The sequence below is a fragment of the Limnohabitans sp. JirII-31 genome (assembly GCF_002778315.1).
GTDB lineage: Bacteria > Pseudomonadota > Gammaproteobacteria > Burkholderiales > Burkholderiaceae_C > Limnohabitans.
In genome coordinates, this window is record NZ_NESA01000004.1 from 164,087 (window position 1) to 218,913 (window position 54,827).

A 54,827-nucleotide genomic window follows, 5' to 3' on the forward strand; every position below is an offset into this window, starting at 1 on the left:
ATCGGGAAATATTCTTGCCGTGCAGAGAAAACCCCCGGATAATTTACCGAACGGGAAATTGCATGACAACCATCACATCGGCTCAACAGCTGGGCCAAGCCATTCGCTCAACGCGCAAACATCTGCGGCTCACACAGCCCCAACTGGCATTGACAGCAGGCGTGGGGGTGCGCTTTATTGTTGAGTTAGAAGCTGGCAAACCAACTGTGCGACTCGATGCGGTGATGCGCGTGATCGCCTCTCTCGGTGGGGTGATCCACGTGGAGGGTTTGACATCACCTGAACATGAGAACACAAGAGATGCCGCATAAATTAAAAGTCTGGCTCTTCAATGAACCCGTGGGCACATTGGGTTTGGTCAACGGACGACTCAGCTTTGAATACGCGCAGGAGTGGCTGCAAAACCCCCAAGCCATGGCCATCTCTTGCGCCTTGCCACTCCAAGCCGCCACCTTTGATGACCATCTGAGCCGCCCTTTCTTTGCGGGCCTACTGCCCGAGGGAAAAATGCGCCAACTCATAGCTCAGCAGCTGCATGTCTCGGGCCAAAACGACTTTGCATTGCTCGACCATCTCGGCGGAGAGTGTGCAGGTGCCATCTCCCTGCTGGAACAAGGGCAACAGCATTCAGTGCTGGGCCAAACAATGGGGCATCCGGTTTGAATACATCCAGCCAGGCAAACCGCAGCAAAACGCTTATGTCGAACGGTTTAACAGAACTGTTCGGTATGAATGGCTGTCCCAGTACTACTGGGCTGATCTACAGGAGGTTCAGATGTTCGCGACCCAGTGAGTAGGCATCCCCCTGTTGGCCCACACTGGGCATCATAGAACTGAGGTGGTGCTGCAAGTCGAGTCAGTGCAGGCAATCAAGGAGTGGGCGTGGCCCGCCGAGTGAGACCTAACCCTTCACAGGGACTTCCCAAGTAGTCAAGCACTCGCAGGCGCGAGTTATTCACTGTTGACGGCTTTCTTGCACGGGCATGACGGCCTTGTTGCGCCTTAGTGGGCGCGGACCCAGATACGAACCGCTCGGCAGGGCCCCATTCCGTTCCCGTGGTCATGGCTGCCCCATTTAACCGCCAAGCCTCTCCCGCTTGACCCCCTTCGCTACACTTTGGCCATCACCCGATTCCTCCTCCCCAACGTGTCTTCCACCCACATCCCCCTCGCCGAACGCCTGCGCCCACGCATCTTGGGCGAGGTCATTGGTCAGCAGCATTTGCTGGGCGAGGGCATGGCATTGCGAGTGGCGTTTGAGTCGGGCCAACCACACAGCTGCATTTTGTGGGGCCCGCCCGGTGTGGGCAAAACCACCATCGCGCGTTTGATGGCCGATGCGTTTGATGCACAGTTTTTGTCCATCAGCGCGGTGTTGGGCGGTGTGAAAGAAATCCGTGAAGCGGTGGAGATGGCGGTGGCCGTGCGCGATGGCTTGGACCCTCGGCGCACCATCATGTTTGTGGACGAGGTGCACCGTTTCAACAAAAGCCAGCAAGACGCGTTTTTGCCGCATGTCGAGTCGGGGCTGTTCACCTTCATTGGTGCGACCACCGAAAACCCCTCGTTCGAGGTGAACTCGGCCTTGTTGTCGCGTGCCGCGGTGTATGTGTTGCAACCCTTGTCCGTGGACGACCTGGGCCAAATCATCGCCAAGGCGCAAGCCATTGACGCGGTGCCCGCCCTGGACGAAGCAGCACACCAACGTTTGGTGGCCTATGCCGATGGCGATGCCCGCCGCTTGCTCAACACCCTAGAAACCTTGGCTGTTGCGGCCACACGTGAAAAGCTTCCAGAGATCAACGACGTTTGGTTGATGCGTGTGCTCGGCGAGCGCATGCGCCGCTACGACAAAGGCGGCGAACAGTTCTACGACACCATCAGCGCCTTGCACAAGTCGGTGCGTGGCTCCGACCCCGATGCCGCGCTGTATTGGCTGGTGCGCATGCTCGATGGTGGGGCCGAGCCCAAGTACATGGCGCGTCGTTTGATTCGCATGGCCAGCGAAGACATTGGCTTGGCCGACCCACGTGCCCTGCGTTTGGCGCTGGACGCCGCCGAGGTGTACGAGCGCTTGGGCAGCCCCGAAGGCGAGTTGGCCCTGGCCGAGTGCGTGGTGTACCTAGCGGTGGCGCCCAAGTCGAACGCGGTCTACAAGGCCTACAACGAGGCGCGCGCGCTCATCAAAAAAGATGGCACCCGCCCGGTGCCCATGCATTTGCGCAACGCGCCCACGAAGATGATGAAAGACATGGACTGGGGCAAGGGCTACCGCTACGCGCACGACGAAGAAGACGGCTTTGCCGCCGGAGAAACCTACATGCCTGAGGGGCTGCACAATCCGGGCTTCTACCGCCCGGTAGAGCGCGGTTTGGAAATCAAAATAGCCGACAAGTTGCGCCAGTTGCGTGACAAAAACCAACAAGCAGGTCAGTGAACCCCTATGGATGTTTTGCTTCAACAGGTCATCAATGGTCTCGTGCTGGGCAGCATGTATGCGCTGGTGGCCTTGGGCTACACCATGGTCTACGGCATCATCAACCTGATCAACTTTGCGCATGGCGAGGTGTTGATGGTGGGCGCGTTGTGCAGCTGGTCGATGATCGGTTGGTTGCAGCCCTTGTTGCCCAACACGCCGGGTTGGGTGATTTTGTTGCTCTCCATGGTGGTGGCCTGTGTGGCCGCAGCGGCCTTGAATTTGGCGATTGAAAAAATTGCCTACCGCCCATTGCGCAACGCGCCCAAGTTGGCACCCTTGATCACCGCCATTGGCATCTCGATCTTGCTGCAAACCTTGGCCATGATCATCTGGAAGCCCAACTACAAGCCTTACCCCACGCTGTTGCCCAGCACGCCGATACCCATTGGCGACGCGGTGATCACGCCCACCCAACTGATGATCTTGGCGGTCACCGCCATGGCGCTGGCCGTGCTGTCGTGGTTGGTCAATGCCACGTCGCTGGGGCGCGCCATGCGGGCCACGGCCGAGAACCCGCGCGTGGCGAGCTTGATGGGCGTCAAACCCGATGTGGTGATTTCGGCCACCTTTGTCATTGGTGCGGTGCTGGCCACCATTGCGGGGGTGATGTGGGCGTCGAACTACGGCACGGTGCAGCACGCGATGGGCTTTTTGCCCGGCCTCAAAGCTTTCACGGCGGCTGTGTTTGGTGGCATTGGCAACCTCACGGGCGCGGTGGTGGGCGGCTTGTTGCTGGGCTTGATCGAGTCCATCGGCTCGGGCTACCTGGGTGAGTTGACAGGTGGTGTGCTGGGCAGCCAGTACACCGACATCTTGGCGTTTCTGGTGCTCATCTTGATCTTGACCTTGCGACCCTCGGGCTTGCTGGGTGAGCGTGTGGCGGACCGCGCATGACACGTCACCTGTCGAACCGCTGGCTCATGGCCGCCTTGCTGCTGGCGCTGCCCTTGGTGTTGCAAAGCTTTGGCAATGCCTGGGTGCGCATTGCCGACATGTCGTTGCTCTATGTGTTGCTGGCGCTGGGCTTGAACATTGTGGTGGGTTATGCGGGCTTGCTCGACCTGGGCTATGTGGCGTTTTTTGCGGTGGGTGCGTACTTGTATGGACTGCTCGCCTCACCGCATTTGCTGGAGAGTTTTCCGGCCATGGCCGCACTCTTTCCACAAGGCCTGCACCTGAGTTTGTGGCTGGTGCTGCCGCTGGCCGCTGGCTTGGCTGGACTGTTTGGCGTGCTGCTGGGTGCGCCCACCTTGAAGCTGCGGGGCGACTACTTGGCCATCGTCACACTGGGCTTTGGTGAAATCATTCGCGTGTTTTTGAACAACCTCGACCAACCCGTCAACATCACCAACGGACCCAAAGGCATTGGGCCGATCGATGCGGTCACGGTGTGGGGCTATCCCTTGTCGCGGCGTTTGGATTTGGGCTTCATCGAACTGCCTGGCGTCACCTTGTATTACTACCTCTTCCTCACCCTGGTGGTGGCGAGCGTGGTGGTGTGCCACCGGCTGGAAAACTCGCGCATTGGACGCGCCTGGATGGCGATTCGTGAAGACGAAATTGCCGCCAAGGCCATGGGCTTGAACACGCGCAACTTGAAGCTCATGGCCTTTGGCATGGGCGCCACGTTTGGCGGCATGTCGGGGGCCATGTTCGCGGCCTTCCAAGGCTTTATCTCGCCGGAGTCGTTCAGCCTCATGGAGTCGGTGATGATCGTCGCCATGGTGGTGCTGGGTGGCTTGGGCCATTTGCCCGGCGTGATTTTGGGGGCTGTGTTGCTGGCCGCTTTGCCCGAAGCCCTGCGCTATGTGGCGGGCCCCTTGCAAGAAATGACCGATGGTCGTTTGGACGCGGCCATCCTGCGTCAGCTGTTGATTGCCTTGGCCATGGTGGGCGTCATGCTGTGGCGGCCGCGTGGTCTGTGGCCCAGCCCTGAGCACGGCCAACACCTGCCCCAGCCAGGAGCCAAGCCGTGACCACTGCCACATCAACCACACATGAAACGTCGGCCACGCTTGCCATGACCCAGCCCGCCATGACGGCGGTGTCGCCCCCATCGGCCCTGTCGCCCGATTGGGTGCTCCAGGTGTCGGGCATTTCCAAACGCTTTGGTGGCTTGCAGGCCTTGAGCGATGTGGGCATGCAGATTGCGCGTGGTCAGGTGTATGGCTTGATTGGCCCCAACGGCGCGGGCAAGACCACCTTCTTCAACGTCATCACCGGGCTGTACACGCCCGACACTGGGCGCTTTGAGTTGGCGGGGCGTCCCTACCAACCGACGGACGTGCACCGCGTGGCACAGGCGGGCATTGCCCGCACGTTTCAAAACATCCGTTTGTTTGCTGAGATGACAGCATTGGAAAACGTCATGGTGGGTCGCCATGTGCGCACGGGCTCTGGCTTGCTGGGTGCGATCTTCAAAACCCGCCACTTCATGGCCGAAGAGGCCGCCATTGAACAACGCGCCCACGAGCTGCTCGATTACGTGGGCATTGCCCCCTTGGCCCATTACAAGGCGCGCACGCTGAGCTATGGCGACCAGCGCCGCTTGGAAATTGCCCGAGCCTTGGCCACCGACCCGCAACTCATTGCGCTGGATGAACCCGCTGCGGGCATGAACGCCACCGAGAAGGTGCAGCTGCGTGCGCTGATCGACAAAATTCGCCACGACCACCGCACGGTGTTGCTGATTGAGCATGACGTGAAATTGGTGATGGGCCTGTGCGATCGCGTGACGGTGCTGGACTACGGCAAGGTGATCGCGCAGGGCACGCCCGCCGAGGTGCAACGCGACCCTCAGGTCATCGAGGCCTACTTGGGCACAGGAGGCCACTGACATGCGTGCCCACGACTCAGCCCCTGTGTTGCTCAGCGTTCGCCAGGCCGAAGTGGCCTATGGCGGCATTCAGGCCGTCAAAGGCGTGAGCTTGGAGGTGCGCGCGGGTGAGCTGGTGTCTTTGATCGGCTCCAACGGGGCGGGTAAAACCACCACCATGAAAGCCATCACTGGTTTGCTGCCTTTGGTGGGTGGGCAGATTGAACTGATGGGGCGAGACATCCGAGGCTTGGGGCCTTGGGACTTGGTGCAACAAGGCCTGGCCATGGTGCCCGAAGGGCGCGGCGTGTTCACCCGCATGACGATTTTTGAGAACCTGCAAATGGGGGCCTACCTCCGCCGCGACGCCGCTGCGGTGACCGATGACATCGAACGCGTGTTCACCACTTTCCCGCGCCTCAAAGAACGGCGTGACCAACTGGCGGGTACCTTGTCGGGCGGCGAACAACAGATGCTGGCCATGGGCCGTGCCCTGATGAGTCGGCCCCACATCTTGTTGCTCGACGAACCGTCGATGGGCTTGTCGCCCTTGATGGTGGACAAAATTTTTGAGGTGGTGAACGAGGTGTCGGCCCAAGGCGTGACGGTGCTGCTGGTGGAGCAAAACGCCAGCCGTGCCTTGCACATTGCCGACCGCGCCTATGTGATGGAGTCTGGCCTGATCACCCTCAGCGGTGCAGCCAGCGATTTGTTGCACGACCCCAAGGTGCGTGAAGCCTACTTGGGTGAGTGAGTCGGGCGAGAGTGTGGGTGGGGGGCGGTGACGCTCAAGGCGTCATGATCCAAATTAGCACCTGCTTGGCAATGAAGCCAATCATGCCAAAGGCCAGCACCAAAAACAGCACAAAGGTGCCGAACTTGCCCGCTTTGGACTCTCGTGCCAACGAGTAAATGATGAACAGCATGTAGAGCATGAAGCCCCCCACGCCGAAGGTCAGGCCAAATTGGGCGAATTGTTCTTCGGTCATACCCGCTCAATGCGCGTCCGGGTCATGGCTGACCAAATCGCGGTAGGCATGCCAACTGGCGTGTCCCAACATGGGCACCACCGCCAGCAACCCCAAGAAGGCAGACCCAATGCCCAGCGCGGTGAACAAACTCAGCAGCGCCGCCCACAGCGCCATGGCCAAGGGGTTGAGGGCCACCACCCGCCAGCTGGTGAGGATGGCTTGTTGCAAGCTCAGGGTGGGATGGTCGAGCAAGAGGGGAATGGTCACCAAGGTGGAGGCAAACATGGGGGCGGCCAGTACCGCGCCCATGAGCACCCACAGCTCAAACAAACCAAAGTTGGGTTGCAACACCACCAGTCGCACAAAGTCGGCGGGCGAGTACACGCTGGCGGGCAGCATCCAATGGATGAGTGCGGCAGAGCACACCAGCCAGCCCACGCTGGTCAGCGCCAACAGCAGGCCAAATTGACGCAGTCGGCGGTCGCCGCTGAACCAAATGCGAAACGCGTCGGCCACGCTGGCGTCTTCGCCGCGCTCTAGCCGACGACTGATGTCGTACAGGCCCGAGGCGAGCAAGGGGGCAATGGTCATGCACACCGACAGCATGGCGGCCAGCCACCAAAACGCATGCCGTGCAAACCAAAACAAGGCACCCCCCACGAGGGCCAAGATCAGGCCATGCATCACGCCTGCCGTGGGGCAGCGCTCCATGTCGCGCCACGCCAGCGCCAGCCAATGCAAAGGTCGCAAGAGCTCCACCTCTCGGGCGTGCAGTTCGGGGTGGCGCGGTGGTGTGGGCATGGGCTCAGTCTACTTTGGCGCCGCTGGCCTTGACCACCCGTTCATAGGCCGACAACTCAGACACCATGAACTGGCCAAAGGCCTGCGGCGTGCTGGGTGCAGGCTCGGCCATCAACACCGCGAAACGTTGCCGTGTTTCGGGCGCGTTCAAGGCTTGGGTGAAGGCGAGGTTGAGGCGCTCAATCACTGCTGTGGGCGTGCCTGCGGGTGCCACCAGGCCCCACCAGGTGTCAACCGAGAAGTTGCTCAGTGTCTCGGCCACGGCGGGCACATCGGGCATGTGGGGGCTGCGTTGGCGTGTGGTCACGGCCAGTGCCAGCAACTTGCCGCTCTTGATGTTGGGGGCTGCGGTGGCCAGGTTGTCGAAGTTGAAATCCACCTGGCCCGACAGCAGCGCCAGCTGCGCGGGGTTGCCCCCGTTGTAGGGAATGTGCACCGCAAAAATGCCGGCGCGGGCTTTGAACAATTCACCCGCCAGATGCCCGGCGCTGCCGTTGCCCCCCGAGCCAAAGTTGAGTTGCCCCGGATGGGCCCGTGCGTAGCGCAGCAAGTCGGCCAGCGAGGCAATCTGCAAGCGTTGGGCGGTGGCTGCGTTCATCACCAGCACGTTGGGCACGCGCAGCATTTGGGTGATGGGCGAAAAGTCGTTGGCCGCGTTGTAGGGCATGCGGCTGTAGAGCCAGGGGTTCACCGCATGGGTGGCGGTTGCGGCAATGCCGATCACCGAGCCATCAGGCGTGGCCTTGGCCACGGCGTCAGCGCCGATGTTGCCGCCAGCGCCCGGTCGGTTGTCGATGATCACCGGGCCCAAGGTGTCTTTGACGCGCTCGACCAGGGCGCGTGCCGTCACATCAATGGGACCGCCTGCGGCGTAGGGCACGATCAAGCGGATGGGCTTGGTGCTCGGGGCTTGGGCCATGACCGCCATGGGCAGCAGCAGCGCGAGCAGCAGGTGCAGCTTTGAGCGTGCTTGAAGGGGCTGTGGTGGGTGCTGTGGTGGGTGCTGTGGGTGCGCCCGCGTGATGACGTGCAGGCGAGGGCGCGAGGTGTGAAACACAAGCCGCCTCAGTCGATGCGAGCGCCTGAGCGCTGGATGATGGGCGCCCACTTTGCGGACTCTTGGGCAATCAACTGAGTGAACTGCTCAGGCGTGCCGCCCACCGGGTCGAGGCCTGCGTTCTTCAAGCGTTCGCGCACTGCGGGGTCGTTCAAGGCGGCGTTGAGCGCGCTGTTGATGCGATCGACCACCGCACGCGGTGTGCCCGCAGCCACCAACACGCCATTCCAAGCCAGCGCTTCAAAGCCTTTGAGTTCAGGCACGCCGCTCTCCGCCACGGTGGGCACATCGGGCAGCAGGGCGTAGCGGTGTGCGCTGGTGACGGCCAGGTATTTCAAGCGACCTTGTTTGACTTGCGGCGTGAGCGCGGTTGGCACCGAGGCCATGAGTTGTGTTTGCCCCGCCACCGTGGCCAGCACGGCAGGCGGGCTGCCGTTGAAAGGAATGTGCACGGCAAAGGTGCCGGTGACGGCCTTGATGTATTCCATCGTCAGGTGCGACGCACTGCCGTTGCCCACCGAGGCGAAGTTGTATTGGCCGGGGTGCTGTTTGAGCTGGCTCACCAATTCACGCATGGTGTTGGCCGGGAACTGGGCGTTGGCAGCAATCACATTGGGTTGCGAGGTGGTGATCATCACCGGCTGCAAGTCGCGCAGCGGTTGGTAGGGCAGCTTGGGGTAGAGGTGCGGGCCAAAGGCCAGCGGGCCGTTGTACGACATGACCCAGGTGTGGCCGTCGGGCGCCGATTTGGCCACCTCGGCGGTGCCCAGCGTGCCGCCCGCCTGCGGCTTGTTGTCCACCACCACGGCTTGGCCCAGGTGGTCTTTGAGGTGTTCTTGCATGGCACGCGCAATCACGTCCAGTGACGAGCCCGCGGGCGCCACCACCACCCAGCGGATGGGCTTGTTGGGAAAGCTCTGTGCCCACCCACTGAGCGCGGTCATGCCCACGGCCCAAATGAGCAGCAGACGAGCCAGAGGGCGTGCGTGGGTGTGGGCGTGCAATGGGTGGAACATGGCGGGTGGTGCAGCTTAGGCGGTGACTTTGTCGGCCGCCGAGGTGAACGAGTCGGCATAGAACTCGTCGCTGGGCAAGCCCGCTGCGGTGTAGGCGCTGCGCGCCGAGTCCACCACGATGGGGGCACCGCAGGCATACACCTGGTAGTCGCTCAAATCGGGTGTGTCTTGCAACACTGCTTGGTGAACAAAGCCGGTGCGGCCAAGCCACGCGTCTTCAGGCAAAGCGTCCGAGATCACGGGCACATAGCGCAGGTTGGGCATCAAAGCCAGCTGGGCTTGCACCCAGTCGTTGAGGTACAAATCGCTGGGGCGTCTGCCGCCCCAGTACAGCGTGACAGGGCGTGTGATGGCCTTGTGTTGCATGTGCTCCAGCATGGCCTTGATGGGCGCAAAGCCTGTGCCCGAGGCCAGAAAGACCAAGGGCTTGTCCGAGTCTTCGCGCAAGTAAAAGCTGCCTTGGGGGCCTTCAATGCGTTGGATTTCTTTTTCCTTCATCGCACCAAACACGTGGTCAGTGAACTTGCCGCCGGGCATGTGGCGGATATGCAGCTCGATGGCGGGGCTGCCTGCCACCAAGGTGTGGGGTGCATTGGCCATGGAGTAACTGCGGCGGTCGCCATCGCGCAACAAGAAGTCCACGTACTGACCGGCGTGGAACTTCATCACGTCGTTGGCGGGCAGTTGCAGTTGCACCACCATCACGTCGTGCGATTTCTTCTCCAGCGAAATCACGCGCACCGGCATTTTTTTGATCGGGAAGGCACCTTCTTCGGTCACTTGGCGCGACTCCAGCACCACATCGCTGTGCGCGCTGGCGCAGCAGGTCAGTACAAAGCCGTTGGCTTCTTCTTCGGCGCTCAGGGCTTTGTCTTGGTGGGTGCCGTGTGTCACATCGCCAGAGATTTTTTTGCACTTGCAGGAGCCGCAGGCGCCGTCTTTGCAGCCATAAGGCAATCCAATGCCTTGGCGCAGGCCAGCTGCGAGCAAGGTTTCGTCGGGGTTGGCGGTGAATGCGCGGCCACTGGGTTGGACCGTGATGTTGAAACTCATCTTTGGGTATCCTTGAACTTTTACAAAGCGTATTTTGCCTTCCAACCAAACCCCTCTTGGCGCGCTGCCTGCGCGCTTTCGCCGTGAACGGCTGCTCATCGTGGGCTGTGGTGACGTGGGCCTGCGTGTGGCGCGTACCCAGCGTCATGTGCGCATCTTGGCGCTCACCTCCAGCGCGTCGCGTGTGCCAGCCTTGCGTGCCGCGGGCGTGACGCCCTTGATGGGCAATTTAGACCAACCCGCAAGCGTGAAGCGCTTGGCCGGATTGGCCACGCGGGTGTTGCATTTGGCACCACCTCCTTTGCAGGGCCACACCGACCCGCGCACCTTGGCCCTTACCCGTGCTTTGTTGTTGCGCACGGCGCCACACAGCGTGGTGTATGGCTCAACCAGCGGTGTCTATGGTGACTGCGCAGGCGACTGGGTGAGCGAGACGCGTGCGCTCAACGCCACCACCCCGCGTGCCCAGCGCCGCGTGGACGCTGAAGCCCGGGTGCGCCATTTCGCACGCTTGCGTGCCGGTGTGCGGGCCAGTGTGTTGCGCATTCCGGGCATCTACGCGCCTGACCGCGAAGGCGGCACGCCGCGTGAGCGCTTGCTGCGTGGCAGCCCGGTGTTAGAGGCACCAGACGATGTGTTCACCAACCACATCCATGCCGACGATTTGGCGCGTGCTTGCCAGCTGGCCCTGTGGCGAGGCCAAACACAGCGGCGCTACAACGTGAACGACGATGCCCAACTGAAGATGGGCGACTACTTTGACTTGGCCGCGCAGATCTACAACTTGCCCAAACCACCGCGTATCAGCCGGGCGCAAGCTCAAATCGAATTGCCTGCGATGCAACTGAGCTTCATGAGCGAGTCACGCCGACTCGACAACCGCCGCATGAAGCGCGAGCTGCGCTTGCAACTGCGTTACCCGCAGGTACAAGACGGCTTGGTGTGAGGACGCGCGTTCAGTCGAACTTGATGTTGCCCGCCTTGATGGCCTTGGCCCAACTGGCGGTATCGCGTTCCAACAGCTTGGTGGTGTTCTCGGGCGTGAGGTAGCGCACTTCCACACCGGCGGCATCGGCGCGTTGCTTGGTGTCAGGCGACTCCATGCTGCGCTTGACTTCTTGCGAAAGCTTTTGCACCACCTCTTTGGGCGTGCCTGCCGCTACATACAAAGCCACCCAGGATTCCAGCTCAAAGCCGGGCAAGCCCGCCTCAGACGCTGTGGGCACTTGCGGCAGTTGGGGGTGACGGGTTTTGCCAGTGACAGCCAGCGCTTTGAGCTTGCCGCTGAGCACATGGCCCATCACCGAAGGGGGTGTGGAGATGAACACTTGCACTTGGCCCGCCAGCACGTCTTGGATGGCTTGGCCCGAGCCTTTGTAGGGCACATGCGTCATCTCAATACCGGTTTGCTGTTTGAAAATTTCGGTGCCAATGTGCGACACCGAGCCGTTGCCTTGCGACGCATAGTTCACCTTGCCGGGGTTTTGTTTGACCCAGGCGATGAAGTCTTTCAGGTTGTTGGCAGGCACTGAAGGGTGAACCGCAATGACGTTGGTGGCCACGGTGATCAAGCCCACGGGCGTGAGGTCTTTGAGTTCCCAGGGGAGCTTGTCCATCAGGATCGGGTTGGCAATGTGGTAACCCGAGTAAGACACCAGCACGGTGTAGCCATCTTTCGGGCTGCGTGCCACCAGCGAGTAAGCCAGGTTGCCGCTGCCGCCGGGTTTGTTGTCCACCACCACCGACTGGCCTAGTGCGCGCGCCAGTGGGTCGCTGAGCAAACGGGCCGAGGTGTCCAACAAACCGCCGGGTGGGTTAGGAACCACCAGGGTGATGGGTTTGCTGGGGTAGGTGTCTGCCTGCACTTGAGCAGGTAACGCAACGATGGCGCATAAGCTGGCAGACGCCAGCAGTGTGGACACGACGCGGCGCGTGAAATCGCTCGTGGGTTGGCGGGTGGTGTGGGGCAGGGGGTGTGTCATGAGAACTCCGATTCAAGCTTCAACGTTGGCCAATGCGCACGGCACCAAAGATGCCTTGTGCTTCACGCGGCATGCAGCGCCAGTATTGTTGACTGGCTTGGACCGTGCCGCCCAGTGCAGCGGCAGCTTCCCACATCCAGCGGGGTTTGTAGAGGAAGGTGCGGGCCAGCGCCACCAGGTCGGCGTCACCACGCACCAAGATATCTTCGGCTTGTTGCGGTGTTGTGATGAGGCCCACGGTCATGGTGGGCAGTCCGCTTTTTTGTTTGACCAGTTTGGCAAAGGGCACTTGGTACTCAGGGCCGATGGCAATTTTTTGTTGTGGCGAGATGCCGCCCGACGAGATGTGCACAAAGTCGGCACCGGCTTGCTTCAGTCGCAACGCCAAGTCGGCAGTTTCTTCGGGGGTCCAGCCGCCTTCGACCCAGTCTGTGGCAGACAGGCGCATTCCCAGACTGCCTTTGAAAGCGGCTCGCACGGCTTGGAACACTTCGAGCGGAAAACGAATACGCCCTTCAAAGTTGCCACCATAGCCGTCGTTGCGTTGGTTCGACAAGGGCGACAAAAACTGGTGCAACAAATAACCGTGTGCACCATGCAACTCCACGGCCTCAATGCCCATGGCTTCGGCGCGTTGTGCCGCTTTGACAAACGCGGCCTGGATGTCTGCCAGTCCTTGTGTGCTGAGGGCGTCAGGCGGCGTTTCTTGCGCCAAGTGGGGAAGAGCTGAGGGGCCTTCGGGTTGCCAACCGCCGTGAGCGGCATCCAGCAACTGTCCGCCTTCCCAAGGGGCAGAGCTTGAGGCTTTGCGCCCGGCATGCGAGAGCTGGATGCACACCGGCACTTTGGGGGCCAAGTGCCGAGCACGATCCAGGGTGTTGCTCAAAGCAGCGGCCGTGGTGTCATCCCACAGTCCCAAGCATTGAGGGGTGATGCGGCCACGTGCGGTCACCGCCGTGGCTTCGATGATGAACAAGCCGGCTCCGCTGTTGAGCATGTTGCCCCAGTGCATCAAGTGCCAATCTGTGGCGAGGCCGTTGTTGGCGGAGTATTGACACATGGGGGCCACCACAGCGCGATTGGCCAAGGTCAAGGGGCCGCGTGGGGAGGTCAGGGTGAATTCAGAAAAGAGGTGGCTCAAAGGGACTCCAGAAACAAAAATGCCTGCGATCGCGGCAGGCGTTGATCGTAATCATTGTGTGTGTCGGTGTTTAGCAAACACGCGACAAGCCATGAGGCGCGTCAAGGCAGCTTTTGCTCAAAGTCAGTCAAGCGGTCATTCAGGTTGTCGACGTTGTGCTTGATGCCCAATAACCGACGCTGAAATGCTGCCGCAGCTTCTTCATGCTTGAGCTTTTTTTCTTCAGCGGTCAGGTTTGTGTGAGAAGGTGCGTCTGCCGACGAGCCCTGCGTGGGGTAGGTGTTTGTTTTGCTGGCAGCCTCGTGAGAAGCCGCGCTGGAAGGGGAGGCTTCGTCAGAAGCAAATGGGACCTGGGCGAGGGCAGTCTTTGCGCTCGGTAGCTTTTCCAAATGGTCAGCTATTTTTTCTGCGTCGATCGCTTGGTGGTTGTCTGACAGCGCCGCCCCTTGGTCAACAGCTGTCGGATAGGCCTCTACTTGGAGCGTAGGGATCGGCTGCTCGTTGGTGCTGAATGCTTGGGTCAGACCTGGTTGACGGTTTGGCGCAGACACTGCATTGCTCAGGGCTTGTCGGTTGATGCCGACATCGTCTGTGGGCACTGCTTGGCGATTGGACTCAGAACCTGCGGTGTCGATCACGACACGCGTGTCATCCAGCGTGTCTTGGGGGATGCCTTGTTTGTTGTCAGAGATCACCTCGTTGACGGGAACGTTTTGAACGTTCGATCCGGCAGTTGGAGCACCCGTGACCGCTTGTCGGTTGTCGGACTCGAGCTGACCCTTGCCGAGACTTTGCAGGTTGTCTTTGAGCGTTTCAGTCGGCAAAGCTTGCTTGTTAGCAGCGATGACCTCTGTGCTGACGTTTTGAACGTTGGCAGAGGTCGGCGCTGTTGTCGCGGTGGTTTGACGGTTGGTACCGATCAGGTCGTCTTGCGCAATCGCTTGACGATGGTCTTGCATCGAGTCGATGTTCACGTCTTGCTTATTGGGGGCAAGTACCGTGATGGGAACGTTCAAGACGTTGGCTTTGGCACTGTCTGACGCGGGGACTGCCACAGCGTTGGCGGGTTGCTGCGGGGTTTTGTCTTGTGCGGTGTCGGTGGAGACGTCGTGGACGTGGTCAAACGCTAATTTGCGTTCACGTGTTTCTTCGGGGTGAGAAACGACAACATTCTTCGGGGTTTTGGCATTGCCAGTGTGTTCGGAGACCGAGACATGGTGCTCAGAACCGCTGCGTACTACGAAGTCGGGGAAATCGTCGTTCATGGAGTTTCTCTGAAAGCCAACAGGCTGCTTGGCCTGCGCTACGTTTACCAGTGGTGCCCGGGGCCGGAATCGAACCGGCACGCCTTGCGGCGGGGGATTTTGAGTCCCCTGCGTCTACCAATTTCACCACCCGGGCACTGGAGAGAACGACCGATATTATGGCACAGTCCAAGCCTATGAACGAAAAAAACTTGTACCCCACGATTGAAGATGCGATTGGCAAAACACCTCTGGTGGCTTTGCAGCGTATTGGTGCCGCTGACAACGCGCGGCGCGGCAATGTGATTTTGGGAAAGCTCGAAGGCAACAACCCGGCGGGTTCAGTGAAAGACCGACCTGCCTTGTCGATGATTCAGCGCGCGCAAGAGCGTGGTGACATTCATCCGGGCGACACCTTGATTGAAGCCACCTCCGGCAACACAGGCATTGCGCTGGCCATGGCCGCAGCCATCAAGGGCTACCGCATGGTGTTGATCATGCCCGAGGACTTGTCGATTGAACGCGCCCAGACCATGAAGGCGTTTGGTGCTGAGTTGATCTTGACGCCCAAGAGTGGCGGCATGGAATACGCCCGCGACTTGGCTGAGCGCATGCAGCGTGAAGGCAAGGGCCGTGTGCTCGACCAATTTGGCAACGACGACAACCCGCGCATCCACTTTGAAACGACGGGCCCTGAAATTTGGCAAGACACACAAGGCCGTGTGACCCACTTTGTCAGTGCCATGGGCACCACGGGCACCATCACCGGCGTGTCGCGTTATTTGAAAACCCAAAACCCGAATGTGCGCATCATTGGCGCACAGCCCAGCGAAGGCTCACGCATTCCGGGTATTCGCAAATGGCCGCAAGAGTATTTGCCCAAAATTTACGACCCCAGCCATGTGGACGAGTTGGTCTATGTGAGCCAAGACGATGCCGAAGAGATGTGTCGCCGGCTGGCACGCGAAGAAGGTATTTTTGCGGGCATCTCGGCAGCGGGTGCTTGCTGTGTGGCGCAACACATTGCCGAGCAGGTGGAGAACGCGACCATTGTGTTCATCGTCTGTGACCGGGGGGACAGGTATCTCTCAACCGGTGTGTTTCCCGCATGAGTGCGTTTCGTTTTTGCCCAAGTTGCGCCACACCCCTGAGCCTGATTGCCAAAGAAGAAGACGGTGGGCTGACCGAGCGTTTGCGTTGTGTCGCCTGTGATTGGACCCACTGGAACAATCCGACACCCGTGTTGGCGGCCATCGTGCAATACCGGGGTCAAATTTTGCTGGCACGCAATGCCGCATGGACCGGGCGGCGCTTTGCTTTGATCACCGGATTCATGGAGGCGGGTGAATCACCCGAAGATGGCATTCGCCGTGAGATTGCCGAAGAAACCCACTTACAGACCGAATCCTTGAGTTTGGTGGGGGTGTATGACTTTCAGCGCATGAACCAAGTCATCATTGCCTACCATGCGGTTGCGGATGGTGACATTGCACTGTCGCCAGAGTTGGTAGAGTACAAGCTTTACCGCCCCGAAGATGTGATTTGTTGGCCTGCTGGCACCGGTTACGCCATGGCCGATTGGCAGCGTACGCAAGGCATTGAGCCACGCTTCATGGAGTGGGCGGAGCGTGAAAAACTGAACCTAGATTGACTTGATATGCACATTGACCAAGAACTCGACACCCGTGGCCTGAATTGCCCCTTGCCGATTCTCAAAGCCAAAAAGGCACTGACCACCATGCAAAGCGGTGAGCTGCTGCGTGTCACGTCGACGGATGCCGGGTCGATGCGCGATTTTGCGGCGTTTGCCAAGCAGACGGGTAACGAACTCGTGTCCCAAGAAACCTCGGGCAACGACTTCATTCACGTGCTCAAGAGACGTTGAGTTGCTGGAGGTAGTCGCGGAACTCGGCACCGACCTCAGGGTGTTGCAAGGCCAACTCGACCGTGGCCTGTAAAAAGCCTTGCTTGCTGCCGCAGTCATAACGTTTGCCTGCGTAAGAAAACGCCAACACCTTTTCTGTGGCCAGCAAACCGGCAATGCCGTCGGTGAGTTGAATTTCGCCTTGCACGCCACGTCCGCCCGCGCGGATGCGTTCAAACACGGCAGGGGTCAAGATGTAGCGCCCCGCCACGGCCAGACGCGAAGGGGCCACCTCGGCCTTGGGTTTTTCGACCATGTGCTGCACGTCCACCAACCCTTGCCCCATGTCATGGCCCGCCACGATGCCGTAGCGGTGCACATGGTCGAGCGGTACTTCTTGTACAGCCAGCACCGACGAGCGGGTGCGCGCAAATACCTCGGCCATTTGTTTCAGCACGCCGGGTCCTCCGGCCTGACCTTGCATCAGGTCATCGGCCAGCAACACTGCAAATGGCGCATCCCCCACCAAGTGCTCAGCGCACAACACGGCATGACCCAACCCCAAGGCTCGCGGTTGGCGCACATACACGCATTGCATGTCGCTGGGTTGTACGCTGCGCACCACCTCGAGCAAGGCGTGTTTGCCCGCGGCTTCGAGTTCGGTTTCCAACTCGTAGGCCGTGTCGAAGTGGTCTTCAATGGCCCGTTTGCTGCGGCCCGTGACAAAAATCATTTCACGAATACCCGCCTCATAAGCCTCTTCCACCGCGTACTGAATCAGCGGCTTATCGACCACGGGCAGCATCTCTTTGGGGCTGGCTTTGGTGGCAGGTAGAAAACGGGTGCCCATGCCCGCGACGGGGAACACGGCTTTGGTCAAGACTGGTTTCATGCGAATCTCTGATTTTTTACAAAGCTTACTTGGCGAGCCGTTGCAACTGGTCTTGCACCTTGGCCAAGGTGGCGGTGAAGTCGGCCACGCGTTTTTTCTCTTGCTCAATCACGGCAGGAGGGGCTTTGGCCACAAAGGCCTCGTTGCTGAGCTTGGCGTGGGCTTTGGTGATCTCGTTTTGCAAACGGTCAGCCTCTTTGCCCAAACGCACTTTTTCGGCGGCCACATCGATCTCGATGAACAAGCACAAGCGCAGTTCACCCACCACGGCCACTGGGGCGTCCTGTGCGGCGGAGCCCCAGGCGGAGGCGTCGTCAAAGACCTTGACTTCACTGAGCTTGGCCAGTGCTTGTAGCACGGGCGCGGCGGACTGCATGAAGGCCACATCTTGCGGGTTGCTTGCCAACGCAAACAAAGGCATGCGGGTGGCGGGTGACACATTCATTTCACCGCGCAAATTGCGACAGGCATCCACCAAAGACTTCAAGCGCGCCACATGCGCTTCGGCTTTTTCGTCGATGCGCTCGGGTTGGCTCACCGGGTAGGCGCTGACGCTGACAGATGCGTGCGCTGCATCTGCAGGCAAACGCCCCGCCACCAGTGCCACTTTTTGCCACAGCTCTTCGGTGATGAACGGGATGATGGGGTGGGCCAAACGCAAAATGGTTTCCAGCACCCGAATCAGGGTGCGGCGGGTGCCGCGTTGCTGGGCCTCGCTGCCCGTGTTGATTTGCACCTTGGCAATTTCCAGGTACCAGTCGCAGAACTCGTTCCAGACGAAGTCGTAGACGGTGTTGGCCACGTTGTCGAGGCGGTATTCGGCAAAGCCTTTGGCCACCTCGGCTTCGACGCGCTGGAGTTGCGACACGATCCAGCGGTCGGCTTGGCTAAACGACAGGTAGCCGTGGAACGGCCCTGCTGCAGTCGCGTTGCCTGCGGTGTCAACGCCAGGTGCGGCGCACTCCGCTTTGGTGTGCTCTTTCAGACCGCAGTCTTGGCCCTCGCAGTTCATCAACACAAACCGGGTGGCGTTCCACAGCTTGTTGCAGAAGTTGCGATAGCCCTCGCAGCGTTTGCTGTCAAAGTTGACGCTGCGGCCCAAACTGGCCAGTGCTGCAAAGGTGAAGCGCAGCGCATCGGCGCCGTAGGCGGGAATGCCTTCTGGAAATTCTTTTTCGGTTTGCTTGCGCACCTTGGGTGCGGTTTCGGGTTTGCGCAGGCCCTGGGTGCGTTTGTCGAGCAAAGGCTCGAGCGAGATGCCGTCGATCAAGTCCACCGGGTCGAGCACGTTGCCTTCGGACTTGCTCATTTTTTTGCCTTGCGCATCGAGCACCAAGCCGTGGATGTAGACATGCTTGAACGGCACACGACCCGTGAAGTGGGTGGTCATCATGATCATGCGGGCGACCCAGAAGAAGATGATGTCGTAGCCGGTGACCAGCACGCTGGAAGGCAAGTACAGGTCGTAGTCGTTGGTTGGGCTCTCAGTGGTTCCGAGGTCGTGGGCGCCGGAGACGGTCTTGCTCCTCTTCGCTTCGCTCAGAATGTCGCTGCGGCCATCCCCAGCGCCCGCGCCCTCAGAGTCGGCGCTCCATCCCAACGTGGAGAAGGGAACCAAGGCAGACGAATACCAGGTGTCCAACACGTCTTCATCGCGCTTGAGCGTTTTGCCGGGAGCTTGGGCTTGCGCTTCGGCTTCGTTGCGGGCCACATAGACTTGGCCGTCTTCGTCGTACCAAGCCGGAATTTGATGGCCCCACCAGAGCTGGCGGCTGATGCACCAGTCCTGGATGTTGTTCATCCACTGGTTGTAGGTGTTGATCCAGTTCTCAGGCACAAACTTGACCTGACCCGACTGCACCGCGTCAATGGCTTTTTGGGTGATGCTCTTGCCGGTGGCGTCGCCCTTGCCCACTTGGTTCATGGCGACAAACCATTGGTCGGTCAGCATGGGTTCAATCACTTGGCCGGTGCGTGCGCAACGCGGCACCATGAGTTTGTGTTTCTTGACTTCCACCAAGTGACCTGCGGCTTCGAGGTCGGCCACCACAGCCTTGCGGGCTACAAAGCGGTCTAAGCCACGGTATTTTTCGGGGGCGTTGGTGTTGATTGTGGCGTTGAGGTGGAGCACGCAAATCATGTCGAGCTTGTGGCGCTGACCGACGGCGTAGTCGTTTTGATCGTGCGCCGGGGTGACTTTGACCACGCCCGTGCCAAATGCTTTGTCCACGTAGTCGTCGGCAATGACGGGGATGGTGCGGTCGCACAAAGGCAGTTTGACCTGCTTGCCGATCAGGGCTTGGTAGCGCTCATCTTCGGGGTGAACCATCACAGCCACGTCACCCAGCAATGTTTCGGGGCGGGTGGTTGCCACGACCAAGCCTTGCACGCTTTCGCCGTTGACGGTTTGTGGACCGTCGACCAAGTCGTAGCGGATGTGCCACAGCGAGCCGTCTTCTTCTGCGCTTTCGACTTCCAAGTCAGACACCGCGCTCATGAGTTCCGGGTCCCAATTGACCAGACGCTTGCCACGGTAGATCAGACCTTGTTGGTACAGCTTCACAAAGGTCTCGGTCACGGTTTTGGACAACTTGGGGTCCATGGTGAAGTACTCACGGCTCCAATCCACGCTGTCGCCCATGCGGCGCATTTGGCTGGTGATGGTGCTGCCCGATTGCTCTTTCCACTCCCACACTTTGGAGACAAAGTTTTTACGTGCTTCGGCGGGCGTCGGGCCCATGTCGTGGCGGCTGATGCCTTGGGCTTGTAACTGGCGCTCCACCACGATTTGGGTGGCAATGCCTGCGTGGTCGGTGCCTGGAATCCACGCTGTGTTGAAGCCCATCATGCGGTGGTAGCGCGTGAGGCTGTCCATGATGGTCTGGTTGAAGGCGTGGCCCATGTGCAAGGTGCCGGTCACATTGGGTGGTGGCAGCTGGATGGAAAAAGCGGGTGCACCTGCTTGTGGAGCCTGGGTGCCACGAAAACCGGCCACGCCGTAGCCACGTTTTTCCCACTCGGGGCCCCAATGGGCTTCCAGCGCAGCGGGCTCGAACGATTTGGACAGGCTCTCTAGGCCTGGTTGTGCGGCTTTGGGGGTGGACGAATTGCTCATGGACACGGCTTTGGGAAATGAAAAACGGCAAGCCAAAAAGCTGCCGTTTGAGACTGGAAATAAGGTGATCACATTCTACCTAGCGGGGTTTAGGTCTGACGCTTCTTGTCGCAGGCGTCAAACACCGTTACGCTTTAGCGGTCTTTGACAGCAATGGTCAAAGCATTTGTTCAACCCTTAGGAGATATTCCCATGGCAGCACTCAAAGGCTCACGCACGGAGCAATGTTTGAAAGACGCCTTTGCCGGCGAATCTCAGGCCAACCGTCGCTACTTGTATTTCGCGAACAAAGCTGACGTTGAAGGTCAGAACGATGTGGCTGCGCTGTTTCGCTCCACCGCCGAAGGCGAAACAGGCCACGCCCATGGACACCTGGAGTTTTTGGAACAGTCGGGTGACCCCGCGACGGGCCTACCCATTGGTTCAACGCGTCAAAACCTGGCGTCTGCTGTGGCAGGCGAAACCCATGAGTACACCGACATGTACCCTGGTATGGCCAAGACCGCACGCGATGAAGGTTTTGATGAGGTCGCCGACTGGTTTGAAACCCTGGCCAAAGCAGAGCGCTCGCATGCCAACCGTTACCAAAAAGCCTTGAACGAACTGGTGGATTGATCTCATTGCCGCAATCGCTGTGTGCTTGATGAGAAGGAGACCCACATGGCCACCGAAGGCAATTTGCAAGCCCCCACCCGACATGCTCTTGATTGGCGCAATCCTGACTTTTATGACGAAGCGCAGTGCGTCCAGGAGTTGGAGCGCATCTTTGACATCTGTCACGGTTGTCGCCGCTGTGTGAGCCTGTGCGGCGCGTTTCCCACCTTGTTTGATTTGGTGGATGGCAGCGCGACGCTAGAAGTCGATGGCGTGGACAAAAAAGACTACTGGCGTGTGGTGGATCAGTGCTACATGTGCGATCTGTGCTACATGACCAAGTGCCCATACACCCCGCCGCACGCCTGGAACCTGGATTTTCCGCACACCATGTTGCGCGCCAAGGCCATCCAGTTCAAAAAGGGCGAGGTGGGCATGGCTGAGCAACTGCTTGCCTCGACCGATGTGCATGGTTCTTTGGCCGGCATTCCCATCGTGGTGCAGGCGGTCAATGCGATCAACCACAGCCAACTGGGCCGCAAAGTCTTGGAGTCGGTGGCTGGTGTGGACAAGAACGCTTGGTTGCCTTCGCTGGCCACGCGCAAGTTCCGCTCAAGCGTGGACGAGGCACAAAGCACACAGGTGGTGAACGGTGCCAAGACGCCGGGCAAGGTGGCTGTTTATGCCACCTGTTACATCAACTACAACGAGCCCGGTATTGGCCACGACTTGTTGAAAATCTTGGACCACAACGACATTCCGTATGTCTTGGTCGAGAAAGAAAAATGCTGTGGCATGCCCAAGCTTGAACTGGGTGATTTGGACGCCGTCCATGCGGCGAAAGAGGCCAACATTCCTGTGCTTGTTGAGTATGCGAAAGCGGGCTACGCCATCATGGCGGCAGTGCCCAGCTGTGCGCTGATGTTCAAGCAAGAGATTCCACTGATGTACCCCGAATGTGCCGATACCCAGTTGGTCAAGCAGCACATGTGGGACCCGTTCGAGTACTTCATGGCGCGTAAGCGCGACGGGTTGTTGAAAACAGATTTTGTGCAACCACTGGGCAAAGTGAGTTACCAAATTCCATGTCATGGGCGCGTGCAAAATATCGGCCGCAAGACCGAAGAAATGCTCAAGATGATTCCAGACACCGAGATCAACACAGTGGAGCGTTGCTCGGGCCATGCGGGTACGTACGGCGTGAAAAAAGCTTCGCATGCTTATTCGATGAAGATTGGCAAACCTGTCTTCAAAGCCATGGCCACCATGAAAGATGGCAGCCATCCCGACTACATCAGCTCCGACTGTCCCTTGGGCGGGCACCACATTGCCCAAGGTTTTGAGGTCAATGGTTTGGGGTCTCCAGAGTTGAACCATCCACTGACGCTGGTGCGCAAAGCTTACGGATTGACATGACGATGCAATTGACCGGATACATCACGCCAGAGAGCCTCATGTCCTTAGAGGCCTACACCAAGTGGCGCAAAGTTCACAAGCCAGAGGTCATCGCCCACCGCAGGCTGCGTAGCGTGCAGCTGGGTGAGCACCTCAATTTGCAATTTGAGAGCGAGACCACGATTCGCTACCAAATTCAAGAGATGTTGCGCATTGAAAAAGTGTTTGAAGAAGAGGGCATTGCGCAAGAGATTGAGGCGTATGCGCCTTTGCTTCCCAGTGGCTCCAACTGGAAAGGCACGTTGATGCTTGAATACACCGACATCCACGAGCGCAAGCGTGAGCTGGCCCGGCTGATCGGTATTGAAGACCGAATGTTTGTCGAGGTCGAGGGCTCCCCGCGTGTCTACGCCATTGCGGACGAAGACCTGGACCGCGAGAACGATGAAAAGACATCGGCAGTGCATTTCGTGCGCTTTGAGCTCACGCCTGCCATGCGCGCTGCGGTGAAGGCAGGCGCTGCGGTCAAACTGGGTTGTGACCACACCCACTACCCAGCACATACCCAGATGGCAGCGGACACTTTGGCGTCACTGGCGGGGGATTTGAAATAAGTCCCCGCGCAGCCATCGGTCGGTGCTGCGCCGCCATAATTCAGGCTTCCCTGTGAAGCCTTTCTTTTTTTGAGCTGTCCATGCTGTTCTTGCTGTCTCCTGCCAAAGCCCTTGACTACGACACCCCTGCGGGTGATGTGCCGCACACGCAGCCGTTGTTTGTCAAACAATCGGTGGCGTTGATCGATATCTTGAAAGACAAGTCACCCCAAGACATCGCCAGCTTGATGGACTTGAGCGATGCCTTGTCTGCGCTGAATGTGGCGCGCTATCAGGCTTGGTCGCCCAAGTTCACGGCTAAGAATTCCAAACAAGCCGTGTTGGCTTTCAATGGCGATGTGTACGAAGGCTTAGACGCCAAAACCTTGAGCGCCAAAGACTTGGCGTGGGCCCAGGACCATGTGGCGATTCTGAGTGGCTTGTATGGCGTGTTGCGCCCGCTCGACTGGATGCAGCCTTACCGCTTGGAAATGGGCACGTCCTTAGCCAATGACCAAGGCAACAACCTGTACAAATTTTGGGGCACGCAGATTGCCGATTACCTCAACACCCGCTTGGGTGATGCCCGCGAACCCATCGTGGTGAATTTGGCCTCGCAGGAGTATTTCAAATCGGTGGACCGCAAGGCCCTGAAGGCACGCGTGATCGACTGTGTGTTTGAAGATTACAAAGGTGGCAAATACAAAATCATCAGCTTTTTGGCCAAACGTGCACGTGGCTTGATGACCCGTTATGCCGTCACGCATCAAGTGAAAACACCCAAAGGCTTGCAAGGTTTCAACCTGGAAGGCTATGCCTATGATGCCGCCGTGTCTGAGCCTGACCGTTTGGTGTTTCGTCGCAAGCTGAGTTGAATGTGAGATGAGTGCCGAACACCCCATGAGCAATACCCCCGAACAATCGCAGCTGGGCAAAGCCTCGTCCTATGTGGACCAGTACGACCCGTCGTTGCTGTTTCCCATCCCGCGTCAAACCAAACGCGAAGAAATTGGCATTGCGGGTCAAGCGCCGTTTTTTGGCGCCGACCTGTGGACCGCTTACGAGTTGAGTTGGCTCAACTTGCGCGGCAAGCCGCAGGTGGCGCTGGCGCGCATCACGGTGCCCGCCGAATCAACCCACATCATCGAGAGCAAGTCGTTCAAGCTCTACCTCAACAGCTTCAACAACACCCGCTTGGGCGACACGCACGAGTTGCTGGCCCGCCTGCGCCATGACCTGAGCGCGGCCATTTGGCACGGCGGCCCCATGTTGGCGGGGGTGGGTGTGCAACTGGTGTTGCCAGAGCAGTTTGACCACGAACCTGTGCATGAACTCGATGGCCTGAGCTTGGACCGACTTGATTTGGAATGCACCCACTACCAACCGGCACCTGAGCTCTTGCGGGCCAACTTTGACGAAGCCCCGGTGACCGAGACCTTGACCAGCAACCTGCTCAAGAGCAACTGCCTGGTGACAGGCCAGCCCGATTGGGGCAGTGTGCGCATCCGCTACAGCGGGCCGCAAATTGAGCAAGGCGGTTTGCTGGCCTACATCGTGAGTTTCAGAAACCACAACGAATTTCATGAGCAATGCGTGGAGCGCATCTTCATGGACATTTGGCGTCGCTGCCAACCGCTGCGCTTGGAGGTGTATGCGCGCTACACCCGCCGTGGAGGCCTAGACATCAACCCCTGGCGTACCAGCCATCCGCAGTCGCCTCCGGCGAATGTGCGCACGGCGCGTCAGTAGCGAACTAAAACAAATCCGCCTGAGTCTCCACCTCATAGGGGCTGCCCGCTTCTTGGGCGCTGAGGCCCTGCCAGTCTTCGCGCTTCATCAACGAGCCCACCCGCACGCCCAGCAGGCGCAGGCGGCGCGATAGATCGACCCTTTTCAGGCATTGGCCAGCAGCATGGCGGATGGCGTCGGCTTGGTCGATGTAAGTGGCCAAGGTGTGGTCGCGGGTGACGCTTTGAAAGTTGTCGTAACGCAGTTTGATACCAATGGTTTTGCCCACATAGCCTTTGCGCGCCAGGTCGTCGGCCACTTGCGCGCACAGGCGGGTGAAGATGGCACCCAGCGCCTCGCGGTCGCGCACGGCGTGCAGGTCTTGCTCGAAGGTAGTTTCGCGGCTCATGCTCACGGGCTCGCTCTCGGTCTCGACCGGGCGGTCGTCTTGCCCGTGGGCCGCGTCGTGCAACCACGCGCCGTAGCTTTTGCCAAAGTGCTCCACCAGCCACTGGCGTTCGCGTTGGGCCAAGTCACCAATGGTGTGAATGCCGTGTGTGGCCAGTTTGGCTTCGGCCTTGGGGCCGATGCCGTTGACTTTGCGACAGGGCAGGGGCCAGATCATGGCTTGCAAGTCGCTGTCGTACACGATGGAAATGCCGTTGGGTTTGTTGAACTCGCTGGCCATTTTGGCCAGCAGTTTGTTGGGGGCCACACCCACGGAACAGGTCAAACCGGTGGCATCGAAGATGCTTTTTTGAATCAGCCTCGCCAGTACACGACCGCCTTCGCGTTGACCGCCGGGCACGTCGCTGAAGTCGATGTAGACCTCGTCCACGCCGCGGTTTTCCATCACGGGTGCGATGTCGGTGATGATGGCTTTGAAGGTGCGCGAATAGTGACGGTATTGGTCAAAGTCCACCGGCAGCAAGATGGCATCAGGACACAGCTTGGCGGCTTTCATCACCCCCATGGCCGAGCCCACGCCAAATTGCCGTGCCGCGTAGGTGGCGGTGGTGATGACGCCGCGCCCGGTGTAGCCCGCGATGCGCGGAAAGAAGTCGACTGGGATGTCGGCCAAACGGTCCTCGGACCATTCTTGGTCGGGGTAGGCCTTGCGCAAGCGCTCGAGCACGTCGTCTTCACGGCGACGGCCACCCCCAATGACCACTGGCAGGCCTTTGAGCTGGGGGTAGCGCAGCAACTCGACCGAGGCGTAAAACGCGTCCATGTCGAGGTGGGCGATGCGGCGCAGACGGGGCGTGTCGGGGGCGGGAGAGGTCACAAGCCTCCAAGCATAATCGCAGCCATTTCAAACCCCCAGGAGTCTCAGATGCCCACCATCCGCATTGATTTGTTCGAAGGCCGCACCGTGGAACAAAAGCGCGAACTGGCCAAAGCCATCACCGAGGTGACTTGCAAAGTCTTAGGCGGTCAACCCGATGGCGTGGACATTTTGTTTTACGACATCAAGCGCCAAGACTGGGCCACGGGTGGCGAGTTGTGGAGCGAGAAGGCCAAGTCCTGATTGGCGTGTTCAGGCGGTGGGGAAGGTGCCTGGCAGCAAGATGCTTTGGTTCACGTTTTGGATGTTGGTGTGACCACAAAATGCCATGGTCACATCCAGTTCTTTGTGAATGATTTGCAGCGCTTTGCTGACGCCTTCTTCACCCATGGCGCCCAAGCCATAGACCATGGCCCGGCCAATCAGCGTGCCGCGAGCCCCCAAGGCCCAGGCCTTGAGCACGTCTTGGCCCGAGCGGATGCCGCCGTCCATCCACACCTCAATGTCTGAGCCCACGGCTGCCACGATGGCCGGCAAGGCTTCGATGCTTGACTGCGCACCATCCAACTGACGACCGCCGTGGTTGCTGACCACGATGGCATCGGCACCACTTTGCACGGCCAGCTTGGCGTCTTCCACGTCTTGGATGCCTTTGAGAATGAGCTTGCCGCCCCATTGCTGTTTGACCCAGGCCACATCGGCCCATGACAAGCGGGGGTCAAACTGTTCGTTGGTCCAGGCGGCCAGCGAGTTCATGTCGCTCACGCCTTTGACGTGTCCCACCAAGTTGCCAAAGGTGTGACGGCGTGTGCCCGCCATGCCCAGACACCAGCGGGGCTTGGTCATCAGGTTCAAGATGTTGGCGAGGGTGGGGCGGGGTGGCGCAGTGAGGCCGTTTTTGAGGTCTTTGTGGCGCTGACCAATCACTTGCAGGTCCAGTGTGAGCACCAAAGCGCTACAGCCGGCTTTGCGCACGCGCTCAATCATGTTGGCCATGGCTTCGCGGTCGCGCATCATGTAGAGCTGAAACATGAAAGGTGTGCTGGTGTGTTCTGCAATGTCTTCGATGGAGCAAATGCTCATGGTCGACAAAATAAAAGGAATGCCAAATTTCTCGGCAGCCCGTGCGGCCTTGATTTCGCCATCGGCGCTTTGCATGCCAGTCAGGCCGACGGGTGCGATGGCCACGGGCATTTTGGTGGGGACGCCCACCATCTGGGTGGCGGTGCTGCGGTTTTCCATGTTCACTGCCACGCGCTGGCGTAGTTTGATCTTTTGGAAGTCGCTTTCGTTGGCGCGGTAGGTGCCTTCGGTCCAACTGCCGGAATCGGCATAGTCGTAAAACATGCGCGGCACACGCTTTTCAGCCAAAACGCGCAGGTCTTCGATGTTGGTGATCACGGGCATGGAGGTCTCCGAATTCTTAAAACCAGGATCCTAGCTGTCACACGCCGTTGGACTTGTGATGCATGAGACAGTGGCGTTGAAATTTTTTAACACCACTGGCACGTCTTGCAGACAGGCGTGCTTGAGGTTTGTAAATTTAACAGAAACTATAAAATTACTTTATTTTTGGTATATTTTTAATAAGATATTTATTTATAATAAATTTGCAAATAGTTAAATTTTCAATATGGAAGAAAACGAATTTAAAAAAAGCTTCCAAATGATTCTTGATGTTGCGACAGAGCGTGGCTACGTCACACGAGACGCATTGCGAGAAATGTTTGGGTTGACGGCCATCGAGTCAAGTCACGTGATTCGACATGTGATGCAAAAACATCCTGAAATTTTCAAGTGGGATGGCGCATCGTCGTCACATCGCGCAGATTTGGCTGATGTGCGGAAAAAACACAAACCTTAAATGCTTTGTAGCGTGACTTGATCCACCAGGCGATGGATCTCACTCGCCTGGCTGAGTGCAGTTCCAGGCGATAGCAACGCAGCGGCACCTGCAGCCATGCCATAGCGCATGGCAAGAGGCAGTTCCAGGCCTCGACTCAAACCCCACACCATGGCTGCCACAAAGCTGTCGCCAGCACCAATGGTGGTTTGTACGTTCACACTCAAACTTTGTGCACGCCAAGCGTGTGTGGCGGTGATGAGCATGGCACCTTGATCGCCCAAAGACAAAGCGACCACTTTAGTTTGATGGTTTTGGATGAGCTGTTGTGCTGCCGATTTCCACGAGGCTTCATCAGGCAAGTGCTGGCCAGTCAGATCGCGCAGTTCGCGCAAACTGGGTTTGAATAAATACACACCTTCGTGCAATGCGGCATTTAGGGCGGGACCTGTGGTGTCTAACACCACGCGCAGTCCTTGGGCGTTCGCGAGCTGGGTCAAGCGGGCATAAAAGTCGGTGGGTACATCTGGTGCCAAGCCACCGCTCAACACCAAAAACTGCTTGGGCAGGTGAGCCGCGACAAAGTCAAAGCAAGTTTGGCACTCAAGCGCGGTCATCGTTGGTCCTGGCAGGACAAAACGAAAGTCTTGGCCACTGCTGAGCTCGTGGACAGAAAAACTTTCGCGTGTTTCTTGTGCGATGGGCACGATGTGACAGCGTACCTGTTCAGCACGCATGAGTTGGTGGTGTCGCTCCCCGGTGACACCACCTGCTGGATACACCGCCAAACACGAGGCACCCAAGCGATGCAGTACCCGTGCCACATTGACACCACCGCCGCCTGGATGCTTGAGTGTGGGACCACAGCGCATCTTGTGGGTGCTTTCCACTTTGTCATAAGTGGTCAGCACATCCAAAGCCGGATTCATGGTGAGCGTGAGGATGTCTGTCATGGCCGCACGCGCTGTTGGTGACGTTGCCACAGAGCATGCGTCAGGTAGCCGACGATGAGCACATTCACCAGCACCACGGACAAGTTCAGCACAGACGGTTCGTGAATAAGATGAATCAGCTCAAAAGGAATGTAGACACCGCCTGATAACGCGCCCAAGTATTCGCCCCATGCCTTGCCAAGCCACAAGCCTGCGGCTTCTAGAAAACGCAGTGCAATGTAGGCCAAACCCAACGCCACCAACATGTGAACATCGGCGTTGGGCAGTAATTCGGCGTAGTGCAACAGCAGCGACGGATAGTGTGCTTCGGGGTCTAGGCCAAAGCGACCAATCAGTGCCATTACCACTGCGCGGACGTCCTGGTGCAGCAAGTCAAGTACGCCAATCAAACCTGCCGATGCGGCCAAGCCTTTGGTTGCTTCAAAGAATGCAATGGCGTGGAGGGCACTGCGTTGACGGGTTTCTTGTGTCATGGCTTCAACTCGGCGGGTGTTGAAGGTGGCCGGAGGTGACACATGATGCGCGTCTCAGCTCAGTCGGGCGTGGTGCCTTGCAATCTGCGCCCTCACTTGCACAGGGGCTGTTCCGCCAAGGGTGTTGCGTGCGTTGAGGGAGCCGTGCAAGCTCAAGCAGTCGTACACGTCCTTTTCGATAGAGGGGTGAAAGCTTTGCAGCACATTGAGCGGCAACTCTGACAAGTCACAGTTGTGGCTGGTGGCAGCTTTGACGGCGTGAGCCACGGTTTCGTGGGCGTCCCGGAAGGGCAGCCCTTTTTTCACCAAATAGTCGGCCAAGTCGGTGGCGGTGGCGTAGCCTTTTTTGGCTGCGGCTTCCATGGCTTGGGGGTTGACGGTGATGCCGCCTTCTTTCAGTCCGGTGGCCGGGTTGACTTGCCCGCCGACCATTTCGCTGAAGATGCGCAAGGTGTCTTTGAGGGTGTCCACCGTGTCAAACAAAGGCTCTTTGTCTTCTTGGTTGTCTTTGTTGTAGGCCAGGGGCTGGCCTTTCATCAAGGTGATCAAGCCCATCAAGTGACCGACCACACGCCCGGTTTTGCCGCGGGCGAGTTCGGGCACATCGGGGTTTTTCTTTTGCGGCATGATGGAGCTGCCCGTGGTGAAGCGGTCGGCAATTTTGATGAAGCCAAAGTTTTGGCTTATCCACAAAATGAGCTCTTCACTCAGACGGCTGATGTGCACCATGCACAGCGCCGCGGCAGCAGTGAATTCGATGGCAAAGTCACGGTCGCTCACACCGTCCAGGCTGTTTTGTGACACTTGAGCCTCGCCATTGGCGTCCACCATGCCCAGGGTGCGGGCTACGCGTTCACGGTCAAGCGGGTAGGTGGTGCCAGCCAGTGCAGCAGAGCCCAGCGGCAAGCGGTTGGTGCGGCCGCGCACGTCGACAAAGCGTTCGGCATCACGCGCAAACATTTCCACATAGGCCAGCAAATGATGGGCAAAGCTCACCGGTTGGGCCACTTGCAAGTGGGTAAAGCCGGGCATGATGACCTCGACGTTTTTCTCGGCCACGGAGACCAGTGACTTTTGCAGCTCGTTGAGCAAGTCAATGATCAGGTCTGTTTCGCCGCGCAGCCACAGGCGCACATCGGTGGCCACTTGGTCGTTGCGGCTGCGCCCGGTGTGCAGGCGTTTGCCCGCATCGCCCACCAGTTGGGTCAGGCGTGCCTCGATGTTGAGGTGCACGTCTTCCAGATCGAGCTTCCATTCGAACTGACCGGTTTCAATGTCAGTCCAGATTTGTGCCATGCCGCGCTGAATATCCGCCAAGTCTTGCGCAGCGATGATGCCTTGATGGGCCAGCATCTCAGCATGTGCCAAGCTGCCCGTGATGTCGGCTTGCCACAAGCGTTTGTCAAAGAACACACTGGCGGTGTAGCGCTTGACCAACTCGCTCATGGGTTCAGAAAACAGCGCCGACCAGGCCTGGGACTTTGTATCGAGTTGGTTTTTGGAGGACATAGGGTGCTGATTTTATCGGTGCCACGATAAGGGCTTTGGCAGGGTCACCTCCTAGGGGGGGCTGCTACCATTTGCCTAGTTGTCACCCTCAGAGAGGTTTAGCTGTGTCCAACGTGTCATTTTCCGAAACGTCCCTCACCATCGCCACCCGCGAAAGCCGTTTGGCCATGTGGCAAGCCCACCATGTCAAGGCTTTGCTGGAGCAATTGGGTCACCCGGTCAGCTTGTTGGGCATGACCACGCAGGGCGACCAGATCTTGGACCGCTCGTTGAGCAAAGTCGGCGGCAAAGGCCTGTTTGTCAAGGAGCTGGAGGTGGCACTTGAAGAGGGGCGTGCCAACTTAGCGGTGCATTCGCTCAAAGATGTGCCGATGGATTTGCCCGCTGGTTTCGATTTGGCGTGTGTGATGACCCGCGAAGACCCGCGTGATGCCTGGGTGTCATCGCGCTATGCGCGCCTGCAAGATTTACCCGAAGGGGCGGTGGTGGGGACGTCTAGTTTGCGCCGCACCGTGTTGTTGCGTGCTTTGCGCCCTGATTTGAAGATTGAACCCTTGCGCGGCAACTTGGATACACGCCTGCGCAAGCTGGACGAAGGCCTGTATGACGGCATTGTGCTGGCTGCTGCAGGCTTGAAACGCCTAGGCCTTGAGGCGCGCATTCGCCATATTTTTGATACGACAGAGATGCTGCCCGCCGCAGGTCAAGGCGCTTTGGGGATTGAGGTACGCAGTGCCAACCCCGAAGTCGCTCAAGCGTTGGCACCGCTGGCCGATGCGACCACTTGGTTGGCTGTGACGGCTGAGCGCGCTGTGAGCCGCACCATGGGGGGCAGTTGTTCCATGCCCTTGGCTGCCCACGCCACATGGCGTGAGGGTGTGCTGCATCTGCAAGCGGCTTGGGGGGACCCGATGGGGGCGCCTGTCTTGTTGCGTGCTGAAGGCGCGCAGCCTCTTGATAGTGCTGACCCCCATGCGCAGGACTTGGCGCGACAGTTGGGTGAAACGGTTGCCGCTCAGTTACAGGCGCTTGGCGCCGCGTGAGCCGACAGGTAGACCGCGCCATGCGTGTGTGGATCACTCGCCCAGCCAACGATGCCCCTGCATGGGTTAATGCGTTGCGCGATGCGGGTCATGAACCTCGCTTGCTGCCGTTGATTGAAATCGCGCCAGTGGCCGATGTGGCGGCGATTGACTTGGCTTGGTCCCAGTGGTCGCAATGGCAGGCAGTGATGTTTGTCAGTGCCCCTGCGGTGCGTTTCTTTTTTGCGCGTCAACCGGACGACGTGCAGTGGGGAGCACTCGGCACACGCTGCTGGGCCACCGGCCCAGGCACACGCAATGCCTTGCTCAAAGCAGGTGTGCCGCCTGCGCTGATCGACAGTCCTGCCGAGGACGCTGGACAGTTCGACTCGGAAGCCCTTTGGAAGCAGGTGCATGCTGGGGTGATGACTGGTCAGCCGGTGCTGATCGTGCGCGGCAGCGATGCCAGCGGTCTGACGTCTGACGTGAATCATGAGGGCGTTGGCCGTGATTGGCTGGCGCAACAGCTCAGAGCCGCCCATGTGCCTGTGCATTTTGTGGTGGCCTACCAACGCCAAGCGCCGGTTTGGACGCTCGCGCAACGTATGGAGGCGACGCAAGCTGCAAGTGATGGCAGTGTGTGGTGTTTGAGCAGTTCACAGGCGGTGGCCCATTTGAAACATGGGTTGCCTGGTCAAGACTGGACTCGGGCACGCTGCATCGTGACGCATGAGCGTATCGCCCAAGCGGCACAGGCCTTGGGTTTTGGTGAGGTGCATGTGGCGCGGCCAGTGTTGGCGGATGTGTTGGCCTCATTAGAATCATTGGCATGAAGCCTGAGCATGTCGAAACACCCCTAAGCCCTGCCACTCCCAACGCTGCCCATGAGGTTGACCAGGCTTTGCCTGTTGTGGCGTCATTGACCTCAGCCTGGTGGACGCGCAGCATTGCTGTGCTCGCATGCGTCGGCGCTGTGGGCGTGGGGGCGATGTGGTTCAAGTTGTCGGGCATTCAAGAACAGTTGGCACGTCAAAGTGCTGACACGGGTAGCCAAGCGGTGGAGGCGCGTTTGAGCGCCAAACAGGCCGAAGAGTTGGCACGCGAGACGGCGGCGCGCTTGGCCGTCACGGACGCCAAGCTCAGCGAGGTCTCTCTGCAACGCAGTCAGTTGGAAGAGCTGATGCAAAGCCTGTCGCGTTCGCGCGATGAAAATTTGGTGGTGGACATTGAGTCTGCGATTCGCTTGGCGCAGCAACAGTCGCAACTCACCGGCAGTGTGCAACCTTTGCTAGCGGCCCTCAAATCAGCCGAACAACGTTTGACCAAGGTGGCGCAACCTCGGTTGGCGCCAGTGCTGCGCGCTGTCGCACGCGACATTGAACGCATCAAGGCCACGGCAGTGACCGATACCCCCAGCTTGTTGATCAAACTCGATGAGCTCGTCAACGCGGTGGACAACTTGCCCTTGCTCAATGCGGTGGGGGGGGCTGCGATGGACAAGCCGGCCCCCGTCAAACCTGAGAGCACTTGGGCCAGCGCGATCAGCGCGAGCTGGTGGGAGCACACCTTGGCGGGGGTGTGGGACGATGTGCGGGGTTTGATCCGGGTCAGCCGCGTGGATCGGCCCGAAGCCAGTTTGTTGGCTCCTGACCAAAGTTACTTTGTGCGAGAGAACCTCAAGCTGCGCATTTTGAACGTGCGCTTAGGTTTGCTAGCGCGTCATTTTGAGGTGGTCCGTTCGGATTTGAATTTGGTCATCCGCGATTTGACCCAGTACTTTGATACCCAAAACCGCCAAGGCCAAACCACCTTGGCATTGGCTCGCGAAGTTTTGGCCCAAGCCAAGCAAACCGAGTTGCCCAGGGTTGACGACACTTTGGCGGCGCTCACCACAGCTGCAGCGGGGCGTTGACATGAGAGCGGCACTCTGGTTGGTGGCTTTGTTTGGTGTGGCTGTGGCCTCGGCTTTGTTGGCCGGCAGCAACCAAAGCACGGTGACCGTGTTTTGGGCACCTTATCGGGTGGATGTCTCGTTGAATCTGGCTTTGGCCGTGCTGACGCTGCTGTTTGTCACGGTGCATGTGGCACTGCGTGCTTTGTCCGCTTTGTTTGAGTTGCCGCATCAGGCACGTCGCTGGCGTTTGCAGCAAAAAGAACGTGCCATGCATGCCGCTTTGCTGGATGCATTGACGCAGTGGATGACGGGGCGTTATCTGCGTGCTGTCAAATCGGCTCAGCAGGTGTTGCAACTGGAGGCGTTGTTGGCCGACACCCGCACCCGTGATGACCCTGCACCACGTCATGCCCAGCAACTGCGCGCCTTGGCGCATTTGATTGCCGCCGAGAGCGCCCAAGTCTTGCGCGATCGCGATGACCGAGACAGCCATTTTCAATCGGTGCTCCAACTGGCCGAGCAGCATCCCAGCGAAGCCATGACCGAGGCTGTGGACGCGGCCAAATTAGGCGCAGCCCGCTGGTCGCTGAGTGACCGCGATGCGACCCAAGCGTTGCGTTGGCTAGATAGCCTGCCACATGGCACGGCACGTCGCACCTTGAGTTTGCGCATGCGACTCAAAGCGACGCGCCTGAATCGCCAACATACGTTGGCATTGGACACCGCGCGCTTATTGACCAAGCATGGGGCTTTTTCTGCCACGGCGGCCAATAGCTTGGTACGCGAGTTGGCCGTGGCTAGTTTGAATGATGCACACGACAGCGCCCAGTTACAGCGGGCATGGGACGCTTTGGAGCCCAGTGAACAAGCGTTGCCCGAGGTTGTGTTGCATGCGGCACAACGCATGTTGCGCTTGAGTGGACAGGCCGAGTCCGTGATGCCTTGGTTGACGCCGTTGTGGAATCGCATGGTCCAGCAGGCAGACAGTTGCACGCCTGTGATTCGTCAACGTTTGGTGCAGTTGTTGGCACAAGCCTTGGCCATGTTGCCAGCCGATGCCGAATGGTTGGCCAGCATTGATCGTGCGCGTCAGGTCTATCCACGTTGGGTTGAATTGCAGTATTTGGCCGGTATGGTGTGCTGGCAGCACACGCTGTGGGGCAAGGCTCAGCAGATGCTGGAACTGGCGGCACCTCAGCTCACTGATGCCGAGTTGCAGCGCCAAGCTTGGCGCACATTGGCCCAATTGGCCGAGCACAAAGAAGAAACGGCGCGTGCCCAGATGTACTGGAAACGCGCCGCTGAAGTGGCAGCCGCTTAATTCAGCGGCTTGAGACAAAGGCCTTACAGGTCTTTGCGAGTTTCCACCAACACCAGAGGACCTTCATCCAACACCACAGGGGCTGGACGCTCACGTGGGATGTGGACGGGCTTGGGTTCTGCGGCAATCGCGGCTTGAACTGCTGCGACGCGTTCAGCATCGGAGTTGACCCACTGCAAACCGCTTTGCTGCGCAATGGCTTCCAGGTCAGACAGCACCAGTGTGAACGGTTGCACGGGCGGCATACCACGGTGTACAGGGTCAGATGCGGACACCACGTTAGCTACAGCCGCGGGGGCGGCTGGTGCCTGGGCCGTTGGCTGGGATGCACGTGGTGCGTTTTGCTGCTGTGCGAACTCGCGAGGAGCTTGCTCCGCCTCGATGGCCTGGCCTTCAGGCGCTTGACCTTCTTCACGCGGTGCGCGTTCGCCACGTTCACGACGGTCACGACCGTAGCGGTCACGTGAGCGGCGTTGGCGTTCGCCACCGTTGTCTTCGGCGGGAGCTTGCGCTGCAGGCGCAAGTTGCGCGTCTTGCTCAGTCAAAGGCAGTGTGTTTTGCACATCGCTTGGCTCATCTTGACGGGCAGGACGCTCACCACGTCGATTCTCGCCACGGGGGCTTCGTTCGCGGCGACCTTCGCTACGAGGTGCTTCGCCGTTGCCATTGGGTTCGCTGGTGCGTTCTTCACGGGCCATGCGCTCATTGCGCGCTTTGGCACGCATTTCGGCTTGAGCTTCAGGGCTGACCTCTGCGCCAGCTTGTGCCTCCGCCGGACGGTTGTTTTGACCCTCAGCGGTTTGACGGGGGCCTCGGTTGCGGTCTTGACGTGGACCACGGCCTTCACCGCGTTCTGCGCGCTCGCCGTTGCGTTCTTGGCGTTCGCCTCCTCGCTCTGTGCGGTTCTCCGTGCGTTCACCGTTGCGGTCTTGGCGCTCACCTGTTCTAGTCTCGCCGCGCTCTGTGCGTTCGCCACGGCCTTCGCCGCGTTCTGCACGGTCACCGCCTCGGCCACCACGTCCGCCTCGACCGCGACCTTCGCCACGGCCCTCTGAGCGACCCTCTCCGCGACCTTCTCCGCGTGGGCCACGGCCTTCGCGTCGTTCGTCTTTTTTCTCACCTGGCTTTTTCTCGACAGGGGTTGTGGCCGGTGTCGCATCACCGCCACCGAACAAGCCTTTGAGCCAGCCAAAGAAGCCTTTTTCAGCTTGAGGGGCTGGTTGGGGTTTGGCTTTGGGTGCGGCTGTTGCAGCAGCCGCTTTGGGTGCTACAGGTGCTTTGGGCTCCACCACGGGTGCGGGTGCATCCGGCAACACGCCTTTGATGACAGGCGTTTGTTTGTTGGTGGGCTCTTGTGAGCGACGGGTCACGGCGGTGGGGTCTTCCACCATTTCAACCATTTTGTAACTTGGTTCGATGCGGTCTAAGCGCGGATCGTCGTGCTTGAGGCGCTCCAACTTGTAGTTGGGCGTTTCCAGCGACTTGTTGGGCACCAACAGCACGTTGAGGCGCTGTTGCAATTCGATCTTGGCGATCTCGGTGCGCTTCTCGTTGAGCAAGAACGAAGCCACTTCCACCGGCACCTGAGCGTACACAGCGGCTGTGTTGTCCTTCATGGACTCTTCTTGGATGATGCGCAAGATTTGCAGTGCCGAGCTTTCAGTGTCACGTACATGGCCTGAGCCGCCGCAACGTGGGCAAGGAATAGACGCACCTTCCGACAGCGCTGGGCGCAGGCGTTGGCGGCTCATTTCCATCAAGCCGAATTTGCTGATGGTGCCAAATTGCACACGGGCGCGGTCTTGACGCAGCGCATCGCGCAAGCGATTTTCCACGTCACGGCGGTTGCGCGATTCATCCATGTCGATGAAGTCGATCACGATCAGGCCGCCCAAGTCGCGCAAGCGCATCTGGCGGGCCACTTCGTCGGCGGCTTCTAGGTTGGTGCGGGTGGCAGTTTCTTCGATGTCACCACCTTTGATGGCACGTGCGGAGTTGACGTCCACCGAGACCAAGGCTTCGGTGTGGTCAATCACAATCGCGCCGCCAGAGGGCAGGTTGACGGTGCGCGCATAAGCAGATTCGATTTGGTGTTCGATCTGGAAGCGGCTGAACAATGGGGTGTCGTCGCTGTAGCGTTTCACGCGGGCGGCATGCTCGGGCATGACGTGTGCCATGAACTGCTGCGCTTGGTCATAGATGTCATCGGTGTCGATCAGGATGTCACCGATGTCGTTGTTGAAGTAGTCGCGAATTGCGCGAATCACCAAGCTCGATTCCTGATAAATCAGGAAAGCGCCTTTGGTTTTGCTGGCGCCATCGATGGCCGTCCACAACTTGAGCAGGTAGTTCAAGTCCCACTGAAGTTCAGGGGCGGTGCGGCCAATGCCTGCGGTGCGGGCAATGATGGACATCCCGTTGGGATATTCCAACTGGTCCATGGCTTCTTTGAGTTCAGCCCGGTCATCGCCCTCGATGCGACGGCTGACGCCACCACCACGTGGATTGTTGGGCATGAGCACCACATAGCGACCCGCCAAGGACACGAACGTGGTGAGGGCAGCGCCCTTGTTGCCGCGCTCTTCTTTTTCAACCTGTACCAGCAGCTCTTGGCCTTCGCGGATCACGTCCTGGATACGCGCTTGGCTGACTGAGACGCCTTGGGCGAAGTACTGTTTGGAGATTTCTTTGAATGGCAGAAAGCCGTGGCGGTCTTCGCCGTAATCCACAAAGCAGGCTTCGAGCGAAGGCTCGACGCGCGTCACGATGGCTTTGTAAATATTGCCTTTGCGTTGTTCGCGGCCTTCAATTTCGATTTCGTAGTCGAGCAGTTTTTGTCCATCGACGATGGCCAGGCGGCGCTCTTCCGACTGGGTTGCATTGATCAGCATCCGTTTCATGATGCATTCCTTCACGTTGTCAAATCATCACAGGCCCATGACGGGCCAACGATGCCGGAACGAACGTCAGAAAACGAAGGGAATTGCCGCTGAAACCGCTGCTATTCGCGCTTTAGCGCGGGCGACGGTGTGTGGGCGCGTGGATGGGGGCGAGTCGTGTGCCGGGCTGTGCGTGCGTCATGTGTATGGCTGTTGCACGTGGAGCAGGGCGTGACCTGGGGTTGGTGGCAATGTGGGCAAAGCTGCGCATTTGCAAAGGCCAAAGCCATTGCGCACAGAGTTCCAACATCATCATTACCAAAACCATGGGGTTTGCTTCTCGCTGTGATCCGTTGTTGAAGCCTTTCTGAGCTTCAGCAACTTGGGGTATTCCGTTTCAGTGTTTTCTGAGCATCGGCTCATCTCTTGGGGTGCGGGCCATCCAGTCTCTTGGGTACTGGGTCTGCATCGCAGGCACAAAAGGGGCATCGACCTCACCGCGTTTGTTGGTCCGTGCTCTAATCTCAGTTAAATCAAGCACTTAGAACAAAACGCTGGTGAAGAACATTATAGAGGCAGCCACTGCTGCCAACGCCCCCTCGGTGAAAACCCTCGCTGTTGACGAAGACTCGGCAGGTCAGCGCCTGGACAACTTTTTACTGCGTCACCTCAAGGGTGTCCCCAAAACGCACGTTTACCGGATCATTCGTTCGGGTGAAGTGCGAGTGAACAAAGGCCGTGCCACGGCGGACCAGCGGGTGGTCGCGGGCGATTTGATTCGCGTACCCCCTGTGCGTATTTCGGCTCAAGTGGCCGCCAAGGCTGACAGTCCGGCGCCGGCACGCGAGTTCCCGGTGTTGATGGAGGACGAATCTTTGATCGCCATCGACAAGCCGGCCGGTGTGGCCGTGCACGGCGGCAGTGGGGTGAGTTTTGGTGTGATTGAGCAGTTGCGTCGGGCAAGGCCGGCCAGCTTGAATTTGGAATTGGTGCACCGGCTGGACCGCGAAACCTCGGGGGTGCTGCTGGTGGCCAAAAAGCGCAGCGCACTCAAACACTTGCAGGACCAATTTCGTGATCGCGAGACGGGTAAGACGTATTTGGCGTTGGTGCTTGGGCTGTGGCCTTCTAATAAAAAAGTCATTGATTCACCGCTGCACAAATACATTGTGGAAAAAGGGGATGGCGAGGGAGAGCGTCGCGTCAAGGTGGTGGGCAAGGATGACCCGAACGGCATGCGCTCCATCACGTTGGTGCGCGTGGTACGCACGGTGGGCCCTTACAGCTTGTTGGAAGTGACCATCAAGACCGGACGCACCCACCAAATTCGCGTGCACTTGGCCAGTCAAGGTCACCCGATTGCAGGTGACGACAAATACGGTGACTTTGAGCAAAACAAACAGCTGCAAAAGCTAGGGCTAAAACGCATGTTTTTACATGCCTGGCAACTCAAGTTCCAGCATCCGCAAAGCGGGCGCCCGATTACCTTGCAAGCCCCCTTGCCGGCTGAGTTACAAAATTTTGTCGATTCGATTCAGCCGCCGATTCAATCCAAAACCCAAGACCATTGAGGCCATGACCTTGCGACCCCGCCAGTTTGATTTGATTGCCTTCGATTGGGATGGCACGTTGTTTGACTCCACCCAAATCATCACGCGGTGTATCCAATTGGCCGTGGTCGATGTGGGTGGGGCAAAACCAAGCGACGAGGCCGCGTCTTATGTGATTGGCATGGCCTTGATGCCAGCACTGGCCCATGCCGCGCCTGATGTGCCTGAGGCAAAGTACCCCTTGCTCAACGAGCGTTACCGCCATCATTACGTGCAACACAAAGATGACATTGCGTTATTTGACGGCGTCTTACCCATGTTAGATGCGTTGCGTGCACGGCACCACTGGTTGACGGTGGCCACGGGTAAAAGCCGCCGAGGCTTGAATGAGGCTTTGCATTCCTCTGAGTTGAAAGGCGTCTTTGATGGGTCGCGTACTGCGGATGAAACAGCGGGCAAGCCGCACCCTCGCATGCTGCATGAGTTGATGCGTGAGTTCGGTGTTGAGCCGGAACAGACTTTGATGATTGGGGACACCACCCATGATTTGCAGATGGCGCTCAACGCAGGCTGTGCCAGTGTGGGCGTGAGTTACGGCGCCCATGCGCACGATCAGTTTGAGCCTTTGAAGCCGCGCTATGTGGCGCATTCGGTGGGGGCTTTGCACGATTGGTTGTTGACCCATGCCTGAGTCGCACATTCCAGTACAACTGGCGCTTTGTCAAAGCGCTGATTTGGTCGAAGGGGGACTCGCCGTACCCTTCGATGTGGTGTATGCCGGGCAAACGTGCCGTGCTTTTGCCGTCCGTTTTCAAGGGCGTGCCCATGCTTACCTCAACCGTTGCAGTCATGTGGCGATGGAGATGGACTTTCAACCCAACCGTTTGTTTGACGATACAGGCCAATGGTTGTTGTGTGCAACACACGGTGCTGCGTATGCTCCCGACACGGGTGAATGCGCTGGCGGCCCGTGTCGAGGTGGTTTGGTAAAAATTAACCTCACGGAAATGGACGGTGTGGTGCACTGGCATACTGCCTACAACCTGAAGCCTTTTGAATTTTTGTTTTGATTTTTTGATTTATTTTTCGCAAAGAAACTGTCATGTCTGACCCCTATTTGTCTGATGCCAATCCCGATCTATCCGAACCTAAGGTGACGTGGGAGCGCGATGCGTTGGAGCGTTTGGCCTTTGCTACCTTGGCAGAGCAACGTGCTACGCGCCGCTGGCGTATCTTTTTTCGGTTTGCCTGGCTGTTGTTGGCGGTGGCCTTGTTTTGGACGGGTCTGCACAAAGGTGGCATGGGGGGGGCGAACCCCAGCCAGCCGCATACCGCGGTGGTGGAGATCAAGGGTGAAATTGCCGATGGCGCAGATGCGAGTGCAGAGTGGATCGTGACCGCGCTGCGCACTGCCTTTGAAGACGAGGGTTCGCAAGCTGTGGTGTTGCTGGTCAATTCGCCGGGTGGCAGTCCTGTGCAGGCCGGCATCATCAACGACGAAATTCGTCGTTTGAAGAAAAAACACAACAAGCCCGTGTATGCCGTGGTGGAAGAGTCGTGTGCCTCGGCGGCTTATTACATCGCGGTGGCAGCGGATGAAATTTATGTCGACAAGGCCAGCATTGTGGGCAGCATTGGTGTGCTGATGGATGGTTTTGGTTTCACCGGTTTGATGGACAAACTGGGTGTGGAGCGTCGCTTGATGACAGCCGGTGAGAACAAAGGATTTTTGGATCCCTTCAGTCCCCAAACCAAACCTCAGCGCGCCCACGCCCAAACGCTGTTGGATCAAATTCACCAGCAGTTCATTCAGGTGGTGCGCGAAGGCCGTGGTAAGCGTTTGAAGGAAACCCCCGAGTTGTTCAGCGGATTGTTTTGGAGTGGCCAACAAGCGGTTGACTTAGGTTTGGCCGACGGCTTGGGTAACTTGGACTTTGTGGCCCGTGAGATTGTCAAAGCCGAAGACATCATCGACTACACCCGTCACGACAACGTGGCCGAGCGTTTGGCTAAGCGGTTTGGCGCGGCGATCGGCGAGGGTGCGGTGCATGCGCTGCAACGTCAGCAGCCCTTGCGCTGAAGCGGTGCTGACTGCATGACAAAGGCTCCTGAGGGAGCCTTTGTCATTTGCCGATGGCAAACACTGTGGGTTGGTTCGAGACACCTACAGGCTGGTTGCGCCAGGTTTGCACGCTGCGGCAGCTCACATCCATGCTGGCCAGCGTCAAGCCACTGGCGCGTGCCAGGCGTGTGCTGCTTTGCAGGCCCCGCAGCAATGCGTCCCAGAGGGCTTGGTTGCGGTAAGGGGTCTCGATGAAGAGTTGGGTTTGGCCTGTTTTGAGGGCCAGGGTTTCCAGCTCGCGCAGGCGTTGGGTGCGTGCGCTCCCGTCTTGAGGCAGATAACCGACAAAAGCAAAGTTTTGTCCGTTCAGTCCGCTCGCTGCCAGTGCCAGCAACAGTGACACAGGCCCCACCAAAGGTACGACACGCAGCCCCAATTCATGGGCGGCACGTACGACCGATGAGCCCGGATCGGCCACAGCAGGCATGCCTGCTTCGCTGACCAGTGCCATGTCGTGTCCAGCCAAAGCCGCTTTCAACAAAGGCTTGGCATCGAACTGCCCCGCATGATCGCCCTTTTTGTGGACTTCACGCGGCAGCTCGGTGATGCTGACTTGCTGGACAGGCAGAGCCAGCGGCAGCAAACCGTCGACACGTTTCAAAAAAGCACGGGTACTTTTCGCGTTTTCTGTGATCCAGTGAGCTACACGGCTTGCCACAAGCAATGTTTCTTGTGGCAAAACGTCAGTGATGGGGGACTGGATATCGCAGCCAAAGTCCAGGGGGGTGGGCACCAGGTACAAGGTGCCAAGGTTTGCTTGGGGGGTCATAGCAGTTGTATGCCCGCAGCACGCAGCATACGGCAGGTTCGAATCAGTGGCAATCCAACCAAGGCCGTTGGATCGTCGTTGTGAATGGCGTCGAGCAAGCTGATTCCCAGTCCTTCACTTTTGGCGCTGCCTGCGCAGTCATAAGGCTGCTCTGCCAGCAAATAAGCCTCTATTTCTGCATCGCTCAAGTCTCGAAATTTCACCTCTACCGATGCCAGCGCACACTGCTCAAAGCCCGTGGACAGGCATACCACGGCCACGGCCGTTTGAAAGACCACGGTTTGACCACGCATGCGTTGCAATTGTTGTGTTGCACGCTCGTGAGTTCCAGGTTTACCGAGTGGTTCACCTGCCAAATCGGCGACTTGGTCTGAGCCGATCACGACCGCTTCGGGGTGCAGCGTTGCCACGGCCTGCGCTTTGGCCAAAGCCAAACGACATGCCAACGCTTGAGGGGCTTCGTGGGGTAATGGCGTTTCATCGACATGAGGTGAGACCACTTCAAAAGGAAGTTGTAAACGGCTCAGCAGTTCGTGCCGATAGCGAGAGGTAGAACCCAGAATCAAGGGGCGAGATAAGGTAGACATGGTGCAATTCTCTTACACTGCCCGAATGGAAAATCAATCGAATGCGCCACATATTGACGTCAAAGCTTTTGCCAAAGCACAGACACATTTGACCGGGCAGACACCGCTTAGCCAATTTGAGCGTTTGTCCCAGGACTGTGTGGGGGATGTTCGGGGTGAGGTTGTGTGGTCGGTGCAGGGATCCATGCAGCCCGCTTCTGCGGGGACTGAATCAGTTTGGTTGCATGTGAGTGCGACAGCGTCCGTTCCTCTGATCTGTCAGCGTTGCTTGGGTAAGGTCGACCTTGCTTTGAACATTGACCAAGATTTTCGATTCGTGGCAGACGAGGCCACCGCCTTGGCTGAAGACGATGAGTCTGACGAGGATTTGCTGGTGCTCAGTCGAGACTTTGATGTACTGGCTTTGATTGAGGACGAGCTCTTGATGGCGATGCCGATTGTGCCGATGCATGAGACCTGTGAAAGTGAGCATGCGCCAACTTCTGATGCGTCTGCTGCCGATGTTTTGGAAGAAAAACCGCACCCCTTTGCGGCTTTGCGTGGATTGAAAATACGCAAAAACTAAGAAATCAGCGACTTGGTCTATAATCGTGGGCTTCGTGTCACACTGGCTTAGGTTGGTTTGTGGCCCAATGATCAACCCACTTTTACGTCCAGGAGCCAATCATGGCTGTCCAGCAAAACAAAAAATCTCCTTCCAAGCGCGGCATGCACCGCTCGCACAATGCTTTGAATGTGCCAGGTACCGCTGTTGAGCCAACCACTGGCGAAACCCACCTGCGTCACCACATCAGCCCCACCGGTTTCTACCGTGGTCGCAAAGTGCTGAAAAGCAAATCAGAAGCCTGATTGATTTCGGCACACACTGGCCCGTGGCACTGTAAGCGCCTCGGGCTTTTGTTTTTTCTACGAGAGCTCACATGATCACTGTGTCTGTTGACTGCATGGGCGGCGACCACGGGCCACGTGTCACGCTCGCGGCATGTCGTCGATTTTTAGAGACGCATCCTGATGCACGTTTGTTGTTGGTCGGGTTGCCGGAGGCTTTGTCGTCGTTTGCTCATCCACGCGCTGAGGTCATTGCTGCTTCTGAAATTGTGGCCATGGACGATCCGGTCGAGGTTGCCATGCGGCGCAAAAAAGACTCTTCAATGCGCGTGGCCATTGAGCAAATCAAGCACGGTGCTGCCCAAGCGGTTGTTTCAGCTGGCAACACGGGGGCTTTGATGGCGATCGCGCGTTATGTGCTCAAAACCATTGATGGTATTGATAGGCCCGCAATTGCTGGGCGCATGCCCAATTTCAAAGGTGGCGGCACCACCATGCTCGATTTGGGGGCCAATGTCGATTGCACGCCTGACCACTTGCTCCAGTTTGCTGTCATGGGTTCAGCCTTGGTATCTGTGTTGGATGAGATTGAGAGCCCTTCTGTGGGTCTTTTGAATATTGGTGAAGAAGCGATTAAAGGGAATGAAATCATCAAAAAAACTGGTGATTTGCTTCGAACTGCTGCCAAATCCGGTGATTTGAATTTTTTCGGTAATGTTGAGGGTAATGATATTTACCAAGGTACGGTGGATTTGATTGTGTGCGACGGTTTTGTTGGTAATGTGGCCTTGAAAGCCAGCGAAGGTTTGGCATTCAAGATCAGCGATACCTTAAAAAACTCTTTTACGCGCAATATCTTCACGAAAATTGCAGCGTTTTTTGCTTATCCGGTTTTATCTGATTTTAAGGATAAGGTGGATCATCGACGCTACAACGGCGCGGCTCTTTTGGGCCTCAATGGCATCGTTTTCAAGAGTCATGGCTCAGCCGATGAGGTGGCCTTCGAGACAGCATTGAACCGGGCGTATGATGCAGCCCACCATAACTTGCTCGAACGCGTACGCTCTCGCATTGCCCATGCCGCTCCTTTGTTGGCTATGGCGCAATCGACAGAAGTGACCGTCTGACCCACCTCATTGATGACCCGTTTTTCCCGAATTACCGGCACCGGAAGTTTTCTCCCCCCTCGTCGGTTGACCAATGCAGATTTGGTCGCGGAATTGGCCTCCCAAGGCGTCGAAACTTCAGACGACTGGATTGTGGAGCGCACAGGTATTCATGCTCGCCACTTTGCCGCTCCAGATGTCAGTAGCAGTGATTTGGCTTTTGAGGCTGCAAAAAATGCTTTGGCCGCAGCTGGGCGGCGTCCTCAAGAGATTGATTTGATCATTGTGGCGACGTCCACTCCGGACATGGTCTTTCCGTCTACGGCATGCCTGTTGCAACACAAGTTGGCACAAATTGATGAGGCTGCCGCTGGTATTGCTGGCGCGCCAGCCTTTGATGTGCAAGCGGTGTGCAGTGGTTTTATTTACGCCTTGACCGTGGCGGACGCCATGATTCGTGCCGGTTCCGCAACACGTGCTTTGGTTGTTGGTGCGGAGGTTTTTTCGCGCATCCTCGACTTCAAAGATCGCACCACGTGTGTGTTGTTTGGCGATGGTGCGGGTGCAGTGGTGTTAGAAGCTTCCGATCAGCCCGGTATCTTGGCAACAGACATCCATGCCGATGGCAAACATGCAGGCATCTTGTGTGTTCCTGGCCATGTGCGAGGTGGTGAAGTTTTGGGCGATCCGGTCCTCAAAATGGATGGTCAAGCAGTTTTCAAATTGGCAGTTGGCTTGTTGGAAGGCGCTGCTAGGGCTGCTTTGAACAAGGCAGGTTTGCAAGACAGTGACATCGACTGGCTGATTCCTCATCAAGCCAACATTCGAATCATTCAAAGCACAGCCAAAAAACTCAAACTCCCAATGGACAAGGTCGTGCTGACAGTCCACAACCATGGGAACACGTCGGCGGCATCCATTCCTTTGGCTTTGGACGAGGCTGTGCGCAGTGGCCAAGTCAAGCCTGGGCAAACACTCATGCTTGAAGGCGTGGGTGGCGGGTTTACTTGGGGTGCCGTGCTCTTGAAGTTGTAAGTCTCCATTTCTTGGAGACATCAAAGCAATCATTCATTTATGAAATCATTTGCATTTATTTTTCCGGGGCAAGGCTCTCAGTCGGTAGGAATGCTGGACGCCTGGGGCGATCACCCAGTGGTCTTGGAAGCACTGGCTGAAGCCTCCGATGCCATGAGCGAAGACGTGGCGAAGTTGATTCACGAAGGCCCCAAAGAGGCGTTGGCTTTGACCACCAATACCCAACCCGTCATGCTGGTCGCTGCTGTAGCCGCTTACCGCGTGTGGTTGGCCGAAGGCGGCGAGGCCCCTTCTGTGGTCGCGGGTCATTCATTGGGCGAGTATTCGGCACTTGTGGCCTCTGGCGTATTGACTCTTGCACAAGCTGCGCCTTTGGTGCGCTTTCGGGCACAGGCTATGCAAGATGCCGTACCTGTGGGCACAGGTGCCATGGCGGCCATCTTGGGTTTGGATGCTGCCAAAGTTATTGCCGGTTGCGCTGAGGCCCAAGCTACTTTTGGTGCTGGTGCTGGTGCTGGTTCTGCTGAAGTCGTGGAAGCTGTGAACTTCAATGATCCAGGTCAAACGGTGATTGCAGGCAGCAAAGCTGCTGTAGAGAAAGCCTGTGAAGTTCTTAAGGCCAATGGCGCGAAACGTGCCTTGCTGTTGCCAGTTTCCGCACCTTTCCATTCCAGTTTGATGAAGCCCGCAGCAGAGCGATTGAAAGAAAAATTGGCTGCAACAAGTTTTGCGGCGCCTCAAATTCCCGTGGTCAACAACATTGATGTCCAGGTAGAGAGCGATGCGGATCGTATTCGCGATGCTTTGTATCGCCAAGCGTTTGGCCCCGTGCGTTGGGTCGAATGTGTCGCAGCCATCAAAGCGCGTGGGGTGTCCACCTTGGTAGAGTGCGGACCAGGCAAAGTGCTAGCAGGCATGATCAAGCGGATTGATGCTGAATTGGTTGGCATGCCTTTACTTGATCCCGCGTCTCTTGCAGACGTCAAAACGACCTTGGCCTGAGTATTGAAATATGAGTGAACAACAAATGACCCCTCAAGTGGCTTTGGTGACGGGGGCGTCGCGTGGAATTGGCGCAGCCATCGCCCAACTGTTGGCGCAACAAGGGTTTTCAGTTGTAGGCACAGCCACAACGGATGAAGGTGCAGCCAAAATCAGTCAAACCCTGTCAACTTATCCAGGTTGCAAGGGGACGAACCTGAACGTCAACGATGCGGCAGCGATCGAAGCGCTGGTCGATGACATCACCAAAGAACACGGTGCTTTGCACGTGCTCGTCAATAACGCGGGGATTACACGCGACATGTTGGCGATGCGTCTTAAGGATGACGATTGGGATGCGGTGCTCGACACCAACCTCAAAGCTGTATTTCGCCTGTCACGTGCCGTGATTCGCCCGATGATGAAACAGCGCTATGGTCGCATCATCAACATCACCAGTGTGGTGGGTGCTTCTGGCAATCCTGGTCAAGCCAACTACGCCGCCGCCAAAGCGGGGGTAGCAGGTATGACGCGTGCTCTGGCTCGCGAGCTGGGTAGTCGTAACATCACGGTCAACTGTGTGGCGCCAGGCTTTATTGAAACCGATATGACTGCTGCACTGCCAGCAGAACAACAAAAAGCCTTGTTGTCCCAAATTCCCTTGGGACACTTGGGCAAACCATCTGACGTGGCTCATGCTGTGGCGTATTTGGCCAGTGCCAACGCTTCTTATGTGACTGGGCAAGAACTGCATGTCAACGGTGGCATGTTCATGGTTTGAGCTGGCTCGAACCGACTGATTCAAAACGGTGTGTCCGCCCGGTTAAAATTGCGGACTTATTCACAACCCTCTGAGGGACCCCATGAGCGATATCGAAGCACGTGTCAAAAAAATCATTGCCGAACAACTTGGCGTGGAAGAGTCACAAGTCACCAGTGAAAAAGCCTTTGTGGCTGATTTGGGTGCCGACTCCTTGGACACCGTGGAATTGGTGATGGCATTGGAAGACGAGTTTGGTATTGAAATTCCAGACGAAGATGCCGAAAAAATCACCACTGTGCAAAACGCGATTGATTACGCGTTGACGCACAAAAAAGCCTAATTCATAGGAACCTCCGCATGAGCCGTCGTCGCGTCGTCGTGACCGGTCTGGGATGTATCAGCCCCGTGGGAAACACGGTGGCTGACGCCTGGGCCAATCTTTTGGCTGGTAAATCCGGCATTGGCACCATCACACGTTTTGATGCCTCTAACCTCAACTGCCACATTGCAGGTGAGGTCAAAGATTTAGATTTGGATCAATACATCTCGCCCAAAGAAGCGCGAGCCATGGATCGGTTCATCCACTATGGTGTGGCGGCTGCCATTCAAGCGGTGAATGACTCTGGCCTTGCTACGGGCGAAGCCCAAGGCGAGGAAGAGTCCACCCGTGTCGGTGTACTGATTGGTTCTGGCATTGGTGGCTTGCCACTGATTGAAGATATGCACAGTGAGTTGTTGGCCAAAGGCCCACGACGCATTTCGCCTTTCTTTGTGCCAGCATCCATCATCAACATGATTTCAGGCCACGTGTCCATGCGTTTTGGCTTCAAAGGCCCGAACTTGGCCGTGGTCACTGCCTGCACTACTGGCTTGCATAGCATTGGTGAGGCTGGCCGGATCATCGAATATGGTGATGCGGATGTGATGATTGCTGGTGGCTCTGAATGCACCGTGTCGCCCCTGGGCGTGGGTGGTTTTGCCGCCATGCGCGCGTTGTCGACCCGTAATGACGACCCCACTACCGCATCGCGCCCATGGGATCGAGATCGCGATGGTTTTGTATTGGGAGAGGGCGCTGGCGTTGTGGTACTCGAAGAGTATGAGCATGCCAAAGCCCGTGGTGCCAAGATTTACGCTGAGTTGTCTGGTTACGGCATGAGCGCAGATGCGGGCCACATGACAGCGCCAAACATGGACGGTCCAAGGCGAGCCATGCTCAATGCCATGCGTAATGCAGGTGTCAATGCGGACCAGATTCATTATTTGAATGCACACGGTACGTCGACACCGCTGGGTGACATCAACGAAACCAATGCCATCAAGGCAGCTTTGGGCGATCACGCCAAAAAAGTGGTGGTTAATTCCACCAAATCTATGACCGGCCATCTGTTGGGTGGTGCTGGCGGCATTGAGAGTGTCTTCACTGTCTTGGCCATTCACCACCAAAAGAGTCCCCCGACGATCAACATATTTAACCAAGATCCCGAGTGTGATCTGGACTACTGCGCCAATGTGGCGCGCGATATGAAAATCGATGTAGCCCTGAAAAATAACTTTGGATTTGGTGGTACCAACGGCGCATTGGTTTTCAAGCGCGTTTGAGTCGACTGCTATGTACAACGCCCCATCGGTTGCTTATCCGGTGGGGCGTTGTGCTTTTGAGCGTTGGCTTTACATAGCTTTCATGATTGCGACATGCGGCGTATGGTTCGCATGGGCCATAGTACAGCCTCGAAGTGTGTGGTTGTTTGTGGGTTTGAGTTGCGTTCTTGGTGCAGCGCTTTGGGGTCGGCGTGTTCTGCAACTCCCATTGGCGACTTTGTATTGGAACGGGGACGTGTGGCTTTTACATGAAGAAAATTCGAAACATGGTTCTGACCAGTTGGGGCAGCCTCATGTCTGTATGGATTTTCAACACATCTTGCTTTTGCGCTGGCAACCCTTATCTAAACCACACAATGTTGTCACCCGTTGGCTGTGGCTGAATCGCTCAACTCAGCCCACACGCTGGCAAGATCTGCGACGCGCTGTGTATGACCGTGCCTATTTGTCCTGAAAGAGAGCTCTTATGGCTTTGAAACGCTACCTGTCGATTGCCCTGATGATCAGCAGCTTGTCTGTGGCTGGTTTAGGGCTTGGTGTCACCGAACCCGCATTCGCGCAATCTGTGCGTACCCTGCCTGACTTCACGGATTTGGTGGAGCAAGTCGGGCCATCCGTGGTGAACATTCGGACCCTAGAAAAAGCTTCCGTGCGTGAGACTCAAAACAGTCCGCAAGACGAAGAAATGCAAGAGTTTTTCCGTCGCTTTTTTGGCGTGCCTATGCCAAGCCCTAATTCGCCGCGCCAGCAGCGCCCGAATAAACCCCAGCAACCTGACGAAGAGCAGCCGCGAGGCGTGGGTTCCGGGTTTATCTTGTCGAGCGACGGCTTCATCATGACCAACGCCCATGTGGTCGACGGTGCAGATCAAGTGGTAGTGACCTTGCCTGACAAACGCGAGTACAAAGCCCGCATCGTAGGTGCTGACAAGCGCAGCGATGTGGCTGTGGTCAAAATCGAAGCCAGTGGCTTGCCTAGCGTAAAGGTGGGGGATGTGAGTCGACTCAAAGTTGGCGAGTGGGTCATGGCCATCGGTTCGCCCTTTGGATTGGAAAATACGGTGACCGCAGGCATTGTCAGTGCCAAGCAGCGTGACACCGGAGACTATTTACCGTTTATTCAAACCGACGTCGCCATCAATCCAGGTAACTCAGGCGGGCCCCTCATCAATATGCGAGGTGAGGTGGTGGGTATCAATAGCCAAATCTATTCCCGCTCCGGGGGCTTCATGGGAATTTCTTTTGCGATTCCTATCGATGAAGCGATTCGCGTGAGCGAGCAACTGCGTGCGACGGGTAGGGTGCAGCGCGGTCGTTTGGGGATCCAGATTGATCAAGTGAGCAAAGAAGTCGCCGAATCTTTGGGGCTGAGTAAAGCCCAAGGTGCATTGGTGCGAGGTGTGGAGCAAGGCTCTCCTGCTGAAAAAGCGGGTCTCGAGGCTGGCGACATCATCTTGCGCTTCGATGGCAAGGCGATTGAAAAATCCTCAGACTTGCCACGCATAGTGGGCAACACCAAACCCGGCACTCGCAGCATGTTGCAAATTTTGCGTCGTGGCACGACCCGCGACATACCCGTCACGGTGGGTGAAGTTGAAGCTGAAAAACCTACCAAAAAAGCTGCTGCACCAGCGGAGAAGCCGAGCTCTTCTTCCTTGGCTGCAAAAGTTTTGGGGCTGTCTGTGAGCGATTTGAGCGATGCGCAGAAGAAAGAACTCAAGCTGCGTGGTGGTGTGCGTGTCGATGCCGTGGCTGAATTGGCTGCCCGTGCTGGCATTCAAGAAGGTGACGTGATTTTGGCGCTGTCTAACGCAGAAACACCGACTGTCCAGGTCTTTGAGGGCTTGGTGGCCAAGCTAGACCGCAGCAAACCTGTCAGTCTCTTGATTCGTCGTGGCGATTGGGCTCAGTACACGGTGATTCGTCCACAGCGTTAAACCCCTAAGACTCAGTCGGGTTTGGGGCTGATTTGGTGCGTGTGAGTTGAAAGAAAAATATTTTTCAATCTTCTCGGCCCTCTTATTTGTTTGCACTTACTAACTTAAATAAGAGGGTTCAAGCTCTTTTTGTATAGAATCGAGGGTCTGAAAGAGCTTTTGCGATATATCGCGAACCATGAAATCCACGATATGGGATTGGAAGATACGCTCCACAGGTGCTCCACAGATCACCCACAAGTTGTCCAAATAACCCCGCCTCCAGAATGTTGATAAGTTGTGAATAAGTCGATGTTGTTAGCCTGCAACGAGCGTGCAGCAGTGCCTAGGTCGCTGTACGTTTGCGGGTTTTTGCCTACAATGAAGTCCCAACTATCGCAGTTGCCATTGCTTGTTGGTTCTGGGCGCGTCAGCATCTGACGCGCCCTTTTTTCATGCCTTCAACCCTTTGAATTCAATCACTTAAGTGTCCCCCTTGATGAACCACATCAGAAATTTCTCGATCATTGCCCACATTGATCACGGCAAATCTACGCTAGCCGATCGCCTGATTCAGCGCTGTGGTGGATTAGAAGAGCGCGACATGGAAGCGCAAGTCCTTGACTCGATGGACATTGAGAAAGAGCGTGGGATAACCATCAAAGCGCAGACGGCTGCGCTGCACTACAAGGCCAAAGATGGACAGGTCTACAACCTGAATCTGATTGATACACCGGGCCACGTTGACTTCTCTTACGAAGTGTCGCGTTCACTGTCTGCATGCGAAGGCGCGCTCTTGGTAGTCGATGCCAGTCAAGGTGTCGAAGCGCAAACCGTTGCCAACTGCTACACCGCACTGGACCTCGGTGTGGAGGTCGTGCCAGTGCTCAACAAGATGGATTTGCCGCAGGCAGATCCCGACAACGCGAAAGCAGAAATCGAAGACGTCATTGGCATTGACGCCACCGACGCCATTCCCTGCTCGGCTAAAACAGGCATGGGTATCGAAGAGATTCTCGAAGCCGTGGTGGCCAAGATTCCGCCACCCAAAGGCAATCCCAATGCGCCCTTGCGCGCCATGATCGTTGACAGCTGGTTTGATACCTATGTGGGTGTCGTCATGCTGGTGCGTGTGGTTGATGGCCGCTTGGGCAAAGGAGAACGCTTCAAGATGATGGCCACCAACGCTGTCTATAACGCGGATAACCTGGGTGTCTTCACGCCGGCCAACGAGTCACGCGAGTCACTCGAAGCGGGTCAGGTGGGCTACATCATCGCGGGCATCAAAGAGCTGCAAGCGGCCAAGGTGGGCGACACCATCACGCTGGAAAAGAAGCTGCCCAACAACTTAGGACCTGCCGAACAAGCTTTGCCCGGTTTCAAAGAAATTCAGCCACAAGTGTTTGCAGGGCTCTACCCGACCGAAGCCAACCAATACGACGCCCTGCGCGACGCCTTGGAAAAACTCAAGCTCAATGACTCCTCCTTGCACTACGAACCCGAGGTGTCGCAAGCGCTGGGTTTTGGTTTTCGTTGCGGCTTCTTGGGTCTGTTGCACATGGAGATCGTGCAAGAGCGACTCGAACGCGAGTTCGACCAAGACCTCATCACCACAGCCCCTAGCGTGGTCTACCAAGTGGTGAAACCAGATGGCGAAGTCGTCTTGGTCGAGAACCCAGCCAAGATGCCCGACCAGGGCAAGATGCAAGAAATTCGCGAACCCATCGTCACCGTGCATTTGTACATGCCGCAAGACTATGTGGGCGCTGTCATGACCTTGGCCAATCAAAAGCGTGGTGTACAGCTCAACATGGCTTATCACGGCCGCCAAGTCATGCTCACCTATGACATGCCGCTGGGCGAAATCGTGCTCGACTTCTTTGACAAGCTCAAATCGGTCAGTCGTGGCTATGCGTCGATGGACTATGAATTCAAAGAGTTCCGCACGTCCGATGTGGTGAAGGTCGACATCTTGCTCAATGGCGAAAAAGTCGATGCCTTGTCCATCATCGTGCACCGCACCCAAGCGCAATACCGCGGGCGTGCCGTGGTGGCCAAGATGCGCGAGATCATCAGTCGTCAAATGTTTGACGTGGCCATTCAAGCCGCCATCGGTGCCAACATCATTGCGCGTGAAACCATCAAGGCCCTGCGCAAAAACGTGCTGGCAAAATGCTACGGTGGTGACATTAGTCGCAAGCGTAAGCTCCTAGAGAAACAAAAAGCAGGTAAGAAACGCATGAAACAAATTGGTTCCGTTGAAGTGCCGCAAGAGGCCTTCTTGGCCATCCTGCAAGTGGAGGATTGATGGCAACTTTGACCGCTTTTGTGCTCGCAGCCTTTGTGAGCTACGCCGGGTCGTGGTACCTCGGCCTGATTGAAGGCAACTTTGCGTTGCTGATGTTCATGGCCACCGTGGTCACGGGCATTTACTGGCTGGCTGAACGCTTTTACTTTTTGCCCCAACGCGAAGCTGCTGCGGCCACATTGGAGCAAGAGGCCGACAAACGCCGAGCTGATTTGACCAAGTTGGGCATTGCCCAAACCGATGTCGACGTGTCTGAGGCCAAAGTTCGTCTCATCATGCAGCCTTGGTGGCTCGATTGGACGGCGGGGCTGTTCCCTGTCATTGCTGTGGTCTTTGTCTTGCGTTCGTTCTTGTTCGAACCTTTCAAAATCCCTTCTGGCTCCATGATTCCGACCCTCTGGGTAGGCGACCTGATCTTGGTCAACAAATTCCACTACGGTGTGCGCTTGCCGGTTTTGAACATCAAAGTCACAGAGGGCAATCCGGTGCAGCGCGGCGATGTCATGGTCTTTCGTTACCCACCCAAGCCAAGCCTCGACTACATCAAGCGCGTGGTAGGTGTTCCTGGCGACGAAGTGGCGTACCTGAACAAGCAGCTCACCATCAACGGCCAGCCCATCTCGAAAGACGCCCGTGCCGACTTCTTTGAAGAAGACAGCATGCGCTACATCAAGCAGTTCGAAGAGAAGCTGCCCATCGGCTCGAAACCCTCTGAAATGACGGGCTTGCGTACCCACAACCTGCTCAATGACGCAGATCGTCCTGCCTTCGTGCCAGGAGCCGATGACTTTGTGTTCAAAGAGAACTGCCAATACACCGTCGAGGGCGTGACATGCAAAGTACCGCCAGGCCATTACTTCATGATGGGCGACAACCGCGACAACTCGCTCGACTCGCGTTACTGGGGCTTTGTGCCTGACAAAAACATCGTGGGCAAAGCCTTCTTTGTGTGGATGAATTTTGGCAATCTCAAGCGCATTGGCGCTTTTGAATGACCTCACGCACCCCCATGGCCCAAGCCTCATTGACTCAGCAACAAATCCTTGAAACCCTGCAACAACGCTTGCAGTACAGCTTTCGCAACCCTGCACTGTTGGTGCAGGCACTGACCCACCGCAGCTTCAGCTCCGACCACAACGAGCGCCTTGAGTTTTTGGGTGACTCCGTGCTCAACCTGGGCGTGGCCCATATGCTGTACCAGCGCCTGAGCACCTTGCCAGAGGGCGACCTCTCGCGGGTGCGCGCCAACCTGGTCAAGCAAGACACCTTGCACCACTTGGCTGTGGAGCTGGGCTTGTCGGGCATCTTGCGCTTGGGTGAGGGCGAGATGCGCTCTGGCGGT

The 54,827-nt window shown here is 57.6% G+C and carries 57 protein-coding genes, 1 tRNA gene and 1 pseudogene (1 of these 59 cut by a window edge); 39 read left to right on the forward strand and 20 right to left on the reverse strand.

The features are described from left to right. Window positions 1–62 precede the first annotated feature (62 nt). From B9Z41_RS07405 to B9Z41_RS07440, 8 genes and pseudogenes are all read left to right on the forward strand, one after another. Entirely contained in the window at window positions 63–311 is a 249-nt protein-coding gene (locus B9Z41_RS07405) for a helix-turn-helix transcriptional regulator (protein ID WP_100146409.1), read from the forward strand. Continuing rightward, entirely contained in the window at window positions 301–663 is a 363-nt protein-coding gene (locus B9Z41_RS07410) for a HipA N-terminal domain-containing protein (RefSeq protein WP_100146410.1), read from the forward strand. The genes B9Z41_RS07405 and B9Z41_RS07410 overlap by 11 nt, the downstream gene beginning before the upstream one ends. Then, window positions 635–790, forward strand: a pseudogene (locus B9Z41_RS07415) (integrase core domain-containing protein); the annotation flags it as partial. The gene B9Z41_RS07410 and the pseudogene B9Z41_RS07415, both read left to right, overlap by 29 nt. 357 nt (window positions 791–1,147) lie before the next feature. Further along, window positions 1,148–2,437 (forward strand): replication-associated recombination protein A, encoded by a 1,290-nt coding sequence (locus tag B9Z41_RS07420; protein ID WP_100146493.1) that lies wholly within the window; start codon window positions 1,148–1,150, stop codon window positions 2,435–2,437. Between the two features lie 6 nt (window positions 2,438–2,443). Next, the gene (locus tag B9Z41_RS07425; protein ID WP_100146412.1) at window positions 2,444–3,373 is read left to right on the forward strand and encodes a branched-chain amino acid ABC transporter permease; all 930 of its coding nucleotides are present in this window, start codon (window positions 2,444–2,446) and stop codon (window positions 3,371–3,373) included. Then, window positions 3,370–4,455 (forward strand): ABC transporter ATP-binding protein, encoded by a 1,086-nt coding sequence (locus tag B9Z41_RS07430; protein WP_100146413.1) that lies wholly within the window; start codon window positions 3,370–3,372, stop codon window positions 4,453–4,455. The genes B9Z41_RS07425 and B9Z41_RS07430 overlap by 4 nt, the downstream gene beginning before the upstream one ends. Before the next feature lie 59 nt (window positions 4,456–4,514). Then, window positions 4,515–5,315, forward strand: a complete 801-nt coding sequence (locus B9Z41_RS07435) for an ABC transporter ATP-binding protein (protein WP_100146494.1) — start codon at window positions 4,515–4,517, stop codon at window positions 5,313–5,315. 1 nt (window position 5,316) lies between these two features. Beyond that, window positions 5,317–6,048, forward strand: coding sequence for an ABC transporter ATP-binding protein (locus B9Z41_RS07440; RefSeq protein WP_100146414.1), 732 nt, complete (start codon window positions 5,317–5,319; stop codon window positions 6,046–6,048). A gap of 34 nt (window positions 6,049–6,082) precedes the next feature. Here the strand turns inward: B9Z41_RS07440 and B9Z41_RS07445 are convergent, their stop codons facing one another. The 5 genes from B9Z41_RS07445 to B9Z41_RS07465 form a co-directional block, all read right to left on the reverse strand. Next, window positions 6,083–6,283, reverse strand: coding sequence for a DUF2788 domain-containing protein (locus B9Z41_RS07445; RefSeq protein WP_100146415.1), 201 nt, complete (start codon window positions 6,281–6,283; stop codon window positions 6,083–6,085). Between the two features lie 6 nt (window positions 6,284–6,289). Next, window positions 6,290–7,066, reverse strand: a complete 777-nt coding sequence (locus tag B9Z41_RS07450; protein WP_100146416.1) for a DUF2189 domain-containing protein — start codon at window positions 7,064–7,066, stop codon at window positions 6,290–6,292. Window positions 7,067–7,070: 4 nt separating this feature from the next. Then, window positions 7,071–7,994 carry a tripartite tricarboxylate transporter substrate binding protein gene (locus tag B9Z41_RS07455; RefSeq protein ID WP_100146495.1) on the reverse strand — a complete coding sequence of 308 codons (924 nt, stop codon included), beginning with the start codon at window positions 7,992–7,994 and terminating at the stop codon, window positions 7,071–7,073. A 137-nt stretch (window positions 7,995–8,131) separates the two neighbouring features. Then, window positions 8,132–9,139, reverse strand: a complete 1,008-nt coding sequence (locus B9Z41_RS07460; RefSeq protein WP_233202582.1) for a tripartite tricarboxylate transporter substrate binding protein — start codon at window positions 9,137–9,139, stop codon at window positions 8,132–8,134. A gap of 15 nt (window positions 9,140–9,154) precedes the next feature. Next, the gene (locus B9Z41_RS07465) at window positions 9,155–10,192 is read right to left on the reverse strand and encodes a CDP-6-deoxy-delta-3,4-glucoseen reductase (protein ID WP_100146417.1); all 1,038 of its coding nucleotides are present in this window, start codon (window positions 10,190–10,192) and stop codon (window positions 9,155–9,157) included. A 34-nt stretch (window positions 10,193–10,226) separates the two neighbouring features. Between B9Z41_RS07465 and B9Z41_RS07470 the strand changes: the two genes are divergently transcribed. Continuing rightward, window positions 10,227–11,138 (forward strand): SDR family oxidoreductase, encoded by a 912-nt coding sequence (locus tag B9Z41_RS07470; RefSeq protein WP_100146418.1) that lies wholly within the window; start codon window positions 10,227–10,229, stop codon window positions 11,136–11,138. Window positions 11,139–11,148: 10 nt separating this feature from the next. On the opposite strand, the gene B9Z41_RS07475 is transcribed toward B9Z41_RS07470, so the two are convergent. The 4 genes from B9Z41_RS07475 to B9Z41_RS07490 all read right to left on the reverse strand — a co-directional run bounded on the left by B9Z41_RS07475 (window position 11,149) and on the right by B9Z41_RS07490 (window position 14,716). Beyond that, window positions 11,149–12,174: a tripartite tricarboxylate transporter substrate binding protein gene (locus tag B9Z41_RS07475; RefSeq protein ID WP_100146419.1), complete on the reverse strand. Its 1,026-nt coding sequence runs from the start codon at window positions 12,172–12,174 to the stop codon at window positions 11,149–11,151. Window positions 12,175–12,193: 19 nt separating this feature from the next. Continuing rightward, window positions 12,194–13,315: an NADH:flavin oxidoreductase/NADH oxidase gene (locus B9Z41_RS07480; RefSeq protein WP_100146420.1), complete on the reverse strand. Its 1,122-nt coding sequence runs from the start codon at window positions 13,313–13,315 to the stop codon at window positions 12,194–12,196. Between the two features lie 101 nt (window positions 13,316–13,416). After that, window positions 13,417–14,580, reverse strand: a complete 1,164-nt coding sequence (locus B9Z41_RS07485) for a hypothetical protein (protein ID WP_100146421.1) — start codon at window positions 14,578–14,580, stop codon at window positions 13,417–13,419. Window positions 14,581–14,631: 51 nt separating this feature from the next. Continuing rightward, window positions 14,632–14,716, reverse strand: a tRNA-Leu gene (locus tag B9Z41_RS07490). A 40-nt stretch (window positions 14,717–14,756) separates the two neighbouring features. Here B9Z41_RS07490 and cysM point away from each other — a divergent pair. From cysM to B9Z41_RS07505, 3 genes are read left to right on the forward strand one after another with little or no spacing between them, the layout of a single operon-like run. Next, window positions 14,757–15,671 carry a cysteine synthase CysM gene (gene cysM, locus B9Z41_RS07495; protein WP_100146497.1) on the forward strand — a complete coding sequence of 305 codons (915 nt, stop codon included), beginning with the start codon at window positions 14,757–14,759 and terminating at the stop codon, window positions 15,669–15,671. After that, window positions 15,668–16,210 (forward strand): NUDIX domain-containing protein, encoded by a 543-nt coding sequence (locus B9Z41_RS07500; RefSeq protein WP_100146422.1) that lies wholly within the window; start codon window positions 15,668–15,670, stop codon window positions 16,208–16,210. Before cysM ends, B9Z41_RS07500 begins: the two co-directional genes overlap by 4 nt. A gap of 6 nt (window positions 16,211–16,216) precedes the next feature. Then, complete coding sequence (locus tag B9Z41_RS07505) at window positions 16,217–16,444, forward strand: sulfurtransferase TusA family protein (protein ID WP_100146423.1); 228 nt, start codon at window positions 16,217–16,219, stop codon at window positions 16,442–16,444. Here the strand turns inward: B9Z41_RS07505 and galU are convergent. Together galU and B9Z41_RS07515 are read right to left on the reverse strand one after the other, a co-directional pair. Further along, a complete protein-coding gene (galU, locus tag B9Z41_RS07510) occupies window positions 16,431–17,315 on the reverse strand; it encodes a UTP--glucose-1-phosphate uridylyltransferase GalU (RefSeq protein WP_100146424.1) in 885 nt (294 codons plus the stop codon). The genes B9Z41_RS07505 and galU overlap by 14 nt on opposite strands. Window positions 17,316–17,340: 25 nt before the next feature. Further along, complete coding sequence (locus B9Z41_RS07515; RefSeq protein ID WP_100146425.1) at window positions 17,341–20,430, reverse strand: valine--tRNA ligase; 3,090 nt, start codon at window positions 20,428–20,430, stop codon at window positions 17,341–17,343. Between the two features lie 192 nt (window positions 20,431–20,622). Here B9Z41_RS07515 and B9Z41_RS07520 point away from each other — a divergent pair, with 192 nt between their 5' ends. The 5 genes from B9Z41_RS07520 to queF all read left to right on the forward strand — a co-directional run bounded on the left by B9Z41_RS07520 (window position 20,623) and on the right by queF (window position 24,761). Further along, window positions 20,623–21,045 (forward strand): rubrerythrin family protein, encoded by a 423-nt coding sequence (locus B9Z41_RS07520; protein WP_100146426.1) that lies wholly within the window; start codon window positions 20,623–20,625, stop codon window positions 21,043–21,045. Window positions 21,046–21,090: 45 nt separating this feature from the next. Beyond that, window positions 21,091–22,440, forward strand: a complete 1,350-nt coding sequence (locus B9Z41_RS07525; protein ID WP_100146427.1) for a (Fe-S)-binding protein — start codon at window positions 21,091–21,093, stop codon at window positions 22,438–22,440. Window positions 22,441–22,442: 2 nt separating this feature from the next. Further along, on the forward strand, window positions 22,443–23,033 hold the full coding sequence (locus B9Z41_RS07530) for a DUF3501 family protein (protein WP_100146428.1): 591 nt from the start codon (window positions 22,443–22,445) through the stop codon (window positions 23,031–23,033). 80 nt (window positions 23,034–23,113) lie between these two features. Beyond that, complete coding sequence (yaaA, locus tag B9Z41_RS07535; protein WP_100146429.1) at window positions 23,114–23,887, forward strand: peroxide stress protein YaaA; 774 nt, start codon at window positions 23,114–23,116, stop codon at window positions 23,885–23,887. 25 nt (window positions 23,888–23,912) lie between these two features. Then, on the forward strand, window positions 23,913–24,761 hold the full coding sequence (gene queF, locus B9Z41_RS07540) for an NADPH-dependent 7-cyano-7-deazaguanine reductase QueF (RefSeq protein ID WP_100146498.1): 849 nt from the start codon (window positions 23,913–23,915) through the stop codon (window positions 24,759–24,761). 4 nt (window positions 24,762–24,765) lie between these two features. Here the strand turns inward: queF and dinB are convergent, their stop codons facing one another. Beyond that, window positions 24,766–25,971: a DNA polymerase IV gene (gene dinB / locus B9Z41_RS07545; protein WP_100146499.1), complete on the reverse strand. Its 1,206-nt coding sequence runs from the start codon at window positions 25,969–25,971 to the stop codon at window positions 24,766–24,768. A 102-nt stretch (window positions 25,972–26,073) separates the two neighbouring features. Here dinB and B9Z41_RS07550 point away from each other — a divergent pair, with 102 nt between their 5' ends. Further along, window positions 26,074–26,268: a 4-oxalocrotonate tautomerase gene (locus B9Z41_RS07550; RefSeq protein WP_100146430.1), complete on the forward strand. Its 195-nt coding sequence runs from the start codon at window positions 26,074–26,076 to the stop codon at window positions 26,266–26,268. A 9-nt stretch (window positions 26,269–26,277) separates the two neighbouring features. On the opposite strand, the gene B9Z41_RS07555 is transcribed toward B9Z41_RS07550, so the two are convergent. After that, entirely contained in the window at window positions 26,278–27,432 is a 1,155-nt protein-coding gene (locus tag B9Z41_RS07555; RefSeq protein WP_100146431.1) for an alpha-hydroxy acid oxidase, read from the reverse strand. 226 nt (window positions 27,433–27,658) lie between these two features. On the opposite strand from B9Z41_RS07555, the gene B9Z41_RS07560 reads away from it, so the two are divergent. Beyond that, on the forward strand, window positions 27,659–27,889 hold the full coding sequence (locus B9Z41_RS07560; RefSeq protein ID WP_100146432.1) for a hypothetical protein: 231 nt from the start codon (window positions 27,659–27,661) through the stop codon (window positions 27,887–27,889). Here the strand turns inward: B9Z41_RS07560 and B9Z41_RS07565 are convergent. Genes B9Z41_RS07565 through argH form a run of 3 tightly spaced genes read right to left on the reverse strand, consistent with a single transcriptional unit; the run spans window position 27,886 to window position 30,803 of the window. Next, window positions 27,886–28,851 carry a 1-phosphofructokinase family hexose kinase gene (locus B9Z41_RS07565; protein WP_369823305.1) on the reverse strand — a complete coding sequence of 322 codons (966 nt, stop codon included), beginning with the start codon at window positions 28,849–28,851 and terminating at the stop codon, window positions 27,886–27,888. The two genes, B9Z41_RS07560 and B9Z41_RS07565, sit on opposite strands and share 4 nt — an antisense overlap. Further along, window positions 28,818–29,294 (reverse strand): DUF2127 domain-containing protein, encoded by a 477-nt coding sequence (locus B9Z41_RS07570; RefSeq protein WP_100146434.1) that lies wholly within the window; start codon window positions 29,292–29,294, stop codon window positions 28,818–28,820. Before B9Z41_RS07570 ends, B9Z41_RS07565 begins: the two co-directional genes overlap by 34 nt. Before the next feature lie 54 nt (window positions 29,295–29,348). Further along, window positions 29,349–30,803 carry an argininosuccinate lyase gene (argH, locus tag B9Z41_RS07575; protein WP_100146435.1) on the reverse strand — a complete coding sequence of 485 codons (1,455 nt, stop codon included), beginning with the start codon at window positions 30,801–30,803 and terminating at the stop codon, window positions 29,349–29,351. A gap of 167 nt (window positions 30,804–30,970) precedes the next feature. Between argH and hemC the strand changes: the two genes are divergently transcribed. Genes hemC through B9Z41_RS07595 form a run of 4 tightly spaced genes read left to right on the forward strand, consistent with a single transcriptional unit; the run spans window position 30,971 to window position 35,040 of the window. Beyond that, window positions 30,971–31,846 (forward strand): hydroxymethylbilane synthase, encoded by an 876-nt coding sequence (gene hemC / locus B9Z41_RS07580; RefSeq protein ID WP_233202585.1) that lies wholly within the window; start codon window positions 30,971–30,973, stop codon window positions 31,844–31,846. After that, the gene (locus tag B9Z41_RS07585; protein ID WP_233202583.1) at window positions 31,843–32,658 is read left to right on the forward strand and encodes a uroporphyrinogen-III synthase; all 816 of its coding nucleotides are present in this window, start codon (window positions 31,843–31,845) and stop codon (window positions 32,656–32,658) included. The genes hemC and B9Z41_RS07585 overlap by 4 nt, the downstream gene beginning before the upstream one ends. Continuing rightward, entirely contained in the window at window positions 32,655–33,737 is a 1,083-nt protein-coding gene (locus B9Z41_RS07590) for a uroporphyrinogen-III C-methyltransferase (RefSeq protein WP_100146437.1), read from the forward strand. Before B9Z41_RS07585 ends, B9Z41_RS07590 begins: the two co-directional genes overlap by 4 nt. Window position 33,738: 1 nt before the next feature. Beyond that, a complete protein-coding gene (locus tag B9Z41_RS07595) occupies window positions 33,739–35,040 on the forward strand; it encodes a heme biosynthesis HemY N-terminal domain-containing protein (RefSeq protein ID WP_100146438.1) in 1,302 nt (433 codons plus the stop codon). A gap of 23 nt (window positions 35,041–35,063) precedes the next feature. On the opposite strand, the gene B9Z41_RS07600 is transcribed toward B9Z41_RS07595, so the two are convergent. Together B9Z41_RS07600 and B9Z41_RS16935 are read right to left on the reverse strand one after the other, a co-directional pair. Continuing rightward, window positions 35,064–37,940: an Rne/Rng family ribonuclease gene (locus B9Z41_RS07600; RefSeq protein WP_100146439.1), complete on the reverse strand. Its 2,877-nt coding sequence runs from the start codon at window positions 37,938–37,940 to the stop codon at window positions 35,064–35,066. A gap of 112 nt (window positions 37,941–38,052) precedes the next feature. Further along, the gene (locus B9Z41_RS16935) at window positions 38,053–38,247 is read right to left on the reverse strand and encodes a hypothetical protein (RefSeq protein WP_143474165.1); all 195 of its coding nucleotides are present in this window, start codon (window positions 38,245–38,247) and stop codon (window positions 38,053–38,055) included. 229 nt (window positions 38,248–38,476) lie between these two features. Here B9Z41_RS16935 and B9Z41_RS07605 point away from each other — a divergent pair, with 229 nt between their 5' ends. From B9Z41_RS07605 to B9Z41_RS07620, 4 genes are read left to right on the forward strand one after another with little or no spacing between them, the layout of a single operon-like run. After that, window positions 38,477–39,490: an RluA family pseudouridine synthase gene (locus tag B9Z41_RS07605; protein WP_199172954.1), complete on the forward strand. Its 1,014-nt coding sequence runs from the start codon at window positions 38,477–38,479 to the stop codon at window positions 39,488–39,490. 4 nt (window positions 39,491–39,494) lie between these two features. Next, window positions 39,495–40,160 carry an HAD family hydrolase gene (locus B9Z41_RS07610; protein ID WP_100146441.1) on the forward strand — a complete coding sequence of 222 codons (666 nt, stop codon included), beginning with the start codon at window positions 39,495–39,497 and terminating at the stop codon, window positions 40,158–40,160. After that, window positions 40,153–40,539 (forward strand): Rieske 2Fe-2S domain-containing protein, encoded by a 387-nt coding sequence (locus B9Z41_RS07615; protein WP_100146442.1) that lies wholly within the window; start codon window positions 40,153–40,155, stop codon window positions 40,537–40,539. Before B9Z41_RS07610 ends, B9Z41_RS07615 begins: the two co-directional genes overlap by 8 nt. Window positions 40,540–40,571: 32 nt before the next feature. Then, entirely contained in the window at window positions 40,572–41,549 is a 978-nt protein-coding gene (locus B9Z41_RS07620) for a S49 family peptidase (RefSeq protein ID WP_100146443.1), read from the forward strand. Between the two features lie 43 nt (window positions 41,550–41,592). Here B9Z41_RS07620 and B9Z41_RS07625 read toward each other — a convergent pair whose 3' ends face one another. Both B9Z41_RS07625 and B9Z41_RS07630 read right to left on the reverse strand, forming a co-directional pair. Beyond that, complete coding sequence (locus tag B9Z41_RS07625; protein WP_100146444.1) at window positions 41,593–42,360, reverse strand: SAM-dependent methyltransferase; 768 nt, start codon at window positions 42,358–42,360, stop codon at window positions 41,593–41,595. Then, on the reverse strand, window positions 42,357–42,947 hold the full coding sequence (locus B9Z41_RS07630; RefSeq protein WP_100146445.1) for a Maf family nucleotide pyrophosphatase: 591 nt from the start codon (window positions 42,945–42,947) through the stop codon (window positions 42,357–42,359). The genes B9Z41_RS07625 and B9Z41_RS07630 overlap by 4 nt, the downstream gene beginning before the upstream one ends. Before the next feature lie 25 nt (window positions 42,948–42,972). Between B9Z41_RS07630 and B9Z41_RS07635 the strand changes: the two genes are divergently transcribed. The 12 genes from B9Z41_RS07635 to rnc form a co-directional block, all read left to right on the forward strand. Beyond that, window positions 42,973–43,512: a DUF177 domain-containing protein gene (locus tag B9Z41_RS07635; RefSeq protein ID WP_100146446.1), complete on the forward strand. Its 540-nt coding sequence runs from the start codon at window positions 42,973–42,975 to the stop codon at window positions 43,510–43,512. A gap of 101 nt (window positions 43,513–43,613) precedes the next feature. Next, complete coding sequence (rpmF, locus tag B9Z41_RS07640; RefSeq protein WP_100146447.1) at window positions 43,614–43,796, forward strand: 50S ribosomal protein L32; 183 nt, start codon at window positions 43,614–43,616, stop codon at window positions 43,794–43,796. A gap of 71 nt (window positions 43,797–43,867) precedes the next feature. Next, window positions 43,868–44,902, forward strand: a complete 1,035-nt coding sequence (gene plsX, locus B9Z41_RS07645) for a phosphate acyltransferase PlsX (RefSeq protein WP_100146448.1) — start codon at window positions 43,868–43,870, stop codon at window positions 44,900–44,902. A gap of 12 nt (window positions 44,903–44,914) precedes the next feature. Next, window positions 44,915–45,916 carry a beta-ketoacyl-ACP synthase III gene (locus B9Z41_RS07650; RefSeq protein ID WP_100146449.1) on the forward strand — a complete coding sequence of 334 codons (1,002 nt, stop codon included), beginning with the start codon at window positions 44,915–44,917 and terminating at the stop codon, window positions 45,914–45,916. Window positions 45,917–45,955: 39 nt separating this feature from the next. Continuing rightward, complete coding sequence (fabD, locus tag B9Z41_RS07655; RefSeq protein WP_100146450.1) at window positions 45,956–46,918, forward strand: ACP S-malonyltransferase; 963 nt, start codon at window positions 45,956–45,958, stop codon at window positions 46,916–46,918. A gap of 10 nt (window positions 46,919–46,928) precedes the next feature. After that, window positions 46,929–47,678, forward strand: coding sequence for a 3-oxoacyl-ACP reductase FabG (gene fabG / locus B9Z41_RS07660; protein ID WP_100146451.1), 750 nt, complete (start codon window positions 46,929–46,931; stop codon window positions 47,676–47,678). Window positions 47,679–47,760: 82 nt separating this feature from the next. Then, window positions 47,761–48,000, forward strand: a complete 240-nt coding sequence (gene acpP, locus B9Z41_RS07665) for an acyl carrier protein (protein ID WP_100146452.1) — start codon at window positions 47,761–47,763, stop codon at window positions 47,998–48,000. Window positions 48,001–48,017: 17 nt separating this feature from the next. After that, window positions 48,018–49,262 (forward strand): beta-ketoacyl-ACP synthase II, encoded by a 1,245-nt coding sequence (gene fabF / locus B9Z41_RS07670; RefSeq protein WP_100146453.1) that lies wholly within the window; start codon window positions 48,018–48,020, stop codon window positions 49,260–49,262. A gap of 499 nt (window positions 49,263–49,761) precedes the next feature. Then, window positions 49,762–51,198: a DegQ family serine endoprotease gene (locus tag B9Z41_RS07675; protein ID WP_233202586.1), complete on the forward strand. Its 1,437-nt coding sequence runs from the start codon at window positions 49,762–49,764 to the stop codon at window positions 51,196–51,198. Between the two features lie 478 nt (window positions 51,199–51,676). After that, window positions 51,677–53,485, forward strand: a complete 1,809-nt coding sequence (lepA, locus tag B9Z41_RS07680; protein WP_100146455.1) for a translation elongation factor 4 — start codon at window positions 51,677–51,679, stop codon at window positions 53,483–53,485. Further along, a complete protein-coding gene (gene lepB / locus B9Z41_RS07685; protein ID WP_100146456.1) occupies window positions 53,485–54,480 on the forward strand; it encodes a signal peptidase I in 996 nt (331 codons plus the stop codon). The genes lepA and lepB overlap by 1 nt, the downstream gene beginning before the upstream one ends. After that, window positions 54,477–54,827, forward strand: partial view of a ribonuclease III gene (gene rnc / locus B9Z41_RS07690; protein WP_233202584.1) — the beginning only. 369 nt of this gene lie beyond the right edge of the window; only the first 351 of its 720 coding nucleotides appear in the window; its start codon is at window positions 54,477–54,479; its stop codon lies beyond the right edge, outside the window. Before lepB ends, rnc begins: the two co-directional genes overlap by 4 nt.

Excerpts from the sequence above, each read along its gene's own strand:
- B9Z41_RS07405 (WP_100146409.1), top strand. The coding sequence starts at position 63 with ATGACAACCATCACATCGGCTCAACAGCTGGGCCAAGCCATTCGCTCA.
- B9Z41_RS07410 (WP_100146410.1), top strand. The coding sequence starts at position 301 with ATGCCGCATAAATTAAAAGTCTGGCTCTTCAATGAACCCGTGGGCACA.
- B9Z41_RS07425 (WP_100146412.1), top strand. The coding sequence starts at position 2,444 with ATGGATGTTTTGCTTCAACAGGTCATCAATGGTCTCGTGCTGGGCAGC.
- B9Z41_RS07430 (WP_100146413.1), top strand. The coding sequence starts at position 3,370 with ATGACACGTCACCTGTCGAACCGCTGGCTCATGGCCGCCTTGCTGCTG.
- B9Z41_RS07435 (WP_100146494.1), top strand. The coding sequence starts at position 4,515 with ATGACGGCGGTGTCGCCCCCATCGGCCCTGTCGCCCGATTGGGTGCTC.
- B9Z41_RS07440 (WP_100146414.1), top strand. The coding sequence starts at position 5,317 with ATGCGTGCCCACGACTCAGCCCCTGTGTTGCTCAGCGTTCGCCAGGCC.
- B9Z41_RS07445 (WP_100146415.1), bottom strand. The coding sequence starts at position 6,283 with ATGACCGAAGAACAATTCGCCCAATTTGGCCTGACCTTCGGCGTGGGG.
- B9Z41_RS07450 (WP_100146416.1), bottom strand. The coding sequence starts at position 7,066 with ATGCCCACACCACCGCGCCACCCCGAACTGCACGCCCGAGAGGTGGAG.
- B9Z41_RS07455 (WP_100146495.1), bottom strand. The coding sequence starts at position 7,994 with ATGGCGGTCATGGCCCAAGCCCCGAGCACCAAGCCCATCCGCTTGATC.
- B9Z41_RS07460 (WP_233202582.1), bottom strand. The coding sequence starts at position 9,139 with ATGTTCCACCCATTGCACGCCCACACCCACGCACGCCCTCTGGCTCGT.
- B9Z41_RS07465 (WP_100146417.1), bottom strand. The coding sequence starts at position 10,192 with ATGAGTTTCAACATCACGGTCCAACCCAGTGGCCGCGCATTCACCGCC.
- B9Z41_RS07475 (WP_100146419.1), bottom strand. The coding sequence starts at position 12,174 with ATGACACACCCCCTGCCCCACACCACCCGCCAACCCACGAGCGATTTC.
- B9Z41_RS07485 (WP_100146421.1), bottom strand. The coding sequence starts at position 14,580 with ATGAACGACGATTTCCCCGACTTCGTAGTACGCAGCGGTTCTGAGCAC.
- cysM (WP_100146497.1), top strand. The coding sequence starts at position 14,757 with ATGAACGAAAAAAACTTGTACCCCACGATTGAAGATGCGATTGGCAAA.
- B9Z41_RS07500 (WP_100146422.1), top strand. The coding sequence starts at position 15,668 with ATGAGTGCGTTTCGTTTTTGCCCAAGTTGCGCCACACCCCTGAGCCTG.
- B9Z41_RS07505 (WP_100146423.1), top strand. The coding sequence starts at position 16,217 with ATGCACATTGACCAAGAACTCGACACCCGTGGCCTGAATTGCCCCTTG.
- galU (WP_100146424.1), bottom strand. The coding sequence starts at position 17,315 with ATGAAACCAGTCTTGACCAAAGCCGTGTTCCCCGTCGCGGGCATGGGC.
- B9Z41_RS07515 (WP_100146425.1), bottom strand. The coding sequence starts at position 20,430 with ATGAGCAATTCGTCCACCCCCAAAGCCGCACAACCAGGCCTAGAGAGC.
- B9Z41_RS07520 (WP_100146426.1), top strand. The coding sequence starts at position 20,623 with ATGGCAGCACTCAAAGGCTCACGCACGGAGCAATGTTTGAAAGACGCC.
- B9Z41_RS07525 (WP_100146427.1), top strand. The coding sequence starts at position 21,091 with ATGGCCACCGAAGGCAATTTGCAAGCCCCCACCCGACATGCTCTTGAT.
- B9Z41_RS07530 (WP_100146428.1), top strand. The coding sequence starts at position 22,443 with ATGCAATTGACCGGATACATCACGCCAGAGAGCCTCATGTCCTTAGAG.
- yaaA (WP_100146429.1), top strand. The coding sequence starts at position 23,114 with ATGCTGTTCTTGCTGTCTCCTGCCAAAGCCCTTGACTACGACACCCCT.
- queF (WP_100146498.1), top strand. The coding sequence starts at position 23,913 with ATGAGCAATACCCCCGAACAATCGCAGCTGGGCAAAGCCTCGTCCTAT.
- dinB (WP_100146499.1), bottom strand. The coding sequence starts at position 25,971 with ATGGACGCGTTTTACGCCTCGGTCGAGTTGCTGCGCTACCCCCAGCTC.
- B9Z41_RS07550 (WP_100146430.1), top strand. The coding sequence starts at position 26,074 with ATGCCCACCATCCGCATTGATTTGTTCGAAGGCCGCACCGTGGAACAA.
- B9Z41_RS07555 (WP_100146431.1), bottom strand. The coding sequence starts at position 27,432 with ATGCCCGTGATCACCAACATCGAAGACCTGCGCGTTTTGGCTGAAAAG.
- B9Z41_RS07560 (WP_100146432.1), top strand. The coding sequence starts at position 27,659 with ATGGAAGAAAACGAATTTAAAAAAAGCTTCCAAATGATTCTTGATGTT.
- B9Z41_RS07570 (WP_100146434.1), bottom strand. The coding sequence starts at position 29,294 with ATGACACAAGAAACCCGTCAACGCAGTGCCCTCCACGCCATTGCATTC.
- argH (WP_100146435.1), bottom strand. The coding sequence starts at position 30,803 with ATGTCCTCCAAAAACCAACTCGATACAAAGTCCCAGGCCTGGTCGGCG.
- hemC (WP_233202585.1), top strand. The coding sequence starts at position 30,971 with ATGTGGCAAGCCCACCATGTCAAGGCTTTGCTGGAGCAATTGGGTCAC.
- B9Z41_RS07590 (WP_100146437.1), top strand. The coding sequence starts at position 32,655 with ATGAAGCCTGAGCATGTCGAAACACCCCTAAGCCCTGCCACTCCCAAC.
- B9Z41_RS07595 (WP_100146438.1), top strand. The coding sequence starts at position 33,739 with ATGAGAGCGGCACTCTGGTTGGTGGCTTTGTTTGGTGTGGCTGTGGCC.
- B9Z41_RS07600 (WP_100146439.1), bottom strand. The coding sequence starts at position 37,940 with ATGAAACGGATGCTGATCAATGCAACCCAGTCGGAAGAGCGCCGCCTG.
- B9Z41_RS16935 (WP_143474165.1), bottom strand. The coding sequence starts at position 38,247 with ATGGTTTTGGTAATGATGATGTTGGAACTCTGTGCGCAATGGCTTTGG.
- B9Z41_RS07610 (WP_100146441.1), top strand. The coding sequence starts at position 39,495 with ATGACCTTGCGACCCCGCCAGTTTGATTTGATTGCCTTCGATTGGGAT.
- B9Z41_RS07615 (WP_100146442.1), top strand. The coding sequence starts at position 40,153 with ATGCCTGAGTCGCACATTCCAGTACAACTGGCGCTTTGTCAAAGCGCT.
- B9Z41_RS07620 (WP_100146443.1), top strand. The coding sequence starts at position 40,572 with ATGTCTGACCCCTATTTGTCTGATGCCAATCCCGATCTATCCGAACCT.
- B9Z41_RS07625 (WP_100146444.1), bottom strand. The coding sequence starts at position 42,360 with ATGACCCCCCAAGCAAACCTTGGCACCTTGTACCTGGTGCCCACCCCC.
- B9Z41_RS07630 (WP_100146445.1), bottom strand. The coding sequence starts at position 42,947 with ATGTCTACCTTATCTCGCCCCTTGATTCTGGGTTCTACCTCTCGCTAT.
- B9Z41_RS07635 (WP_100146446.1), top strand. The coding sequence starts at position 42,973 with ATGGAAAATCAATCGAATGCGCCACATATTGACGTCAAAGCTTTTGCC.
- rpmF (WP_100146447.1), top strand. The coding sequence starts at position 43,614 with ATGGCTGTCCAGCAAAACAAAAAATCTCCTTCCAAGCGCGGCATGCAC.
- plsX (WP_100146448.1), top strand. The coding sequence starts at position 43,868 with ATGATCACTGTGTCTGTTGACTGCATGGGCGGCGACCACGGGCCACGT.
- B9Z41_RS07650 (WP_100146449.1), top strand. The coding sequence starts at position 44,915 with ATGACCCGTTTTTCCCGAATTACCGGCACCGGAAGTTTTCTCCCCCCT.
- fabD (WP_100146450.1), top strand. The coding sequence starts at position 45,956 with ATGAAATCATTTGCATTTATTTTTCCGGGGCAAGGCTCTCAGTCGGTA.
- fabG (WP_100146451.1), top strand. The coding sequence starts at position 46,929 with ATGAGTGAACAACAAATGACCCCTCAAGTGGCTTTGGTGACGGGGGCG.
- acpP (WP_100146452.1), top strand. The coding sequence starts at position 47,761 with ATGAGCGATATCGAAGCACGTGTCAAAAAAATCATTGCCGAACAACTT.
- fabF (WP_100146453.1), top strand. The coding sequence starts at position 48,018 with ATGAGCCGTCGTCGCGTCGTCGTGACCGGTCTGGGATGTATCAGCCCC.
- B9Z41_RS07675 (WP_233202586.1), top strand. The coding sequence starts at position 49,762 with ATGATCAGCAGCTTGTCTGTGGCTGGTTTAGGGCTTGGTGTCACCGAA.
- lepA (WP_100146455.1), top strand. The coding sequence starts at position 51,677 with ATGAACCACATCAGAAATTTCTCGATCATTGCCCACATTGATCACGGC.
- lepB (WP_100146456.1), top strand. The coding sequence starts at position 53,485 with ATGGCAACTTTGACCGCTTTTGTGCTCGCAGCCTTTGTGAGCTACGCC.